The sequence below is a fragment of the Vibrio sp. Isolate34 genome (assembly GCF_022397915.1).
In the GTDB taxonomy this organism is placed as follows: domain Bacteria; phylum Pseudomonadota; class Gammaproteobacteria; order Enterobacterales; family Vibrionaceae; genus Vibrio.
This window is the reverse complement of record NZ_JAKEUO010000007.1, coordinates 115,344-173,014: the sequence shown is the minus strand read 5'-3', so window position 1 is coordinate 173,014 and position 57,671 is coordinate 115,344. Positions and strand designations below refer to the sequence as shown.

Annotated in this window: 48 protein-coding genes and 1 pseudogene (2 of these 49 cut by a window edge); 31 read left to right on the top strand and 18 right to left on the bottom strand. The window is 43.2% G+C overall.

The genetic code is table 11. The features are described from left to right. Both L1D22_RS10135 and L1D22_RS10130 read left to right on the top strand, forming a co-directional pair. Positions 1-409, top strand: partial view of a YeeE/YedE family protein gene (locus L1D22_RS10135; protein WP_239829668.1) — the 3' portion only. The gene continues 53 nt to the left of window position 1, outside the view; only the last 409 of its 462 coding nucleotides appear in the window; its start codon lies off the left edge, out of view; its stop codon occupies positions 407-409. Then, positions 409-840, top strand: coding sequence for a YeeE/YedE family protein (locus L1D22_RS10130; protein ID WP_239829667.1), 432 nt, complete (start codon positions 409-411; stop codon positions 838-840). Before L1D22_RS10135 ends, L1D22_RS10130 begins: the two co-directional genes overlap by 1 nt. A gap of 101 nt (positions 841-941) precedes the next feature. Here the strand turns inward: L1D22_RS10130 and L1D22_RS10125 are convergent, their stop codons facing one another. After that, positions 942-1,817: an endonuclease/exonuclease/phosphatase family protein gene (locus tag L1D22_RS10125; protein WP_239829666.1), complete on the bottom strand. Its 876-nt coding sequence runs from the start codon at positions 1,815-1,817 to the stop codon at positions 942-944. Between the two features lie 303 nt (positions 1,818-2,120). Between L1D22_RS10125 and nrdD the strand changes: the two genes are divergently transcribed. From nrdD to L1D22_RS10100, 5 genes are all read left to right on the top strand, one after another. Next, the gene (gene nrdD, locus L1D22_RS10120; protein ID WP_239829665.1) at positions 2,121-4,241 is read left to right on the top strand and encodes an anaerobic ribonucleoside-triphosphate reductase; all 2,121 of its coding nucleotides are present in this window, start codon (positions 2,121-2,123) and stop codon (positions 4,239-4,241) included. Between the two features lie 155 nt (positions 4,242-4,396). After that, positions 4,397-4,864 (top strand): anaerobic ribonucleoside-triphosphate reductase-activating protein, encoded by a 468-nt coding sequence (gene nrdG / locus L1D22_RS10115; RefSeq protein WP_239829664.1) that lies wholly within the window; start codon positions 4,397-4,399, stop codon positions 4,862-4,864. 265 nt (positions 4,865-5,129) lie between these two features. Further along, entirely contained in the window at positions 5,130-6,314 is a 1,185-nt protein-coding gene (locus L1D22_RS10110; protein WP_017632435.1) for an amino acid aminotransferase, read from the top strand. 11 nt (positions 6,315-6,325) lie between these two features. After that, positions 6,326-7,012 (top strand): ATP-dependent zinc protease, encoded by a 687-nt coding sequence (locus tag L1D22_RS10105; RefSeq protein ID WP_048660146.1) that lies wholly within the window; start codon positions 6,326-6,328, stop codon positions 7,010-7,012. A 287-nt stretch (positions 7,013-7,299) separates the two neighbouring features. Next, the gene (locus tag L1D22_RS10100; RefSeq protein WP_275665035.1) at positions 7,300-8,907 is read left to right on the top strand and encodes an ABC-F family ATPase; all 1,608 of its coding nucleotides are present in this window, start codon (positions 7,300-7,302) and stop codon (positions 8,905-8,907) included. Between the two features lie 135 nt (positions 8,908-9,042). Here the strand turns inward: L1D22_RS10100 and L1D22_RS10095 are convergent, their stop codons facing one another. Further along, positions 9,043-9,567 (bottom strand): hypothetical protein, encoded by a 525-nt coding sequence (locus L1D22_RS10095; RefSeq protein WP_239829663.1) that lies wholly within the window; start codon positions 9,565-9,567, stop codon positions 9,043-9,045. A 110-nt stretch (positions 9,568-9,677) separates the two neighbouring features. Next, positions 9,678-10,073 carry a NirD/YgiW/YdeI family stress tolerance protein gene (locus L1D22_RS10090; protein ID WP_239829662.1) on the bottom strand — a complete coding sequence of 132 codons (396 nt, stop codon included), beginning with the start codon at positions 10,071-10,073 and terminating at the stop codon, positions 9,678-9,680. Positions 10,074-10,357: 284 nt separating this feature from the next. On the opposite strand from L1D22_RS10090, the gene L1D22_RS10085 reads away from it, so the two are divergent. Genes L1D22_RS10085 through modC form a run of 4 tightly spaced genes read left to right on the top strand, consistent with a single transcriptional unit; the run spans position 10,358 to position 14,441 of the window. Further along, on the top strand, positions 10,358-11,830 hold the full coding sequence (locus L1D22_RS10085; protein WP_239829661.1) for a cobyric acid synthase: 1,473 nt from the start codon (positions 10,358-10,360) through the stop codon (positions 11,828-11,830). A 50-nt stretch (positions 11,831-11,880) separates the two neighbouring features. Then, entirely contained in the window at positions 11,881-12,639 is a 759-nt protein-coding gene (gene modA / locus L1D22_RS10080) for a molybdate ABC transporter substrate-binding protein (protein ID WP_239829660.1), read from the top strand. Further along, entirely contained in the window at positions 12,640-13,338 is a 699-nt protein-coding gene (modB, locus tag L1D22_RS10075) for a molybdate ABC transporter permease subunit (protein ID WP_239829659.1), read from the top strand. It begins immediately after the preceding gene. Next, entirely contained in the window at positions 13,335-14,441 is a 1,107-nt protein-coding gene (gene modC / locus L1D22_RS10070; protein WP_239829658.1) for a molybdenum ABC transporter ATP-binding protein ModC, read from the top strand. The genes modB and modC overlap by 4 nt, the downstream gene beginning before the upstream one ends. Positions 14,442-14,752: 311 nt before the next feature. On the opposite strand, the gene L1D22_RS10065 is transcribed toward modC, so the two are convergent. Further along, a complete protein-coding gene (locus L1D22_RS10065; protein ID WP_017632818.1) occupies positions 14,753-15,190 on the bottom strand; it encodes a DUF3069 domain-containing protein in 438 nt (145 codons plus the stop codon). Positions 15,191-15,342: 152 nt separating this feature from the next. Here L1D22_RS10065 and L1D22_RS10060 point away from each other — a divergent pair, with 152 nt between their 5' ends. Next, positions 15,343-16,293, top strand: coding sequence for a diguanylate cyclase (locus tag L1D22_RS10060; RefSeq protein ID WP_239829657.1), 951 nt, complete (start codon positions 15,343-15,345; stop codon positions 16,291-16,293). Positions 16,294-16,366: 73 nt separating this feature from the next. Then, the gene (locus tag L1D22_RS10055; RefSeq protein WP_239829656.1) at positions 16,367-17,377 is read left to right on the top strand and encodes a Solitary outer membrane autotransporter beta-barrel domain; all 1,011 of its coding nucleotides are present in this window, start codon (positions 16,367-16,369) and stop codon (positions 17,375-17,377) included. Positions 17,378-17,469: 92 nt separating this feature from the next. Here L1D22_RS10055 and L1D22_RS10050 read toward each other — a convergent pair whose 3' ends face one another. Next, positions 17,470-18,711, bottom strand: a complete 1,242-nt coding sequence (locus L1D22_RS10050; RefSeq protein WP_239829655.1) for a GGDEF domain-containing protein — start codon at positions 18,709-18,711, stop codon at positions 17,470-17,472. Between the two features lie 390 nt (positions 18,712-19,101). Here L1D22_RS10050 and L1D22_RS10045 point away from each other — a divergent pair, with 390 nt between their 5' ends. From L1D22_RS10045 to L1D22_RS10005, 9 genes are all read left to right on the top strand, one after another. Next, entirely contained in the window at positions 19,102-19,470 is a 369-nt protein-coding gene (locus L1D22_RS10045; RefSeq protein WP_176679669.1) for a late competence development ComFB family protein, read from the top strand. A gap of 39 nt (positions 19,471-19,509) precedes the next feature. Continuing rightward, positions 19,510-19,791, top strand: coding sequence for an HlyU family transcriptional regulator (locus tag L1D22_RS10040; RefSeq protein WP_239829654.1), 282 nt, complete (start codon positions 19,510-19,512; stop codon positions 19,789-19,791). Between the two features lie 391 nt (positions 19,792-20,182). Continuing rightward, positions 20,183-21,733, top strand: coding sequence for a Re/Si-specific NAD(P)(+) transhydrogenase subunit alpha (pntA, locus tag L1D22_RS10035; RefSeq protein ID WP_239829653.1), 1,551 nt, complete (start codon positions 20,183-20,185; stop codon positions 21,731-21,733). A gap of 10 nt (positions 21,734-21,743) precedes the next feature. Beyond that, positions 21,744-23,141: a Re/Si-specific NAD(P)(+) transhydrogenase subunit beta gene (gene pntB, locus L1D22_RS10030; protein ID WP_239829652.1), complete on the top strand. Its 1,398-nt coding sequence runs from the start codon at positions 21,744-21,746 to the stop codon at positions 23,139-23,141. Positions 23,142-23,423: 282 nt separating this feature from the next. Then, complete coding sequence (gene vxrA / locus L1D22_RS10025) at positions 23,424-24,896, top strand: sensor histidine kinase VxrA (RefSeq protein ID WP_239829651.1); 1,473 nt, start codon at positions 23,424-23,426, stop codon at positions 24,894-24,896. Then, positions 24,871-25,530, top strand: a complete 660-nt coding sequence (gene vxrB, locus L1D22_RS10020; RefSeq protein WP_017632827.1) for a response regulator transcription factor VxrB — start codon at positions 24,871-24,873, stop codon at positions 25,528-25,530. The genes vxrA and vxrB overlap by 26 nt, the downstream gene beginning before the upstream one ends. Further along, a complete protein-coding gene (locus tag L1D22_RS10015) occupies positions 25,530-26,417 on the top strand; it encodes a DUF2861 family protein (protein ID WP_239829650.1) in 888 nt (295 codons plus the stop codon). Before vxrB ends, L1D22_RS10015 begins: the two co-directional genes overlap by 1 nt. Before the next feature lie 50 nt (positions 26,418-26,467). Further along, positions 26,468-27,616 (top strand): conjugal transfer protein TraF, encoded by a 1,149-nt coding sequence (locus L1D22_RS10010; RefSeq protein WP_239829649.1) that lies wholly within the window; start codon positions 26,468-26,470, stop codon positions 27,614-27,616. A gap of 41 nt (positions 27,617-27,657) precedes the next feature. Beyond that, on the top strand, positions 27,658-27,810 hold the full coding sequence (locus L1D22_RS10005; RefSeq protein WP_004731009.1) for a YoaH family protein: 153 nt from the start codon (positions 27,658-27,660) through the stop codon (positions 27,808-27,810). A gap of 746 nt (positions 27,811-28,556) precedes the next feature. On the opposite strand, the pseudogene L1D22_RS10000 reads toward L1D22_RS10005, so the two are convergent. The 3 genes and pseudogenes from L1D22_RS10000 to L1D22_RS09990 form a co-directional block, all read right to left on the bottom strand. Further along, positions 28,557-29,790, bottom strand: a pseudogene (locus L1D22_RS10000) (GGDEF domain-containing protein). 792 nt (positions 29,791-30,582) lie between these two features. Then, positions 30,583-30,894 carry a stress response translation initiation inhibitor YciH gene (gene yciH, locus L1D22_RS09995; RefSeq protein ID WP_008221404.1) on the bottom strand — a complete coding sequence of 104 codons (312 nt, stop codon included), beginning with the start codon at positions 30,892-30,894 and terminating at the stop codon, positions 30,583-30,585. Between the two features lie 3 nt (positions 30,895-30,897). Beyond that, entirely contained in the window at positions 30,898-31,266 is a 369-nt protein-coding gene (locus tag L1D22_RS09990; RefSeq protein ID WP_102383143.1) for a DUF3319 domain-containing protein, read from the bottom strand. 100 nt (positions 31,267-31,366) lie between these two features. Here L1D22_RS09990 and L1D22_RS09985 point away from each other — a divergent pair, with 100 nt between their 5' ends. Continuing rightward, positions 31,367-32,335, top strand: coding sequence for a tyrosine-type recombinase/integrase (locus tag L1D22_RS09985; RefSeq protein WP_239829648.1), 969 nt, complete (start codon positions 31,367-31,369; stop codon positions 32,333-32,335). Between the two features lie 152 nt (positions 32,336-32,487). On the opposite strand, the gene L1D22_RS09980 is transcribed toward L1D22_RS09985, so the two are convergent. Together L1D22_RS09980 and L1D22_RS09975 are read right to left on the bottom strand one after the other, a co-directional pair. Next, positions 32,488-33,483 (bottom strand): D-alanine--D-alanine ligase, encoded by a 996-nt coding sequence (locus L1D22_RS09980; protein ID WP_239829647.1) that lies wholly within the window; start codon positions 33,481-33,483, stop codon positions 32,488-32,490. A 180-nt stretch (positions 33,484-33,663) separates the two neighbouring features. After that, the gene (locus tag L1D22_RS09975; protein ID WP_239829646.1) at positions 33,664-34,227 is read right to left on the bottom strand and encodes an SPOR domain-containing protein; all 564 of its coding nucleotides are present in this window, start codon (positions 34,225-34,227) and stop codon (positions 33,664-33,666) included. 216 nt (positions 34,228-34,443) lie between these two features. Between L1D22_RS09975 and L1D22_RS09970 the strand changes: the two genes are divergently transcribed. Continuing rightward, entirely contained in the window at positions 34,444-37,128 is a 2,685-nt protein-coding gene (locus L1D22_RS09970) for a bifunctional acetate--CoA ligase family protein/GNAT family N-acetyltransferase (RefSeq protein ID WP_239829645.1), read from the top strand. Here L1D22_RS09970 and L1D22_RS09965 read toward each other — a convergent pair. Continuing rightward, positions 37,117-38,004 carry a LysR family transcriptional regulator gene (locus tag L1D22_RS09965; RefSeq protein ID WP_239829644.1) on the bottom strand — a complete coding sequence of 296 codons (888 nt, stop codon included), beginning with the start codon at positions 38,002-38,004 and terminating at the stop codon, positions 37,117-37,119. The genes L1D22_RS09970 and L1D22_RS09965 overlap by 12 nt on opposite strands. Before the next feature lie 226 nt (positions 38,005-38,230). On the opposite strand from L1D22_RS09965, the gene L1D22_RS09960 reads away from it, so the two are divergent. Continuing rightward, positions 38,231-40,378, top strand: a complete 2,148-nt coding sequence (locus L1D22_RS09960) for a TonB-dependent hemoglobin/transferrin/lactoferrin family receptor (protein ID WP_239829643.1) — start codon at positions 38,231-38,233, stop codon at positions 40,376-40,378. 339 nt (positions 40,379-40,717) lie between these two features. Here L1D22_RS09960 and galE read toward each other — a convergent pair whose 3' ends face one another. From galE to L1D22_RS09940, 4 genes are all read right to left on the bottom strand, one after another. After that, positions 40,718-41,731: a UDP-glucose 4-epimerase GalE gene (gene galE, locus L1D22_RS09955; protein ID WP_239829642.1), complete on the bottom strand. Its 1,014-nt coding sequence runs from the start codon at positions 41,729-41,731 to the stop codon at positions 40,718-40,720. Positions 41,732-41,814: 83 nt separating this feature from the next. Beyond that, the gene (locus L1D22_RS09950) at positions 41,815-43,788 is read right to left on the bottom strand and encodes a diguanylate cyclase (protein ID WP_239829641.1); all 1,974 of its coding nucleotides are present in this window, start codon (positions 43,786-43,788) and stop codon (positions 41,815-41,817) included. Beyond that, positions 43,788-44,276 (bottom strand): YfiR family protein, encoded by a 489-nt coding sequence (locus L1D22_RS09945; RefSeq protein WP_239829714.1) that lies wholly within the window; start codon positions 44,274-44,276, stop codon positions 43,788-43,790. Before L1D22_RS09945 ends, L1D22_RS09950 begins: the two co-directional genes overlap by 1 nt. A 28-nt stretch (positions 44,277-44,304) precedes the next feature. After that, the gene (locus L1D22_RS09940; protein WP_239829640.1) at positions 44,305-46,368 is read right to left on the bottom strand and encodes a TonB-dependent receptor; all 2,064 of its coding nucleotides are present in this window, start codon (positions 46,366-46,368) and stop codon (positions 44,305-44,307) included. Between the two features lie 170 nt (positions 46,369-46,538). On the opposite strand from L1D22_RS09940, the gene L1D22_RS09935 reads away from it, so the two are divergent. The 3 genes from L1D22_RS09935 (at position 46,539) to L1D22_RS09925 (ending at position 49,115) form a co-directional block, all read left to right on the top strand. After that, positions 46,539-47,282, top strand: a complete 744-nt coding sequence (locus L1D22_RS09935) for a 5-oxoprolinase subunit PxpA (protein ID WP_239829639.1) — start codon at positions 46,539-46,541, stop codon at positions 47,280-47,282. 128 nt (positions 47,283-47,410) lie between these two features. Further along, on the top strand, positions 47,411-48,172 hold the full coding sequence (locus L1D22_RS09930; protein WP_239829638.1) for an allophanate hydrolase subunit 1: 762 nt from the start codon (positions 47,411-47,413) through the stop codon (positions 48,170-48,172). Beyond that, a complete protein-coding gene (locus L1D22_RS09925) occupies positions 48,165-49,115 on the top strand; it encodes a biotin-dependent carboxyltransferase family protein (RefSeq protein ID WP_239829637.1) in 951 nt (316 codons plus the stop codon). Before L1D22_RS09930 ends, L1D22_RS09925 begins: the two co-directional genes overlap by 8 nt. 142 nt (positions 49,116-49,257) lie before the next feature. On the opposite strand, the gene L1D22_RS09920 is transcribed toward L1D22_RS09925, so the two are convergent. The 3 genes from L1D22_RS09920 to L1D22_RS09910 form a co-directional block, all read right to left on the bottom strand. Continuing rightward, the gene (locus L1D22_RS09920; protein ID WP_239829636.1) at positions 49,258-50,712 is read right to left on the bottom strand and encodes an FAD-dependent oxidoreductase; all 1,455 of its coding nucleotides are present in this window, start codon (positions 50,710-50,712) and stop codon (positions 49,258-49,260) included. A 532-nt stretch (positions 50,713-51,244) separates the two neighbouring features. Beyond that, positions 51,245-53,683: an ABC transporter permease gene (locus L1D22_RS09915; protein ID WP_239829635.1), complete on the bottom strand. Its 2,439-nt coding sequence runs from the start codon at positions 53,681-53,683 to the stop codon at positions 51,245-51,247. 1 nt (position 53,684) lies between these two features. Then, entirely contained in the window at positions 53,685-54,359 is a 675-nt protein-coding gene (locus tag L1D22_RS09910) for an ABC transporter ATP-binding protein (RefSeq protein WP_239829634.1), read from the bottom strand. On the opposite strand from L1D22_RS09910, the gene L1D22_RS09905 reads away from it, so the two are divergent. From L1D22_RS09905 to L1D22_RS09895, 3 genes are all read left to right on the top strand, one after another. Then, on the top strand, positions 54,358-54,981 hold the full coding sequence (locus L1D22_RS09905) for an arylesterase (RefSeq protein WP_102427934.1): 624 nt from the start codon (positions 54,358-54,360) through the stop codon (positions 54,979-54,981). The genes L1D22_RS09910 and L1D22_RS09905 overlap by 2 nt on opposite strands. Before the next feature lie 81 nt (positions 54,982-55,062). Then, positions 55,063-56,262, top strand: coding sequence for an enoyl-ACP reductase FabV (gene fabV / locus L1D22_RS09900; RefSeq protein ID WP_239829633.1), 1,200 nt, complete (start codon positions 55,063-55,065; stop codon positions 56,260-56,262). Between the two features lie 177 nt (positions 56,263-56,439). After that, a protein-coding gene (locus tag L1D22_RS09895; RefSeq protein WP_239829632.1) for an EAL domain-containing protein crosses the window boundary here: on the top strand, positions 56,440-57,671 show its 5' portion. Its footprint extends 676 nt past the window's final position; 1,232 of the gene's 1,908 nt are visible here — the first part of the coding sequence; it begins with the start codon at positions 56,440-56,442; its stop codon lies off the right edge, out of view.

The window sequence follows — 57,671 nt, the reverse complement described above, 5'->3', positions numbered from 1 at the left end:
GTCGGCCATTGTTTTAATGTTGGGGATTGGCCGAGTTGCGGGCATTAGTGGCATTGTCAGCCGATTATTGCCAACTGGCACCAGTAACAAAGAACGTAAAGATGCGGATACATCAAACACCGAAAAACACTGGCGCATCGCTTTTGTTGTGGGAATGGTCGTAAGCGGTTGGCTATTGATTCCGACGGGCTACCAACTTCCACAGTTAGAAGAGATGAATCTCGCTTTAGTGATTATTGCTGGCCTTCTGGTGGGCTTAGGTACTAAAACAGCGAACGGTTGTACTAGCGGCCATGGCATTGTCGGAATGGCTCGTTTATCTAAACGTTCTATTGTCGCGACCTGTGTATTTATGGGTGTGGCAATCGTAACCGTGTTTATCAAGAATCTGATTGGCTTGGGGGCATAATGAAAAACGCTTCATTTACTATCGTTATCGGTTTGGTCGCAGGTATTCTTTTTGGCTCTGGCATGATCATCTCTGGCATGGTTGACCCGAACAAAGTACTTGGTTTCTTAGATGTTACCGGCAATTGGGATATCAGCTTGGCATTCGTGATGGGTGGCGCGTTACTGGTGTTCGCTCCGTTTTACCACCTAGTTATTAAAAAGCGTGATAAAGCGTTTAATGGTGAGCCGCTAGATAGCCGTAACAACCCGCTAATCGACAGAAAGTTGATTCTCGGTTCAGCAGCGTTTGGACTTGGTTGGGGGCTTGCAGGCTTTTGTCCAGGGCCAGCGGTGACGAGTCTCAGTGGCGGTAACCCAACCGTGTGGGTGTTTATGATAAGCATGCTGGCGGGAATGTGGTTTGCAGGTCGAACAAATAAAACTTGCTAACGTTAAACCTATCGCTTATCGAGTAGGCTTGATATGAGCATTTGAGAGGCTGACGCGCTTTAGTTACAAAGCTAGTCAGCCTCTTTTTACATCTCTATCGACTATTTGATGGTCGTTGATACTGGGCAGTGGTCGCTGAGTTTGTAATCCAGCACATCTTGCGTTTTAAATACCTTTTGCTTCGCAGGTGACGCACTCAATGAGTCGCTAACGACAATGTGGTCTATTACAGAGCGGAATTGGTGTGTGCGGTGGTTATTACGATTTGAGCGAACCTTACAGTCCGCACGGGTCTTTCTTGTCGCTAAACGAGCATCCGTGTTTTCAGTTAAATCCTTCCACATCCAATCTCTTGAGTAGGATAGGTTATGGTTGAAGTCACCTAAGATCGCATAGTCTTCACCGTTACGTTCTCTTTGTTGTATCCACTTATTCAGTTGTTGAGCTTGATCTTTTAGGCGTGAACAATCGCGGTTCGACTTATACGCGCCGCTGCAGCCTGCCTTTAAATGCACAGACAACATGTGAATTGGTTTTGAGCCTGTTTCAACGACCACATAGCTGGCAAACCTAAGCTTGCTGTTAGTACTCGATTCCAGAGGGAAGTCAGCGTAGTCGGTCAGTGTGATTCCTTTACGAACCGCAAAGCCAGTGTATTGATTCACTTCTTTGAACTGATGGTTACTATTTTCTGGTAATGCTCGGTCGGACATTAAGATCTTATATTGATTGCCAGCCACGCGCTGAATGGCATCTGCGTCATCGACTTCTTGAAACGCAACCACATCCGCATCTAAGGATTGAAAGTATTCTTCAAGTTTATCGAAATCGGCTTGATCACGTTGGGCGGAAAACTTATTCACAGCCTCGTTGGTTGATAACCATTCGATATTCCAACTGGATATGGTCAAAGGTTCAGCAAATGCGTAGCTACTGAGTAAGCAACCCAATATTATCCAGTTTCGAAGTCGTTTCATGCCAAATATCCCTAATTTTGTCTTCCAATATTGATGAGCCGTTATCCTACAACACTTACCAAAAATTCAACTCTTTTTAGCAGTTTTTTTATTGTTACATTGTTTCTTTTCGACTTGAGAACTAGCGTAATAATATTGAATTGATCTTAGTCAGCGTTCTCTTTTTATTGATCCAAATCAATACTCAAAGTTGGTGGTTCTCGTTAAATACGCCACAATATCTAGTGTTAGTTAAACAACAAATCGCTCTATATAGTGTGTTTGTGGATAAGTCTGTGAATACCTCAAGAGTAAGGAGAAGTGGTGAAATCAATCGTAATCAAGCGTGATGGCTCAAGAGCTCCATTCAGTAGAGATCGCATCCAAGCTGCAGTGGAAGCAGCATCAGACAAAGCCGATCAGGAAATTGCTATTTATGCACTGAATGTGGCATTAGCAGTTGAGTTGAAGCTCGAAGACTACGATGAAGTTCATATCTCTGAAATTCAAACTATGGTCGAGAACGAGCTAATGCAGGGACCATATAAGTCTCTGGCTCGTGCCTACATTGAATATCGTCATGACCGCGACATTGCACGTGAAAAGCAAAGCGCTTTAACGCGTGAAATCGAAGGTTTGATCGAAGAAAGCAATGTTGATCTGATCAATGAGAATGCCAATAAAGATGGCAAAGTTATCCCAACTCAGCGTGACCTGCTGGCGGGTATCGTGGCTAAACACTATGCGAAAACCCATATTTTGCCGCGTGACATCGTACAAGCTCACGAGTGTGGTGATATTCACTACCACGACCTAGACTACGCACCGTTCTTCCCAATGTTTAACTGTATGCTTATCGATCTGAAAGGCATGTTAACGCATGGCTTCAAGATGGGTAACGCGGAAATCGACACGCCTAAGTCTATTTCTACGGCAACAGCGGTAACCGCGCAGATCATCGCGCAAGTAGCGAGCCACATTTACGGCGGTACTACGATTAACCGTATCGATGAGGTCTTAGAACCTTACGTAATGGCGAGTTACGAGAAGCATTTATCGTTAGCGAAAGAGTGGGATATTCATAGCCCAGAAGCTTTTGCTATCTCTCGTACAGAGAAAGAGTGCTACGACGCGTTCCAATCTCTAGAGTACGAAGTAAACACGCTGCACACAGCTAACGGTCAAACTCCATTCGTAACGTTTGGTTTTGGTCTAGGCGAAAGCTGGGGTTCGAAACTTATCCAGCAGTCTATTCTGAAAAACCGCATTGCAGGTTTGGGTAAAAACCGTAAAACAGCCGTGTTCCCTAAACTGGTTTTTGCAATCAAAGATGGTTTGAACCACCAGAAGCAAGATCCAAACTACGACATCAAGCAACTAGCGCTTGAGTGTGCGTCTAAGCGTATGTACCCAGACATTCTTAACTATGACAAAGTAGTAGAAGTGACAGGGTCATTCAAAACGCCTATGGGCTGTCGTAGCTTCTTGAATACATACGAAGAAAATGGTGAGTTGATTCATGAAGGCCGTAACAACTTAGGTGTAGTTAGCTTGAACTTGCCACGTATTGCGATTAACGCGAAGCAAGATATGGCTAAGTTCTACGAACTGCTTGATGAAAAACTGAAGTTGGCTCGTCGTGCTCTAGAAACTCGTATCTCTCGTCTAGAAAACGTGAAAGCACGTGTTGCTCCAATCCTATATATGGAAGGTGCGTGTGGCGTTCGTTTGAAAGCCGACGACTCTATTGCCGATATCTTCAAGAACGGCCGTGCTTCTGTTTCTCTTGGTTACATTGGTATTCACGAAGCGATGACTGCCCTTTACGGCACAGACGTTCACCTTTACGACGATGGCGAAATGCGTGCTAAAGCGCTTGAGCTGGTGGAGTACATGAAACGTGAAGTGGAATCTTGGACGAAAGAGACAGGTTACGCATTCAGCCTATACGGCACACCAAGTGAAAACCTATGTAGCCGCTTCTGCAGCATCGATACCAAAGAGTTTGGTGTGATTGATGGCGTAACAGACCGTGGTTATTACACCAACAGCTTCCACTTAGATGTGCAGAAGAAAGTGAACCCATACGACAAGATCGATTTCGAGATGCCTTATCCTGAAATTTCTAGCGGCGGTTTCATCTGTTACGGTGAGTTCCCGAACATGCAGAAGAACATCGAAGCATTAGAAAACGTATGGGATTACAGCTATACGCGCGTTCCTTACTACGGCACCAACACGCCAATTGATGAGTGCTACGAGTGTGGTTACAACGGTGAATTTGATTGTACAAGCAAGGGCTTTACGTGTCCTAAGTGTGGCAACCATGACTCAACCAAAGTATCGGTAACACGTCGTGTTTGTGGTTACCTTGGTAGCCCAGATGCACGACCATTTAACTTCGGTAAGCAAGAAGAAGTTAAACGCCGCGTGAAGCATCTTTAGTAAGCTCTAAGATCATTAGCTAGCTTACTTAGAAGAGCTACGTTTCAAGAAATAAGATTGGTATCGATGCTATGTCGATACCAATTCTTTCGCTTCAGCTGTGACAGCACTTCACTTCAAACTATTAAGCAATAACGAGTTTTCAATACTGCCTTATGAATTATCATCAATACCACCCAATCGACGTTGTAAACGGCCCAGGCACACGTTGCACCTTGTTTGTGTCAGGTTGTGTACACCAGTGCCGTGGGTGTTATAACCAATCGACGCAAAGGTTGGATTCTGGGCATTTGTTCACTCAAGAACTTCAAGACCACATTATTGCTGATCTGAATGATCCGCGAATTAAGCGTCGTGGCTTGTCGCTTTCTGGTGGTGATCCTTTGCATCCTGCAAACGTGTCTGAAGTGCTTAAGCTTGTTCAGCGTGTAAAAGCAGAATGTGAAGGCAAAGACATCTGGATGTGGACGGGTTACGAACTCGACGAACTCGACGAAAATCAGAAGCAAGTGCTTGAATATGTTGATACTTTGATTGATGGTCGTTTCGAACAAGATAAAGCGGATCCGATGTTAGATTGGCGTGGCAGTTCAAACCAAATTATTCATCGGTTCCGGCTCTAGTGGACTTTCGTTAGTTAACGTCATACTACATTGGCGCAAATTAGTAGCCTCAGCTTCTCTGCTGAGGCTGTTTTATTTTATGACGTTCTAAATTTGTAAATTGATTGAATATTGAACTATATGGAATAGGGAATATTAGATTGCACCGGTCTCGACTAGAGTTATCTCCTAAAAATCAAAACTTTGATGAATTTCTGTTTCTTAAATTGTAAATAAAATGATAACTTGGAGGCCATTACTTGAATTTCAAAGGGTTGTGACTTTCATGTTTTCACATCTACCAAAACCAACTTTAGATCCAATTCTATCTCTTTCTGTTGCTTACCGCGGCGATACTCGTACTGATAAAGTCGATTTAGGCATTGGCGTTTACAAAAACGACCAAGGCGAAACACCGATCATGAAGGCCGTGTCTAAGGCTCAAGATATCGTTGTTGAGACTCAGAAAACCAAAGCTTACGTTGGCCTAGCAGGCTGTGAAGAGTTCAACCAGAGCATGGTTGATCTGCTGCTTAAAGGGACTTCTGCAATGGATCGCGTTGCAGCGATTCAAACACCGGGTGCAAGTGGTGCACTTCGTATGTTGGGTGACTTAATGAAAGTTTCTCAACCCGATACCACAGTTTGGATTTCAAACCCAAGCTACGTTAACCACAAACCGGTGATGGAAGCGGCAGGCTTAAAAGTTCGCTACTACAATTACTTCAGTCCTGAAACGAAGCAAGTTGATACTGCAAAAATGTTGGATGACCTTTCAAAAGCGGGTCCATCAGACGTGGTACTACTGCACGGTTGCTGTCATAACCCAACGGGTGCCGACATCGACTTTGAAGCGTGGCAGGAAATCACTAAGTTATCGCAAAAGAATGGTTTCTTACCGTTCGTTGATATTGCTTACCAAGGCTTTGGTGACGGCCTAGAAGAAGACGCGAAAGGTCTTCAACATATGGCGAACAACGTGGAAGAGATGTTAATTACTACCTCTTGCTCAAAGAACTTCGGTTTGTACCGTGAAAGAACAGGTGCAGCAATCGTTATTGGTAAGAACAGCGAACACGTTGGCAATGCCAAAGGTAAACTGCTGACACTTGCGCGTTCAACTTACACTATGCCACCAGATCACGGTGCGGCTTTGGTGAAAACAATTCTTCAGAATCAAGAGTTAACAACGATTTGGAAGCAAGAATTGAGTGAAATGCAGCAACGTCTGTTAAATCTGCGCCAAAGTTTATGTGATGAATTGCGAAATACTTATAACACGTCACAATTTGATTTCATTGAAAGCCATAAAGGTATGTTTACTGTACTAGGCTTTAAAGAAACTCAAATGAATCAATTACGTGAAGAATATGGCATCTACGGTGTTGGTGATGGACGCATCAATATTGCAGGTCTTTCTGAATCCCATATTCCTTATGTAGCAAAAGCGATAGCCAACGTATCAAAATAGAAGGTGACTGAATGTATAATTGGAAAGCGATTATTACCCTAATGTTAAGTGGTGGCTTGTTTGCTTGTTCGACGACGACTCAAGTTCCTGTCGAACCAGAGCAAAAGCCTCAAATCGAACAACCTGTTGTGGATGACTCTTCAAAAACTGACGCAACAGAAGGCGAGAAAGTAACGGAACCTACTGAGAAACCTGAAGAAGTAAAACCAACTGAACCAGAAGTGAAACCTGCACCTGTTGAAAAACCAGTAGAGAAGGTTAGAAAAACAAGTGACGGCAAACTGATTCTCGGTGAAGAAGAGTGGGTGTTTGTTCCTGGTTTAAAAGAAGCGTTTAAAGCACGTGTCGATACAGGTGCAACGACCTCTTCAATCAGTGCGGTTGATATTGTTGATTTTGAACGTGACGGCAAAGACTGGGTTAAGTTCAAGATTGAACACGACGGCATCACAACTGAAGAGATCAGCTTACCGGTAGAGCGTTGGGTTAAGATCAAGCAATCAAGTGCTGAAGGTACACAACGACGCGCTGTGGTTGTTGCTTCGATTCAAATTGGCGATCTAAAAGACAAAACTGAATTCACGCTAGCTGACCGAACGCATCTTTCTTTCCCACTTCTGTTGGGTAGAAGCTTCTTTAGAGATGTTGCGGTTGTAGACGTGAGCAAAAAATACGTTCAGAAGAAAATCACCAAATAGATTTAAGTCTATGAGTTCTGACTCAATCTGACGTTTCTGTTTTGATATATCGAATCCCTGCTAATGGAATGAGCGGGGATTTTTCTATTTATGGCGTAATAACCGACGAAATGAATTTAATTGTGCATTGTTCGCTATCCGTTCACTGTTTAACCTCGACAATGTGATCCTGATCTCTATATAATCCGCGCTTCGTTTTATGTTTAATCCATACTTTCGTACTTCTTATTTAGGCACGTCTCTCTGCCTAATAATTATCTGTCAGTACACGCTTAGGAATTAGTTCTTTGATATCTACCGCGAACATCACAATGCAATTTGGCGCAGAGCCGCTGTTTGAAAACATCTCTGCTAAATTTGGTAACGGCAACCGCTATGGTTTGATCGGCGCTAATGGTTGCGGCAAATCAACGTTCATGAAAATCCTAAGTGGCGCACTAACGCCAAGTTCGGGCAACGTGTCTATCACTCCAGGAGAAAAACTGGGTGTTTTGAGCCAAGATCAGTTCGCATTTGAACAATACAGTGTTATCGACGTTGTAATCATGGGCGACAGAAAGCTGTGGGAAGTCAAACAAGAACGTGACCGTATTTACTCTTTGCCTGAAATGAGCGAAGACGATGGTATGAAAGTCGCTGAGCTTGAAAGTGAATTCGCAGAAATGGACGGCTACACAGCGGAAAGCCGTGCGGGTGACATCCTGATTCAAGCGGGTATCGAAGAAGAGTTCCACTTCGGTCTGATGCAGCAAGTTGCTCCGGGTTGGAAACTGCGTGTGCTATTGGCACAAGCGCTGTTTGCAAACCCAGATATCTTGCTACTTGATGAACCAACCAACAACTTGGACATTCACACAATCAACTGGCTGGCTGAAGAGCTAAACCAGCGTAAATGTACAATGATCATCATCTCGCACGATAGACACTTCCTGAACTCTGTATGTACGCACATGGCGGACATCGACTACGGTGAGCTACGTATTTACCCAGGTAACTACGAGTACTTCCTAGAAGCATCTGGTTTGATTCGCGAACAACTTTTAGCAAGCAATGCTAAGAAAGCGGCTGAAATCAGCGAGCTTCAAGACTTCGTAAACCGTTTTGGTGCTAACGCATCGAAAGCGAAGCAAGCAAGTTCACGTGCTAAGAAAATGGACAAAATCACGCTTGATGAAGTGAAGTCATCGAGCCGTATGAGCCCATCAATTGATTTCGGTGAAGGCAAGAAACTGCACCGTCAAGCGCTTGAACTTCAAGAACTGGGTCACGGCTTCGATGGCGAAACACTGTTTGCTGGTGGTAATTTATTGCTTGAAGCGGGTACACGCCTTGCGGTTATCGGTGAGAACGGTGTGGGTAAAACCACGCTACTACGTTGTCTAGTTCAAGAGCTAGAGCAGAACGAAGGTATCGTTAAATGGTCTGAAAATGCTTCTGTAGGTTACTGCCCACAAGATAGCACTAAGGACTTTGATAATGACCTGAGCATCTTCGATTGGATCTCACAATGGCGTACAGCGAAGCACGATGACCTAATGGTACGTGGTATTCTTGGTCGTCTACTGTTTACGGCTGACGATGCGAACAAGAAAGCTCGTAACTGTTCTGGTGGTGAGAAGAACCGCCTGTTATTCGGCAAGCTAATGATGCAAGACATCAACGTGCTTGTGATGGACGAACCAACCAACCACATGGACATGGAAGCAATCCAAGCCCTAAACGATGCACTTAAGGTTTACACTGGCACGCTTATCTTCGTGAGCCATGACCGTGAGTTTGTATCTTCATTGGCAACACACATCATTGATGTGAAAGACCAACAGCTAGTGAGCTTCCAAGGTACTTATGAAGAGTACCTCGATCACCAGAAAAAGATGTTGATGGTTAATATATAGAGTAAGTTGCTAGCCTAGGTTTTTAACTACTAAAAGCCAGCGAAATGAACAAAAAAATGCCCCAAACATTAACTTGTTCGGGGCATTTTCTGCTTAATTCGTCCAGTTACTTATTACTTAGTGACGAAGCCTAGCTTAAAAACCGAAGCGAGCTGACATTAGGATTTGGTGACCGTAAGTACCGTTGTTTCGCATATCTAGGCCAACAGAAAGTTGATCCGTAGAGTGGAAACGTGCACCAACACCAACAATTGAACGCGTATCGTCGTTATCGATCAGCTGACCAAGACGTGCGTTAATTTCAACATTCGCCATTAACCAAGCTCTTAAACCGATGTTGATTTCAGTTTTAATGTGGTTGTCATCGTTACGTTCAATGTTGTGTAACAGCATTTGACCAGTAACGTCAGCAAATTGATTAATTGGACCGTTAAATCCCATACCGACAGCCGCATCCCAATCGCTCTCAAACTCAGAATCGATACGTGCAACGAAGTGAGAGTTCTGGGTGAACATTGTCGTCACTTCACCACCGAAAGTACTCGGGCTTGTACCCATGCGTAGCTCGAATGTGTTGTAGTTAAAGTTGTTTGCAGACGCAGAGAATGAACACAGTGCAGCTAACCCCAAAAGGACAGTCTTGTTTGTGCGACCTAGCATGGTGACTCCATATAAATTGTATTTTCGGCAGTATATACAAAAAAGCCTGCAATATGCAGGCCAATTTATTGGAACGCGTTATTTAAAGCGAGAGCTTTGAGTTTTGAAACTTACAACACTTGAATGTGGTCAACTTCGATCTCTGGTGTTTTACCACCTTCGTACTCACCGAAGATACGAACTTTAGTATCTGCCGTTAGCGGTTGTGTTAGGTGGATGTCGTCATCCAGCTCAATTTGAATTTCGCTCTGGCCGTCAGAGAAGATAAACGTGTCATTCTTAAGCTGACGAACAATCTTACCGTCTACAATTGCGTCCTGCTCTGAGAACATGCTTGTGTCTGCAAGCAGTGTTGCAACAGATACGGTTTCAATTGGTCCAGTGTAAGCAATAGGGCTCTCGTGTTTGTTGCTGTTACTGTTTGTGTTGTTATGGTGGTCACCAGCCATTGCGAAAGTAGGAGCAAGAATAATAGTGGTTGCGATAGCTAATACAGTTTTTTTCATGATGAATCCCTTAGTGTGTTTTTGTTAGAAATGTTGTTCTGAATTTGAAACATTTCTTTTCGTTAGTAAGTTTTTCGTTGATACGCTTATTTTGTTTGTAAGCTTTGTTTCGATGGAGCTATTAAACAACACTAGGTTTGAATCCAGAGTGAGTAAGGTATTCATTTTCCATTCATTTTATTGAGCATCTACTCGGCAATGACGTTAAGATGGAGGCAGAGAAATATTGCCCACAGCTAAAAATTGAATATTAAGAAATTAGAATATTAAGGATTGAAGTACAGATGCGAGCACCATTAAGCGCCCTTATGGTTCAAGGGACAACGTCAGATGCCGGAAAAAGTGTTTTGGTGGCAGGTTTATGCCGTGTATTAGCCAGAAAAGGCATTAAAGTGGCACCGTTTAAGCCACAAAACATGGCTTTAAACAGTGCAGTGACAAAAGATGGTGGCGAAATTGGTCGCGCGCAAGCGGTTCAGGCACAAGCTTGTAATATCGAACCTTCCGTTCACATGAACCCCGTATTGTTGAAACCAAACTCAGACACGGGCGCTCAAGTCATCCTTCAAGGCCGAGCTATTAGTAATATGGAAGCGACGGGATACCACGATTATAAAAAAGTCGCGATGAATACGGTGATCGATTCATTCGACCGACTTTCTGCAGAATATGAAAGTGTCATGATTGAAGGTGCGGGCAGCCCAGCTGAAATCAACCTACGTGACAATGACATCGCTAACATGGGGTTTGCTGAGAAAGCGGACATCCCAGTGATTATCGTGGCGGATATCGACCGTGGCGGCGTGTTTGCGCACCTCTACGGCACGTTGGCTCTGTTATCTGAATCTGAACAAGCTCGCGTAAAAGGTTTTGTAATTAACCGGTTTAGAGGCGATATCGCGCTGCTTCAATCGGGTCTAGATTGGTTAGAAGAGAAAACTGGCAAACCTGTGATTGGTGTACTGCCGTACCTGCATGGTTTTAACTTAGAAGCGGAAGATGCCATTACGTCTGCTCAAGAGTCTGATGGAGAAGCTAAGCTTAAGGTCGTGGTTCCGGTGCTAACCAGAATCAGCAATCACACAGACTTTGATGCGCTAAGGCTTAATCCTTCGATTGATTTACGTTATGTGGGCAAAGGCGAGCGTGTTAACAATGCGGATTTGATCATCCTACCGGGTACAAAATCAGTTAGAGCCGATTTGGATTACCTAAAAGCGCAAGGTTGGGATAAAGACATTCAACGTCACTTACGTTTAGGTGGCAAAGTGATGGGTATTTGTGGCGGTTACCAAATGCTAGGAAACATCATTCACGATCCGGATGGTGTCGAGGGCGAACCTGGCAGTAGTGAAGGGTTAGGGTATCTTGATACTGAAACGACTTTAACGCAGCAGAAAACCCTCACTAACGTGCGTGGTACCATGACGCTAGATGGAAAAACAGCACAAGTAAAAGGTTACGAAATTCACGTAGGTAGGACTGAAGTCAATGAAACGGCTTTACCGGTTCAGTTAGAATCAGGCTGCCTTGATGGCGCGATAAATCAAGATAACTTAATTTTTGGTAGTTATCTGCATGGCGTGTTTGATAACAGTGAGGCGTTATCACTGATCTGCGAATGGGCAGGAGCTAGTGATGTAACCGCGATTGACCATGAACAACTTAAAGAGTTGGGTATTAATCGAATTGCTGATGCTATCGAAGAGCACTTAAATCTTGATCTGCTTTGGCCTAAGCTTAAAGCCAAGGTTTGAACTGGAAATATCGGTTTAGAAATCAAACGAACAATAGATAAGTGAGAACAATGAAAAAGTTAGTCACCCTTGTCACCTTAGCATTAACGATTTCGTTGAGTTCGACTCATCTTCTAGCGGCAGAAAAGCTACGAGTTTACGCTGCATCGTCTATGACCAACGCGGTTAACCTATTGGTTGAAGAGTTTGAAAAGAACCATTCGGTTGATGTTATTCCTGTGTATGCCAGCACATCATCTTTGGTGCGACAGATTGAAAGAGGGGCACCAGCAGACATTTTCATCTCAGCCAATGAAAAATGGATGACGCATTTAGTCGACCGAAAATACGTTTCTAGTGACAATGTCACTAATTTGTGTGAGAACGAACTTGTGCTGATTGCCCCTAAAGATTCTTCGGTATCGTTGGATCTCTCACAGGGTGAGCAATGGACTAAACTGCTGACGAATGAAAGACTTGCAGTAGGCAACACCATGTCTGTTCCTGCTGGTATCTATGCGAAAGAAGCATTGGAAACGTTAGGTGTATGGGGCGATGTGAGCAGTCGATTGGCACCAAGTAACAATGTTCGTATGGCATTGGCTTTAGTCGAACGCAGTGAAGCCAAACTCGGTATTGTCTACAAAACCGATGCGCTGCTCTCTAAAGAAGTGAATCTAATAAAGACGTTCCCGTCAGATTCACATACCCCAATACGTTACCCTGTAGCGAAAATGAGTGACAAAGTGATTGCAGAAGAGTTCTATACTTTCCTAGACACAGAAAAAGCGAAGGACATCTTGAATAGTTTTGGATTTGAAGTGCGTTAAATGAGTTACTTATCGGAATACGAATACCAAGCCTTAATGCTGAGCTTGAAAGTCGCTGGGTTTGCCATCTTATGGTTGATTCCTATCGGCATTGGCTTAGCGTGGCTGCTTGCTAAGAAACAATTTGTTGGTAAGAGCATTGTTGAGAGCATCGTGCATCTGCCTTTGGTTCTACCTCCAGTGGTCATTGGCTATTTGTTGCTGGTGATGATGGGGAGACAAGGCATTATCGGCTCTTGGCTCAATGAGGTGCTTGGTATTGTATTCAGCTTCAGCTGGAAGGGAGCGGCATTGGCATGTGTTGTTGTCGCGTTGCCATTAATGGTTCGCTCTATCCGACTTAGCTTAGAAACAGTCGACAGCAAACTGGAAGAAGCGGCAGCAACATTGGGCGCGTCACCTATTCGCGTATTCTTCACCATTACATTGCCTCTTATGATCCCCGGGATCATTACTGGCACCATGCTTTCTTTCGCAAGAAGCTTAGGTGAGTTTGGCGCGACAATCAGTTTCGTTTCAAATATCCCCGGTGAAACTCAAACCATTCCTTTGGCTATGTACACCTTTATTGAAACTCCTGGTGCAGAGATGGAAGCAGCACGTTTGTGTGTGATTTCTATTGTGATAGCGCTGGGTTCATTGATGCTCTCTGAATGGCTCAATAAGAAGTCGGCACAACGATTAGGAGGTAATGCATGAGCGCTTTGATCCTCCAATACCAACAACAGCTTGGCGAAACTTTCTTCGATATTGACTTAGAACTACCAAATAGCGGCATTACGGCAATTTTTGGTCGTTCTGGCGCGGGTAAAACATCACTTATTAATACGATTAGTGGCCTTAAACAGCCAGATAAAGGATTGATCAGTGTGTCAGGAACCACCTTATTCGATAGTGACAAGGGCATTAACTTGCCGACTCACAAACGTAACGTGGGTTATGTGTTTCAAGAATCGCGATTGTTTCCACATATGAAGGTGTCAGCGAACCTCAAATACGGAATCAAAGGCGTTGATAAGGCGCACTTTGAGCAAATCGTTTCGCTGCTATCTTTAAGCTCGTTACTTGAGCGCTATCCAGCTCGTTTGTCAGGTGGCGAGAAGCAACGTGTAGCGATTGGCCGCGCATTGTTGTGTAAGCCGAGCATTTTGTTGATGGATGAGCCTTTAGCCTCTCTCGACTTACCTCGTAAGCGTGAAGTGATGCCGTTTTTGGAGAACTTATCCGAAACGGTGCAAATCCCAATTATTTATGTCACGCACAGTCTTAACGAGATCTTACGCTTGGCGAACCACTTGGTGATTATCGATCAAGGTAAAGTGATATCTTCGGGTGTCACAGAAGAAGTATGGGCTTCAAGAGCGATGCAGCCGTGGCAATCATTCTCAGAACAAAGTTCATTGTTTGAAGCGACTCTCGCGGAGCACAATGAAGATTATGCGTTATCTCGACTGAAACTTGGCAAATCGACATCGTTGTGGGTTCAGAAGGTGTCGAGCGATATTGGGGCTGCAGTAAGGCTGCAAGTTAGGGCAAATGATGTCTCTATCACGCTAGAACAGCCGCAAAGCACTTCGATCCGTAATATCCTTCCTGTGACCATTAAGAGCGTAGAGACGCACCAGCAAGGCTCAAATAAGCAGAGTGTTGCGGTAGAACTGGAGTTAGAACCTGGTTGTTACTTGTGGGCGACCATTACCTTGTGGGCGTTGGACGAATTGAATTTGGAAATCGGTCAGCAAGTTTACGCTCAAATTAAAGGTGTGAGTGTTGCTCAGCGAGATATCGCGGTGACACATTAAATCTGACAAGGTCAGCTTTTCGATGTTGTCTTGGTACTGCAGGCTCTATGCACTGAAAATACGATCTTGATTCCATGAATGGAGACATGCGTCATTTTTATACGGTATAATTGCCAGCTTTGAGCCAAACTGTATGAGTGCAAAGTCATATTATTTGTGCAATGGCTTAACGAGGTGACATATCGATGAGTAAACAGATAATTGACGAAGAGAAAAAGCAGCAGGTACAAAAAAGCCGCTTGTTGAAGTAACATGCGGCTTAGTCATCAGTATTACTGTTGGCGCTAACCTAAAGTTAGGCGCTTGGCTACTTACTTAGTAAAAACTTCTTTAAAGTCACGCTTCAAGATAGCATCACGACGAGCTTTCTTGATTTGCTTAGCCATGTCTTTTACGCAGTTGTGTAAAATTTGGTCTAACAGTTGAGCTCGGTACTCTTCTTTCTCTTCGTCAGTCATGCCTTCTGGAAGTTTAAGAGTAGGGAACTCTTCCATCATGTTTACGCCAGCAAAAGCTTGGCTAACAGAGATTAGAGCGTGGAATTGCTCGAAGTTGTCCAAAACATTTTGTGCGCTTGCTGGAAGGCTGCTCCAAGTTTCACGCACTGCTTCTTCAGACACCTCATGAATAGAAGTAACCATGTTGTGCATCTCTTTAGGCACTTCATCAAATTCGATAACTTGGCGAAGCTCTGGCGAGATAGTGGTTAAATCGATTTCTTGTACTTCGTTGTTTGTAGCGTCTGACATAGTATTTCTCTTTAAAAAGAAACAATGCTAAAAAGATCTGTAAAAAAGTCAATATAATATAGAGATTAGGGCATGATTTAAGCCCAAATTTGAGCTACTTTGAATATTCAACGCTAGATAAAGGTGATGTGATGATAGAAAAGGGATCTTCGATGCGCATATTGCTGGTTGATGATGTTCAACTAGACAGGATGCAACTTGCTATTCGACTCAAGCAACTGGGTCACATCGTGGAAGCTGTCGGTAGCGGAAAAGAAGCCCTAAACGTCTATTCTGATTTTGATCCTGAACTTGTGTTACTGGATATTAACATGCCAGACATGGACGGTTTTGAGGTCGCTAACGAGGTTCGTCGACAATTCCCAGAGTGGGTGCCTATCATCTTCTTGAGTGGTCATGAAGAGCCAGAAATGATCGCCAAAGCGATTGATGCTGGTGGTGATGATTACTTGATCAAGCCTGTAAACAAAGTAGTCCTCAATTCTAAGTTGATTGCGATGCAACGTATCGCGCACATGAGGCGTGAGCTAAAACAAAGTACCGCGAAACTTGAAGAACTCAATATACTCCTGCAACAACAAGCCAACGAAGACGGCTTAACCAAATTATACAACCGTCGATATATGGATACTAAACTTGAAGAGAGCATTGCGTGGCACGGAAGACGTAATATATCCATGACTGTCATACTTCTAGATGTAGATTTCTTTAAACCTTACAACGATAATTACGGCCACCTTCAAGGGGATAAGTGCTTACAAGGGCTTGCTAATACCTTGAAACAACTGTTCGTTCGTGCGGGAGAGTTTGTTGGCCGCTACGGTGGTGAAGAGTTTGTTTTGATCTTAAGTGACACGGACAACGAAGCCGCTAAATTACACGCGACTCGTATAAAGGAAGCCTTGCATGAAATGAACTACGCCCATGCCCACTCGACCGTATCTGATAGAGTGACAGTGTCACAGGGTGTGCTCTCCTTTGTGCCTGAGGGTGACGAGTCCATCGCTTCTATATACGAGAAGGTCGACCAAGCGCTTTACCAAGCAAAGCAAAGTGGTAGAAACACCTTCATACAACGCAACATTTTGGAACTTGCTCGTTAGTTAGCTCTTTTAGAAATTTGAATTTATACTTCTATTAGCGTTTGAGCTAGGAAGTACTTTAGTGATAAGAGAAATGCCACATTCAAAGCCATTTTCTATGGCGAGTACATATTGGATATTTGCGGTTCCACTATTTCTTACCGCTTTACCAGCCACTGTTAATGCTAACTCGCTATCTGATGTTTTCCGAAAGGATTTAGAGCAGAGCTTTGCCACCAGCGTATTGCTCAACGATACCGATGTTTTCACCTTTGGTATCAATAATTTCGATCCAAATAAAGTATTTCATTTAGATAATGAAGATATCGGTTCGAATGATTCGGTGAGTCGTCGACAAAACATCACCTCTCTCAGTTTGCCTTACACATTTGAATTACCTGGTTATATTGAAGACAATCATCAAGAGGTGGCACTACGCTTGTCTGCATTGCGGATAGAGAATGATGTTGAGTTCGCTTCAGAAAACAAAAACGATTTTCAAAAAGAATCTATAGTTTCTGGATACGTAGAATTCGTAAATGTGTCCCAGTTAGATGAATATTGGAGTTTTAGTTCTGCAATCGGTAACCATATCTCTTACTATCGTAACGACTATAAATATCGAGCTTCATTACTAAAGCCGATTCAAGATCAACTGGATGGTGTATATCTCAATACTGACGCTTGGGCGTACATAATCGAGCCAAAAATCAAGCTAACTTACGAAGATAAGAACGATTGGGGCAAGTATAAATTGAGTACCAGTTGGCATTATTTTAATGGTGTTGGTTGGGGAGAGGCTAACAACGGCGATGTGGGGAACCCGGAAGGTTGGTATATTGCTAATGAAGCGAAGATCTTTTATGACTTAGTTCGTTGGGATAAGAACATTACGTCCATGTATTCGAGCATCAAGAGAATTGATATTGGTGGTGATACCGTCGTGCCTATGGGTACAACGTCGTATTACGAGGGCAGTGTAGGCTGGCTGCTTAACCCAAACTTATTTAACGAATGGGTCGATAATGTGGGCATTGGCTTTACGATCAATTACGGAAGCAGTTTGAAAGGTGGGAGCTTGGTGATCTTCTTTAACCAAGATTAAACACTTGCCAAGTGCCATCAACTTCCACCATGCGTAAGCTGTCTTACAATGATTACTATCGCGATGGTAACTCGATCTTTTAGCTGTAGCGTTTAACTGTTAACGCACAGTTTGTTTCGGCCGGTTTCTTTCGCTTTGTAGAGCGCGTTATCGGCAAGCTTCAACACTTCTTCAGGATGTCTGGTGGTTGTACTATCAGAAAGCCCAATACTGACAGTCACATTCACCACTTCATTTGGCTTGCCATTCTTGCCACGCTTTTTCATACCTACTTCATGGTCATCAGGGCGGTCGTTTGTGTTACGAATTATCATGTCGTAATTCTGAATCTCAGAAATCAAAACTTGCAGATGCTCTTTTACTTGATCGGTGTGCTTACCTTTGAAAATGATCGTGAACTCTTCACCACCATAGCGATAAGCTTTTGCACCACCAGTTGTTTCTCTCAATATACGAGCGACTAGCTTCAATACATCGTCGCCAATGTCATGCCCGTAGGTATCGTTAAATTTTTTGAAGTGATCGATATCGACCATTGCCATTGAGTACTTACGCCCTAAGTGCTTCATATCCACTTCTAAAGCATGACGGCCAGGGATGTTAGTCAGTTGGTCATTAAAGGCCATGTCGTGGCTTGCAGACATCACGTAGATGATAATCAAGGTCCCTGACAACGAGAACATGGTACTGGAGATGTACTGAACGTCGAAGAAGATGAATGTACAAGAAGAAAGCAGGATAGCGCTGTAAACCACAACATCGATAGAGCGGTTATACACCAACACTAGAATGGCAGTAAGGCCAAGCAAGCAAAGGCTATACAACACTAACACAAAAGGCAGTTTGGAGAAGTCTCTAACAATGAACAAAAGGCCTTCACTCCATGATTCAAAACCGCCGTCATGGAAGTGAGAAACGATCAGTTGCGCCCAAACCATGAATAGAACAAGAACCAAGACATATAGAAACATCGACTTTGAGTTAACGCCGTTATCGGGGAAGGCATACACCAGTAAGCAGGTAACAGGCACTAATGCTGCAAGCAACGAGAGCTCTAATAAAGTCGTTCCAGTATTGAGAGGCGTTTGTAAACGAACTTGGATGATCAGGTAAGCGAGAAGCATGGTGACAGACACCATAGCCATTCGACCTTGTTTAAATGTGTGGCACAGTAAAACCGCAACGCTCAATAAAATATATGGAAGGTTGCTAGCAAACCCTAAGTTTGAATCCGTCACAAGAATGACGTTGTTCATACCTGCAAGTAAAATTGCTAGAAGGAGTAAAGGGAAGCAAAATCGAAACATGCTCGACGTTACAAAAGATGATGCCATTTATGTGGTGAGCCTAACTATAATGATGATCTTATTAATTAATACTATACGTAGGATACGGTTAAACAAGCGATTGCCAAGCATTTTGCTTAAATGAGAGTAAAAACATAGCCATAGGTCGCTATTGGTGCAACCAAGTTTATATGTATTTGAGTTGCTATTAACCGTAGAACGAACTACACAGTATATATGAGAAATTAATTAGTCGTTATAGATACTTAACAAAACCTAGGTGGTTTGTACTTAATGGTTACATGCTGAGCAGCAAGCAATGTAAATCTGTAATGAAGTTCGAGTAAGCTTTATAACGAAGTTAAAGTGAGTTTTGCGATTAGGTTGTTCATTGTTCAGTACTAGGTCATAAACAACCGCTACAAATAGAGGTGTAGTATGCAAATAAGTGTGGATGTACACAATTATATGGAAACTCTGGTGGGCCACGTGTTGGCTACCGAGGAATATGTGTCTAGTTATACGAACGAACAGTTGGCGGATCTTGCATGTCTGGCTTTAGGTCAGCTTAAACCAATCTACATTCGTTTCGATATCGATTTTCTTTCAGCGCTGCCGGAAGACAAATTGGTGCTCTACAAACGTAATAGTGAGATCGCGGTCAAAAATGCAGAAAGTATGATTATTGACGATCGAAGACGTGAACGTAACGACAATGTGCCCGTTATATTTAGTCAACACAATTTTGATGATGACGTAGAATTGCAATGGTATGAAAAGCCATTGTTGAACCGTAAACAGTCATGATAGTTTAGTGTCAGTACGGTCATTTAAGGAGTAAAAAACGTGGGATTCTTATCTAGATTATTTGGTGGCAAAGAAAAAAACGAACAAAAAGTAGAGATTGAGCCAGTCGAATATAAAGGCTTCAATATCTATCAAGATGCCATTGCTGAATCTGGTCAATACCGTGTTGCTGGGCGAATCGAGAAAGAAATTGACGGTGAAATTAAAACTCATCGTTTTATTCGTTCAGATGTTGTTTCAAACAAACAAGATGCCAATGAATTGATGCTCAAGAAATCGCAGATGTTCATCGACCAAATGGGCGACAACATATTTAGCTAGCCAATTAGGGTTAGAATTGATGTTGGTCATAATTTAGAGAGCTTTCAGTGTATATGCTGAAAGCTCTTTTTAGTTTTAGGGACAAAGAACAGCTAGTCGGTTGTTATTAAAAGGATTATTGGCAAGTGGTTTGACCTCTTTGTTCGAGATGGCCTTCATTTATCGAAATTACGCGCTCAAATTCTATCCAAATCGTTATAAGTAATAACTTTTTCTGTTCTTTGAACAAAACGCTTGAAGTATTAGTTGTCGTTAGATACAAACGAATAAGTCATTGTGCCAATAGTTGAAGTGTCGCTATGCAAATTGGTGTAGCCAAGTGCGCTTACGACCTCTTTAATTTGTCTTTGGTAAGAATAATAATCACAAATTGATACACAAGGAGTCTAATTTGTTGATAGGTGTACCAAGAGAAACGCTCGCTGGTGAAACGCGAGTCGCTGCATCGCCGAAATCGGTCGAACAGCTTCTAAAGTTAGGATTTGAAGTTTGTGTTGAATCACAAGCAGGTGCGCTAGCAAGTTTTGAAGATTCAGCTTATGAACAAGCTGGTGCAAAAGTTGTAAGCGCAGATGAAGCTTGGAAATCCGATATCATCTTTAAAGTTAACGCCCCGATTGTTGACGAATCTAAAAATGAAATCGATCTACTTAAAGATGGCGCAACATTGGTCAGCTTTATTTGGCCTGCTCAAAACCCAGAATTAATGGAACAATTGTCCAGTCGTAACATCAACGTGATGGCGATGGATTCTGTGCCTCGTATTTCAAGAGCTCAAGCTCTCGATGCGCTAAGTTCTATGGCAAACATTGCGGGTTATCGTGCAGTTGTTGAAGCGGCACATGAATTTGGTCGATTCTTCACAGGTCAAATTACAGCGGCAGGTAAAGTTCCACCAGCGAAAGTACTGGTTGCAGGTGCAGGTGTTGCTGGCCTAGCGGCAATTGGTGCAGCAGGTAGCTTAGGTGCCATTGTTCGTTCATTCGATGTTCGTCCGGAAGTAAAAGAGCAAGTAGAGTCCATGGGCGCTGAATTCTTGGAAGTGGATTTCCAAGAAGATACGGGCGCTGGTGATGGCTATGCGAAAGAGATGTCTGAAGCATTCAACAAGAAAGCGGAAGAGCTCTATGCGGCTCAAGCAAAAGACGTCGACATCATCATTACAACGGCACTGATTCCAGGTCGCCCTGCACCTAAGCTGATTACCAAAGAGATGGTCGATAGCATGAGTGCGGGTAGCGTGATTGTGGATCTGGCGGCTGCGAACGGCGGTAACTGTGAATACACGGTTGCAGATCAAGTCATCACTACTGCGAATGGTGTCAAAGTTGTTGGTTACACGGATATGGTTGGTCGTTTGCCGACTCAATCTTCTCAGCTGTACGCGACTAACCTTGTTAACTTGTTGAAACTGCTCTGCAAAGAAAAAGACGGCAATATCAATATCGACTTTGAAGATGTTGTGCTGCGTGGTGTTACTGTGGTTAAAGAGGGAGAAGTCACTTGGCCAGCTCCACCAATTCAAGTTTCTGCTCAACCTCAACAACAAGCTAAACCAAAAGCAACGAAACCCGAGCCTAAAGTTGAAGAACCTGTTTCTCAAATTAAGAAAGCGGCGGGTATGGCGGTTGCTGTTGGTGCATTCGCTTGGATAGCTTCGGTTGCTCCTGCTGCGTTCTTATCTCACTTTACCGTTTTTGTTCTCGCTTGTGTGGTGGGTTATTACGTAGTTTGGAATGTTAGCCATTCTCTTCATACGCCTTTGATGTCTGTAACGAATGCGATTTCAGGGATCATTGTGGTAGGTGCGCTATTACAGATTGGACAAGGAAGCGGCGTCGTGACTTTCCTATCTTTCATTGCCGTTTTAATTGCAAGTATCAATATCTTTGGTGGCTTTACCGTGACCAAACGTATGCTTGAAATGTTCCGTAAAGACTAAGGAGTAACAGATGTCTGAAGGATTAGTACAAGCAGCTTATATTGTTGCTGCTGTATTCTTTATTATGAGCTTGGCTGGATTATCGAAACAGGAATCTGCACGTGCAGGTAACTATTACGGTATCACGGGTATGGCAATCGCGTTGATCGCGACGATCTTTGGCCCTCACTCTGCAGGTATTGTGTGGATCATCATTGCAATGGTGATCGGTGGTGGTATTGGTATCCACTACGCAAGAAAAGTAGAAATGACTGAAATGCCTGAACTGGTGGCAATTCTGCACAGCTTCGTTGGTATGGCAGCGGTACTTGTGGGTTACAACAGCTACATCGATCCACCGGCGGCTGTGTCACTTAACCCTGCTGATATTCATGCAGAGCACGTGATCCACCTAGTAGAAGTATTCCTTGGCGTATTTATCGGTGCTGTGACGTTCACAGGTTCGATTGTTGCGTTTGGTAAGCTTCGCGGTGTTATCTCTTCGTCTGCACTGAACATTCCTCACAAGCACAAATGGAACCTAGCGGCTATCGTTGTTTCTACACTGCTTATGATCATGTTCGTGAAAGCAGACGGCAGCATGTTTGCACTGATGGTAATGACCCTTATCGCATTTGCATTCGGTTACCACCTAGTGGCATCGATTGGTGGTGCAGATATGCCAGTGGTTGTTTCTATGCTGAACTCGTACTCAGGCTGGGCAGCGGCGGCGGCAGGTTTCATGCTTGCGAACGACTTGCTTATCGTAACCGGTGCACTCGTTGGTTCGTCAGGTGCAATCCTGTCGTACATCATGTGTAAGGCGATGAACCGTTCGTTCATTAGTGTTATCGCTGGTGGCTTTGGCCAAGAAGTCACAGTATCTGATGGCGATGAAGAGCAAGGTGAACACCGTGAAACTTCAGCTAAAGATGTGGCTGATATGCTTAAGGACTCTAAGTCAGTGATCATCACACCGGGATACGGCATGGCAGTAGCTCAAGCTCAGTATCCAGTGCACGAAATCACTGAGAAGCTAAGAGCGCAGGGCGTAAATGTTCGATTTGGCATCCACCCAGTTGCTGGTAGGTTACCGGGTCACATGAACGTACTGCTTGCTGAAGCAAAAGTACCTTACGATATCGTTCTTGAAATGGACGAAATTAACGATGACTTCGACGAGACAGATACTGTATTGGTTATTGGTGCAAACGACACCGTCAACCCTGCAGCACTAGAAGATCCAAACAGCCCAATCGCTGGCATGCCAGTTTTGGAAGTTTGGAACGCTCAAAATGTTATCGTGTTCAAACGTTCTATGAACACAGGTTACGCCGGTGTCCAAAATCCACTGTTCTTTAAAGAGAACACACAGATGCTGTTTGGCGATGCGAAACAGAGTTGTCTGGGGATTTTAGAGCACCTATAAGGTTTGTTCTAAAATTACTTGTAAACGAAGGAGCTCATTTGAGCTCCTTTTTTTTATCTTACGAAAGCGACCCTATGTGTGGACTCAGCTGTTACGAAACAGGCCAAGCCTATGCAACACCTGTTCGAATTGAGGCTGGGCGCTAAAACTAGTCAGCTAGCAGGTGTGTGCAATGTTGCCGTCATATATCGGACTTTATCTCTGTAACTCGCCATTCTCACTGCTTTTCATGCGGTTAAAATTTATCTTTGATAGCGAATGGTATATATTTGGTTGATCTATATGAATTTGCGTTGGTTTGTGATCATCAAAAGAACATTTACTCTTCTAATCGCTACGTTGTCTGTGTCAGCAAACGCATTTGCTGACTCTTTACCTGAGCGTATCGATAATTTCACCAAACTCTTTGATCATGAAACGGCAATCGAATCTTACGATATTCGAGTGCTGCAGGCTGATTATCCAACACGCTTGATCATGCCATCTTCTATGCTGCCACAAACATCAGAGTACCCGTTAAAAGATATCCAGCGCTTATACCAGTTATCAAAAACCTGTAGCGGTAAACTGCCGTTAAGCCCTTTGATTACTGAACCGTTAGTTTTTACTCGTGCAATGTGTAAAGGCACCAAGCTTTCTGATCGTTGGTTTAGCCGTAGTGGTTTGATTCATCCTGGCGGCGGTTCTTATGCTGCGCGATACGTTGAGAAGTACCCAGAAAAGTTCGACTCTCTGAAGCGCTTTATGCATATTCAAGAGCGACCAAACACCGAACATGATGAATTGTTGTCTCGTTTGCAGCAGATGGATAGCGAAGCTATTACTGCACTTTTAGCTGGCGCGAGTATGTTTGTTGAGCTCGATGAAATGTGGGTCAAACGTGGCGACAGATATTACCTATACAAAGAGTCTGACTGGCATGAAAACGCGACGGTAGCGGGGTTGTCGTTCAGCTTATCTTCAGAAGGTAAGAGCTGCTTCGTCCAACGTGGTAATGTGTGTTGGGAAATTGAAGATCACTCTGAACTGCTTCAGGTCGCAATGTTCATTTTGGTGATTGCCAACATCATGCTTGTGCTAGGTTGGGCGATATATCGTTGGAACAGTAAGAAACAGGAATTGAAGAGTCGTATGTTGGTTCTTCAGATTTTAACACACGAACTGAGAACACCGATTGCGAGTTTATCATTGACCGTTGAAGGCTTCAGACGTGAGTTCGAACACTTACCTGAATCGGTATACGATGAGTTCCGTAGGTTATGTGAAGACACGCGTCGTTTAAGGCAGTTAGCAGAAGCAAGTAAAGACTACCTACAGTCGGACAACCAACCACTCGCAACTGAGTGGGTGCCAAGTGTCCAAGAGTGGTTAGAGTACAAAGTTGCAGAAGATTTTGCGCCGGGTATTGAACTGCGCATTAACCAAGATATTGCTGCAAAAGTGAACGTATATTGGTTAGGAACGTGTATCGATAACCTGATCAGAAATGCTGTGAAATACGGTGTCGCACCAGTGATACTAGAACTGAATACTTCTGACAAGAAGCTGACATTCAAAGTTATAGATAATGGAGACTTGTCCCGCAAAGACTGGGGGCAACTAAGAAAGCCATTCGTTAGTAAGAGTGGACTTGGTTTAGGTCTGACGATAGTAGAATCTATGGTCGGAAAAATGGGCGGTCACATGACGCTAATCGGCCCCCCGACAACATTTATTTTGGAGATACCTTGTGAAACAGACATTGCTTCTCGTTGAAGATGATAAAAATTTAGCTGACGGTTTATTAGTTAGCCTTGAGCAAGCTGGATATGAATGTTTGCATGCAGAACTGATCTCTGAAGTTGAAGGCTATTGGGAACAAGCGGATCTGGTTATCCTAGACCGTCAACTTCCTGATGGTGACTCAGTAGATTCACTTCCTGGCTGGAAGAAAAAGAAAGATATCCCTGTAATTTTGCTAACAGCATTAGTTACAGTAAAAGATAAAGTCGCGGGCCTAGATTCGGGTGCAAACGACTACCTAACGAAGCCATTCGCAGAAGCAGAGCTGTTTGCTCGTATTCGTGCTCAACTTCGCTTACCAGACGCTGAAGAACAAGATGCATCAAAAGTTATTGCTCAAAATCTTGTTATCGATAAAGCAACTCGTGAAGTGTTTTTCAACGAACAAGAAGTAACGCTAACACGTACCGAGTTTGACCTACTATTGTTCCTGGCAAGCAACCTTGGTCGGGTTTTCACTCGTGACGAGCTACTTGATCACGTATGGGGTTACAACCACTTCCCAACAACACGTACAGTAGACACACACGTTCTGCAACTTAGACAGAAACTGCCGGGTCTAGAAATCGAAACGCTACGTGGCGTTGGCTACAAGATGAAAGCGTAATGAAAAAAGCCTTACTTCCACTGTTATTGCTGTCTGGCGTGTTCAATACCGCGCACGCAACAGATTGGTTTAAGAACAGCGATGCTCTAACCCAAGTACACAAACATCTATTGGATAACGATTTGTCCCAGATGTTTGATTCATTCGTGGAAGTTTGGCAAATCAATGCTTCTCAATCTAGAGAAGAGCACCTCAATGAACTATTCGACCAAGCGTTGAATAAAGATTGTGGTAAAACCCTCACCAAAAAGACATTACCGAGTTGGATAAGTTCGGTGGTCGTAAAAAGACACGTCATTCAAAGCCCAGGGCGAGATACATTCCGTGTTGCGATTGAGGTTGAATCTGATAACAACATTCAAGACATCACTCTCGAAAAATGGGTCGATAAAGTTGTCTCGTCTGATAGCGAATTCACCAAAGAGAACGAAGTCGTCAACAACGCCTCAGTCAATATGTATCGCAAGCGCTACAACTTAGCGTCACAGCTCGATTCTGGTTTGTATCGTTTAAACGTGAAAGGTGATGGCGGTAATTCTTGGAGCACTTGGATTATTCTTGGCGAAGTTGCCATGCGTCAGCAAGTTCGCTGGGCATCTAAAGACACGTGGCGTATCGATAAAAAAGAACTGCTTAACCCTTATTGTCCACTTCCTAAGCTTGAAGTTGGTTTGTACGATTATGTCGACGAGCACTACGAACAGGTGTGGGGCAAAACTTACGAATCGGATTATCCGATGAATCTCACAGGTGAAGATCTCCCCAATGATCGCTACGTACTTGCCGTTTCGATGATACATTCGCGCTGGCAAGGCGACATAACGATAGAACAAGCACAAACTATCAGTAAAACTTATGATATTTCTAGCGAAGAAGAGTTAAAGTAATTTAAAATTGTGCCGTTAACTATGTAAGGGATCTAACAAAGATAAACGGCATGAAAAAAACGACTAAACTACTCGCAGCGTCAATTGCATTCGCCAGTCTTCCTCTTTCAGCAGCAAACTACGCCATTGAAGCGCGTGGTGATGCGATGGGTGGTGTTGGTGTTGTTTCTGCAAACTTCTTAACCGCTCCATTCTATAACCCAGCATTGGTTGCAATCTATCGTCGTAACGATGATATGGGCATGATTACGCCTAGCTTTGGTGGTAATTATAATGATCCTAACGATATGAAATCGAATATCGATAGTGTTATTGATGCTTCAAATACTGCTGATTTAGATGCGGCGCTTAATAGACTTGATGGTAACCAAGCTAATGTAGAGCTTGGTGGTGTTGTCGCATTTGCACTTCCTAACCAGTTTGTTGCTGCAAACCTATTTGCTAAAGCTTACACAGAATCTTTTGCGACGCCTGATGTTTACACAACCGGTTCCGATACGGACAAAGTGGAGTTGTCGACCGTTGAAGCGGTTTCAATCGGTGTAGCCGAAGTCGGCCTTTCTCTTGCTAAATACCAAACCTTCATGGGCCAACACATTTCATTTGGTATTACACCTAAAATCCAACGTATATACACATACAACTATGTTGCTTCAGTTAATGATTACGACCTGTCCGACGTAAGAGAAAACAGTGACGGTGAAACAGCTTTCAACATGGATGCTGGTGCTCTTTGGTTCTTTGGTCCATTCCGAGTCGGTGTTGCGGCAACCAACTTAATCTCTCGAGATATCGAAACTAAAGATACAACGAGAACACTAACCAGCAGCACAACTGGCGCGACTCACCAAGTCGGTGGTAAATACACTTATCAACTTGAGCCTGTTTATACCGTTGGTGCAGGTATTGTGTCTGACTACTTTACGTTAAGCGTCGATTACGATTTGAATGAGGCGGAGAAGTTCACCTCATTTGATGATAACGAGCAGATGATTCGTGTGGGTACTGAAGTCGACCTGCTACGCCAGCTTAAGCTAAGGGGAGGGTACTACAAGAACCTGGCTTACTCTGATTCGGAAGGAACAGTCACAGCCGGTATTGGTTTGTCTCCGCTTAATTTATTCCAGTTAGATATCAGTGCTAACTACACGAATGAAAATGCGATGGGTGCTTCAATCAATTTCCTTGCTAGTTACTAACAGTCCTTATATAGTTCTGCTCCTAAATAAAGGAGCAGAGCATGCTAAACGACTTACCAACCCTTTCTCACGAAGAACAACAGAAAGCTGTTGAACGAATTCAAGAAATGATGACTCAAGGCATCAGCACAGCACAAGCTATCAAAATCGTTGCTGAGCAAATTCGTGAAGAAATGAGTAATAAAGAAGAGTAGGGCATCAGCCCTTCTTTTTTACCCACATAATGCACTATAACTAAATATATTACCCTCTAGTATATTATCTCGTTCATACCAATACTTCATCCAGCCTAAGTCCTGACCTATCCAAAGTTCTTAAGTTTAACTTATTCAGTTAGTTACATCAGAGTAATCCACTTTGTTGGCGTTTATTGCTTTCTATTTGTAATTTAATTACAGGTAGCCCTGAAAGTAAAACAACTGTCGTTTTGGGTGTCAGTATTTATGTCACCGTGCCTAAATGGTTAAATATATGGCGTTTTTTCGGTCTGGTGACGCTGTGACTTTAATTTTAAAAGCATATAATCAGGAGAGTGCGCGTAAATAGATGGTTGGGTATTTGAACTAAGAACAGAGCTAAATAAGTAGTATCCGAACTGCTCAATACCGATAGCGGGATCGATTTAACTCGGCTTAACCCAATCTTAGTCAGTCAAATATGCTAATTTCAGAATAGATATTTAGGAGCATAGGGACGTAAAGAAGCTATTTATAGGGCAGTGCTCTGGGAGGGTGCAATCACCCTGAGAGTCCTACTGTCGAGTTATTCAGGGTAACAAGAGGGAGCTTAAAGGTGTGAGTTGATTGGAGTAGCTATGTCGAGTCAGCAAAGCTTAATTATGACTTCGTTTAATCAGGTGTTGAGAATCTATTGGCTACTATACGATACAGATAGCGACAGAGCATTAATTGAGTGTTGTATAGCTGCAGTCTCACGAACCTTAATAAGACATAACGACTTGGTTTCGTCCGTTGTCCTTGGCTTGGTAGAGCGCCTGATCTGCGCGTTTAATGGCAGAACGAATTGATTCATTCTGTGTCAGTTGTGTAAATCCAGCAGATGCAGTGATTGCAAGTTTAAATGGCCAATAGGTTTGCTCAAGAGCATCATAGAGACTAGTGATACTTTCGTTACACTGTAGCGTGTTTTGAACGATGCAGACCAGTAAAAACTCCTCACCACCCCAACGATACAATAAGTAGTGCTCACCGAGGCTATCGGTTGCTGTAGAGACAAACTGAATCAGAACCTGATCACCCACTTCATGGCCGTATTGGTCGTTTACTAGCTTGAAATGGTCTAGGTCGAATAGAGCGATATGAATCGACTTACCTTGTTGTGCAAGACGTTCAAAATCATAGAAGGTATCCAACGCTTCTGTTCTGTTTCTGCAGCCAGTTAAAGGGTCGGTTGTTGCCTTTACCTTTAACTCTTCGATCTCTTGAGTTAACAAACGCCTTTGTTCTGCCGCAACGTTTTTCGCTCGCTTGGCGATGTATAAAGCACAAGATATGCAGTAGAGCGCATACATCACCCATAATCCGATCAACATCTTTCCTAGCACAACACGGTCCATCGTCTTGCCATGGAATACAATGCTTTTCACCGTGAGTTTATGGTGGCCGTCAAGCGTGCTAGCGCCAAGTCCAAGCTCAACAGAAACGGCATTGGTAATGTCCACCGCGCTATTAGTAATAGGGTGGTTGTAATAGTCAATCCACTAAAGCGGAACATTGAAGTAATCTAAGTTGATGTTTCCTATATCGGGTAACGTGAAATCTAAGCGATTGAACTTGTTAGAAATCGCGTCGCCTTGAACGCTGTAGTTCTCATCGTAGTTACGAATGTAGAAGCGAAACCTTGGGTTCTCTTGTCCTTGGTAATCCATGTTGATAGTGACTGAATCGTAGGTAGAGAGATCTAACCCTTTTCCTTCTGTTGATATTACGAATTCAATCTCACAGAATGGAGCGCTATAAGTTCGCTTGAAGTCACACTGTAACTCAATTCCATCTTTTGAGTTGTGTAGTGAACCTATCGTGCCGCCATCATGGTCTCTGTCAGTGTTAACGAGGGTCGGGTATCTGTCTTGTGTGATGATGTAGTTCTTATCCATGATCGTACGAAAAGAGATCAAGGAATATGTTGAGTTGTCTTAAAGCTTTATCGCTCATAATACTAATCCGTACGCATGACTATGTGATTATGCGCGATGCCTTATTCTGGCGCAACCAATGATTAGTTTTGAATAGCAGAGTGGTGGAATCGTAGCATCCAAAAACGAATAACCAGCCGACTTTATAGGAAACAGACTTATTAAACTCATAATGAGATCAAAGCACCGTCGTATTTTGTTGTTTTTGATTAATATTCAATCAATAAGTGCGGTTTTACGGGAAGAATAATTTAACTGTATAAATATACAGTTAAATTAGAAATACATGTTTTGTTGCGTACAGAACTAAGAGAACGGTTATGGAGTCAAATTTGCCCGATGTCATGGACGTTCAGCCATAATACTTATAATTTCGAGCACATTTTCGTTGCAGTGTCACTTTTCTACATAAACGGAAACAGAGGGCTATTGCTCAGAACACCGCTGAATTTCTACGCGGTGTGAATAACATTAGAAGTCGATTGTCGCATAAGCTTGGCACCCCAGTAACTTTTGACGAGGCATTAAACCCACAGCATGAAGGACTTAATCAAGCATTGTGTGCAAAATCCGTCAAGACTAAGGTGCTGAATAGTCTCAGATTTCAATCTCCATCACTGCGTATTATGTACGTTATGTAAAATTGTTTTGATGTTAATAAGGCAGGGCTCTTTATGTGATGCCCTGCCTTTATTTGTTGTCGGTATTCTCTGATTTATACTGTGTATTTAACCATAACGGTTATTTACCATAAAATACCTAATATCCAGTGATAATAATCTTCGATTTTAACCCTGGTATTAGTTAGAGATTAACCGCCAGCGAATTTGACTTTGTAGCCTTTCTTTTCAAGGTGCGCTTTGATCTTGTCACGCGCGTCGCCTTGAATTTCGATGTTGCCATCTTTTACTGAGCCACCACAGCCGCAAACTTTTTTAAGTTCTGCTGCCATAAGTTTTAATGGTGCGTCATCTAGGTCTAAGCCAGTTACGACAGAAACGCCTTTGCCTTTACGGCCTTTGGTTTCTTTTTGGATTCGAACAATCCCATCGCCTTTAGGACGTTGGACTTTCTCTTCTTCAGGCTTAATACGACCTGTTTCTGTTGAATATACTAGGCTCATAATTTACTTCTTTTGTTGCTCTGCTTTTTGTTTTGCGAGTAAGTAAGCTTCTATATGACGTTGGATGGCAATTTTGCCGCCTTTAATTAGGCGACCGTTAAACATGCAATACCACGCATTAGGCTCACCGGTGTCATTCTTGATTTGGTAGCCGTTGAAGTTTTCCGTCGAACCACCAGTTCCTCTCGACTTATTTAACGCAGTGAATTCTTTTGGATCAATAATAGATGCGGTTTCAATCCACCAATCAATACTCTTCTTAACGGCAGCTAGGTTGCCTTGAATAACATTATTTTTTAACTTCGCACGCCAAACCGTGTTAGTGGCATCCGTCGATTGAAGATGGATGCTTCGGTAAATTGAATTAGCCATATCTATTAATCATCTTTTTGTTTTCGCTGCATTAATCATAAGTATACTTTTAATGATATCAAGCATAACATGGCAAAAACACCTGCTAAGGTACGGTAATTTGAGAAAAAAAGTCCCTATTTTATCTGACTCTGTGATAATTAATTCATTTGTTGAAAAATTGAACAATAGTGCGTCAATTGAAATTATAGATGAGTTAACAGGATACCAGTATTCTCGCAATTCACTGTTAGGTATCTATAGTGATTGGAATCGCTACCACGCGTTTTGTACTAAAAACCGTATCAATACGCTTCCCGCATCTGTGACCGCTATTCGTCGTTTCCTAGAAACTGAATCCAATGACAGAAAATATGCATCGCTAAAACGTTACACTGCAACGATAAGTTTATTGCATACAGTGCTCGGTTTCGCTAACCCTATCAAGCATCGACAAGTGCGCTTTACCCTACTCCACTTACAAGCTCAAATGGCCGGTGATGCTAAACAAACCAATGCAATGACATCTGTGCACCTGACAGAATTGAACGCGCTGCTTTCGCATGACAAGGCTAACTTAAGAGAGATTCGCGATATCGCTATTTATAATGTGATGTTCGAGTGTGCTTTGAAGCGTTCAGAGCTTAAGTTGTTATCGACGAACGACATCGAGACCACCGATACCGATTATCAAATCACGATTAAGGACTCTGTGTACCAGCTTTCACAAGTCGCGAGTTTTGCTCTAGGTCGTTGGCTTTCGTTTATTGGAACACAAGAGGATTTGCCCGTGTTTCGTGCAATAGATAAGCATGAAAACATCGGGCTTAAATCTTTGGATGACTCGTCAATCTATCGAATTTTACGCAGAGCGAGTGATTTACTTCAGCTTGCAGAAAACCACCATTTCTCAGGTAACTCGATTCGGGTTGGTGCTGCACAAGAGCTGTCTAAACAAGGTCTTAAGGTAAAGGAAATTCAGGATTTTGGTCGCTGGCTCAGCCCTGCTATGCCAGCGCAATATGTGGGTTACTCTGGAACTGCTGAGAATGAGAAAATGAAATTCAAAGCTTTGATACCTTGGCAATAAGTTTTAGCCGTCAGTCACTAAACTCGTTAAAGGAAATTACGAATAGCATCATCGGAGTTAAAACGTCGAATCCTAGAAACTAATAATGCCTTGGCGGAAAGATCAAGGCATTATGTTGTTTGGTTCAGATGAACAAAGATTGATTAGATGAACTAAGCAAGGCTCGTTCTAACGCAGTTCTCTAGGAACTGACTGAACTTATGACCATCATGTTCCACCATTTTAGGGAACATAGAAATTGGCGTCATACCTGGGAATGTGTTTACTTCGTTTAGGTAGATCTCGTTATCTTGTGTTAAGAAGAAGTCGATACGAGATAAGTGGCGAAGCTTCATCTGTGTAAATACTTTACGCGCGCTGTCTGCGATCAAATCACGCTGTTCGTCAGTCAGGTTACTTGCTTCAACTTCAGTGATTGAGTGGCTGTCTGCACTGTACTTCTCTTCATAAGAGTAAAACGCGCCATTCGGTGCAATCACCTCGCCCGGCTTGCTAATATGTAGCTCGCCGTCGATTTCATATGCTGCGACTTCTAGCTCTCTTGGTACCACTGACTTTTCGATAAGTACTTGATCAGAGAAGGTAAACGCTTTGTTGATCGCTTCGCTTAAGTCCTCTACTTGGTTCACTTGGTAACAACCAACAGAAGAACCTTGACGTGCAGCCTTCACGAACACTTTTCCCCAAGTTTCAAAAGCTTGAGTTGCTTGTGAGTGAGCTTCATCTGTATTGTCAGATAGGAATAGATAAGGCGTGTTTGGAATACCCAGTGCGTCATACCAAAGTTTAGAGGTGATCTTGTTGAAGCTGTTATTGCTAGCTTCAGAACCACAGCCTAGGTACGGGATTTTTGCCATTTCAAACAGTGATTGGATATCACCTGTTTCACCTGGGAAACCATGAATACAAGGTACGATGAAGTCGACTTTTGACTCTAGGTTGTCGCCGCGTAGCGTTTGATTGTTGATATCAAGATAAACCAATTCGCCCGAATCTAGACACCAGCCTTCGCTCTTAATCTCAACTCTTACAACGTTAAAGTCTTCAACGCTCTTAAGTTGATCAAAAAGGTAATTGGCTGAAACTAAAGACACTTCGTGCTCTGAAGATCCACCGCCGCATAGTAGAAGAATGTTTGTGGTGTTCATGGGTAAATTCGGTCCTTGAAACTAGGAATACTGACTTCAATGATAAACAAAAGTCGAAATAGGTACAGTGTTTTGATTGTTAAAATTGTGTTCGAAAGATTGAGCGATTAACTATTAAACAAAACAACGAGTCTTAAAACAAAAGAAGGAGCATTTGCTCCCTCTTTTATGAATCAAAACTTAGTTTAACTTGTTAAGCGTTGGGTATTCAGAGTTCTTGATGTCATCAATACTCTTAACGAACGGCTTCAAGTTTTGGAAAGTGGTTGGCAGTGTTGAAATCGCCTTTTTCGCTTCTAAGCGTGTTGCGTAGTCTCCGTAAAGTACTGTGAACCACTTAGTGCCGTTAACCATTTTGTAGTTTTCCCAAACAGGTTGAGAAGTCGTTGGTAGCATTTTCACGAAAGAGTCGACTTTACTTTGGCTGCCAACCGCAACAACTTGAACCGTGTAACCAAAGCGCTGGTTCATGTCTTGTTGCTTCTTAGTTGGACCTTTCACTGCCGCAACGGGTTTAGCTTGAGTTGTTTGAGTGACTTTCTGCTCAACAGGTTCTGTTCTGATAACGTTAACTACATTCTCTTCAACAACGCCTGATTGCTGTGATTGAGACACAACTGGAGCTTCAACTTTGGCAGTTTTGTACTCTTCTTGATAACTGTCTGAAGTCACATCCGTGATGTAGTTTTCAGATACACATGCAGCCAAGAGCAGTGGCAAAGTCGCAATTGCAATTTTTTTCATGGAAAGCTCTATATCCTTAATAATAATTACTATAAATCATGCCGATACGTCGGTTTAGAATCAAGTTAACTTTGAGATTATACACCATTAGTGGGTGACCTATTTCACAAACTTTATGCAGTGTTTGCTTATTCATCTTAATTCGGTGAATTTGCCATCAACCTGTCATCGAAAAGTAAGTTACGATGAACTTACGTGCATTGCTAGGATATGTCTATGAATCATCTTGATCCCCTACTCAAACCCCGCTCTATCGCTGTTGTTGGCGCTTCGCAACGAGAAACGCGCGCGGGTTATATCGTTATGAATAATTTGTTGCACGGGGATTTTAAAGGTGCGGTGATGCCGGTTACACCCAAATACGATTCTGTGGCGGGTGTACTTTCCTACAAAAACATTTTGTCGCTCCCGATCGTCCCTGATCTTGCGATTCTTTGTACCAACGCGACTCGCAATATAGCTATCTTTGAGGAGTTAGCGGAGAAAGGCATTGCGTCTGTCATTGTTCTATCTTCAGACATGCAACATCCTAGTGATAACGGTGAAACGTACGACTCAAGATGCCTAACGATTGCGAAAAAGCACAATATAAGGATGCTTGGTTCCAACAGCTTAGGCGTGATAATCCCTTGGCTTAATCTCAATGCATCCTTCTCTCCTGTTACCGCACTCCCCGGTAAGATTGCCTTTATTTCTCAATCTGCAGCGGTGTGCACGACGATACTTGATTGGGCGAACGATAAAGAGATCGGTTTCTCTGCGTTTATCTCTATCGGAAACGGCACAGACATTGAATTCTCGGAACTGTTGGATTATTTGAGCACCGACTCCCACACGGAAGCAATATTGCTTTATGTCGATAGCATTAAAGACGCAAGACGTTTCATTTCGGCAGCACGAGCTGCGTCACGCAACCGGAGAATATTGGTCTTAAAAGGCGGTAGGACTGCAAAAGGCAGAGCGGCGGCGATGGTACATACCGGCGGTGCAGACACTTTAGATATTATTTATGACTCGGCTATTCGTCGTAGTGGTATGCTGCGAGTTAAGAACTTGCATGAACTGTTTGCTGCCGTAGAAACTTTAACTCACTCTGTCCCACTACGTGGAGAGCGACTGGCCATTGTCACGAATGGTGGTGGGCCTGCGATTATGGCAGTAGATACGCTTTTTGAGCGCGGTGGTAAACTCGCTGAATTATCGGAAGAGACGCTCGAAAAGCTTAATAAGGTGCTACCTTCAAGTTGGTCACATAGCAATCCTATCGATATTGTGGGTGATGCAGGTGATCAACGTTATATCGATACGATTAATACACTGCTCGATGGTGATGAGGCAGATGCTATTCTCATCATGCATAGCCCTTCTGCTATCGCACACTCTGCTCAAACTGCTGAGCGCATCATCGAAGCGATTAAAAAGCATCCTCGTCACAAGCGATTCAATATTCTCACCAATTGGTCCGGTGAACTGACGGCAAGGCCTGCTAGAAAGTTGTTCACAGAGGCTGGAATTCCAACCTATCGAACGCCAGAAAGCTCAGTGGTCGCATTCATGCACTTGGTCGAGTACCGACGCAACCAACGTCAGCTTATGGAGACGCCAACCACGGCTGAGAAAGTCCATATTGAAGATTTAGCCGATGCCAGAAATTGGATAGAACGCCAACTACTGGATAAAGATACAATAAGCCTTGATACCCATCAAAACAGTCAGTTTTTCAAACACTTCAACCTAGATGTGCTGCCGACTTGGATCGCTTCAGATCCTAGTGAAGCGGTACATATTGCCGAAACGATCGGTTATCCTGTCGCAGTTAAACTCCGCTCTCCAGATATCGCGCATAAATCTGACGTTCAAGGCGTAATGCTTAATTTAAGAAACAGCAGTGAAGTCGCAAATGCGGCTCAAGCGATTCTTGATCGCTCTCAGTTATCATTCCCAACAGCGCATATTCATGGTCTGTTAGTTCAAGGTATGGCGAAACTGGCTGGCGGACAAGAGCTTCGCGTGAAAGTTACAACCGATGAAACGTTCGGCCCTATTATTCTACTCGGTCAAGGCGGTTCCGAATGGGATGAGTCGATTGATGCGGCCGCAGCGTTCCCACCACTGAATATGACACTGGCTCGCTACTTGATTATTCGAGCGATAAAGAGTGGCAAGATTCGCCTACAAAAGCTCCCTAATCCTATTGATATAGAAGGCTTGTCTGAGTTGCTGGTTCGTATTTCTCAAATGGTGGTTGACTGCCCTGAAATACATGACCTGGATATACACCCAGTACTTGCGAATGGCGATAAGTTCACGATATTGGATGCCGATATCATATTGAAAGCTTACGAGGGGGACCCGCAAGAAAGACTAGCGATTCGTCCTTATCCTGTGGAGCTGGAAGAACGTATCCAGTTAAAAGATGGCACAAAAGTGTTGCTACGCCCTATTCTTCCTGAAGATGAACCACTTCATGCCGACTTCATTAATCGAGTCTCTAAAGAGGATCTCTACAAGCGCTTCTTTAGTGATGTGGGTGAATTCAATCATGAAGCGTTAGCTAATTTTACTCAGATTGATTTTGATAGAGAGATTGCTTTTGTTGTGGTGCGTGAAGAACAAGGTGTGCCTGCAATCATTGGCGTGTCGCGCGCGCTGATTAACCCAGAGAATACGGATGCAGAATTCGCGATATTGATTCGCTCTGATTTAAAAGGCGTTGGTTTAGGTCGAATCCTTATGACTAAGGTTATTGATTACTGCCGTGCTAAGCAGACTAAACAGATGTCGGGAATGACAATGCCAACCAACAGAGGGATGCTGACACTAGCTCAAAAACTGGGTTTCAAGCTAGATATCTGTTTTGAAGACGGCACAGCAGATATGGTGCTTCCGTTACTTGAGTGACCATGTTTTTTTAAGGTGTTGAATACACCAAGATTTGGCATCGCCCATTTTGTTGCGTCGCCAAGCCATCACAATGTCGATCGGTTGCGGCTCCGTCCCTGCAATCTGTTTTAAAACACCAGATTCGATCAAAGGTTTAGCAACGCTACACGGCAAGGTACCAATGCCGAGCCCACTAGTTAAAGCTTCTACTTTTGCTGGGAAGCTCGTCACCGTTAAGCGCGGTTGTTTCTCTAAAATATTGATGCTTAATGCTGGCTGATCGCGTGCAGTATCTGCAATTGCAATCACCCTGTAACTTTCTCTAGCCTTTTGATCGAAATCTCCAGAGCGCTTATGTACGTAGTGGTTGGATGCTGCTACCCAAACCATTTCCATTTTTCCTATTACGTCACTTTTCAGGTCATTAGGAATGGTATCGACTTTCGGGCAAACAAGAAGGTCGGCGCGGCCATCTGAGAGTGACTCCCAACATCCCGCTAAGATCTCCTCTTGTAAACGAACACGCGTTTTACTGATTTTCCCTAGCTCATCTACAAGTGGGAAGAAATTAGCAATCGGGATAATACCATCAAAAGCGATAGTTAAATCCAACTCCCACCCATTAGCTAGAATGCTTGCTTCGTTGACGAGCCTTTCTGTCGCACCAAGAATCACCCTACCTTGTTCAAGTATCAATTGACCGGCCTCTGTAAAGTTTGCGCGATGGCCAGAGCGGTCAAAAATCATGATATCTAAGTCTTGTTCAAGCTTTTGAATTTGGTAGCTGAGTGACGAAGGCGCGCGGTCCATTTCATTGGCTGCAGCAGCAAAACTTCCACGTCTATCGATGGCGTCTAGGATGTGTAACGCTTCAAGTGTTATTGGGCTATGCATCAGTTTCCTACTTTATAAATGAGATTTTGATCACAAAAATGGAAGCATTCACCAGATAAATGGAACCATTAAAGGTCTTTTAATACAATGAGTTATACGGTTTATCCGAGCTTTTAATGATAAAAATACAAATAAATTGAAATGCAAATAATAGTAATTATCATTTAGATCCAATATTATCTTTCGCGAAATCAAGATAATACTATGGAATTAAGGTAACTATCAGATGTATAAGCAATCCCTACTCTCTGCTTCAATCGTTTTAGCGCTTTCATCAACCTCAGCCTTAGCTGAAGATTATGCCCTATTTGACGAGGTTGTTGTATCTTCGACTCGTACGAATCAAACACTTATTAATACTGCTGCTTCTGTCACCGTCATCTCTGACAAGCAAATCGAAGAGAATATGGCAAAAGACGTTAATGAGATCTTCGAATACACGCCAGGCGTTACGATGAACTCAAGCTCTCGCCAGGGTGCCCAAACGATTAATATCCGTGGCATGGAAGGTAAACGCGTAAAGATTCTTGTAGACGGTTCATCGCAACCTGGTTCATTTGATGGTGGTCCTTACGCCTTCATTAATTCTAGCGGTATTTCTATCGACCCTGATATGTTAAAAAGTGTCGAAATCATCAAAGGTGCTGCTTCAAGTTTACACGGAAGTGACGCAATTGGCGGTGTTGTTGCTTTTGAAACTAAAGATCCTTCTGACTTTTTGAAAGATGGCAAAGACTTCGGTGGTCAAGCTAAGCTTTCCTACTCTTCTGAAGACAACTCATTCAGCGAACATGTTGCATTAGCTAATCGTTTTGGCGATTTAGAAACTCTGGTTGCTTATACTCGCCGAGATGGTGAAGAGCTTCAAAACTTCCGTAACTCGGGCGATTTAGAGAACTACGCAGTAGAAAATCAAGACACATCAGCAGATAACCTATTGGTAAAACTTCAATACCAACTCAATGAAAGCCATCGCATTGAATTTCTAGCAGAGCTCATTAAAGATACCTCTGATTCAGACATCTACCACTCTAGTTATGATAGCTACACTGGTGAAGATGACACTAAACAAAACCGATTCGCAATCAAGCACATTTGGTTTGCAGACGGCGCGATTGCTGACACTGTGACGAGCAAAGTATCGTACATTTCTAAAGAAGAGAACGGTGTTACTAAACGCTTTAAACCTGCAGGCCCAGGTTTCCCTCCTTACGTTCCTGCCAATAACGACAATGTTCAAACCAAAGATTATGATTACACCGAAGATAAGCTTGAGATAGAGACGCAACTAGACAAAGAGATTAACAATCACTACCTAGTTTATGGTGCGACTTATACACATAGTGACATCAGCAACACCAATATGGAGTACAACTCAGATCCAGCGACTGACGATCAGCTTTACGTGTACACGCCTGATGCGAAAGAGCAGAAGTTTGGTTTGTTTGTTCAAGACGAAATCAGCCTAATGAACAATAAGCTGGTTGTGACTCCAGGTGTTCGTTTCGACTACTTCTCTACAGACCCTGGCAAAACCACTGGCGAATCTCTAACTGACTTCTCAGATTCTGCTGTAACCGGTCGTTTAGGTACAACATATAAGCTAACTGATACAGGCACTGTATTCGGTCAAATTAGCCAAGGCTTTAGAGCTCCTTCATTTGATGAGCTCTACTACACATACGACAACCCTGGTCACGGTTACGTAAATGATCCGAACCCTGACCTTAAGTCAGAAACAAGTATCTCGTACGAGCTAGGTTACCGTCACAATACACAGGCTTCATCGTCTGAGATTGCAGCTTACTACAGTGATTACGATGACTTCATTGAAACCGTAGTAACGAAAAAAGTCGGTGGTACAACGCATTACTCTAACGTTAACTTAGAATCGGCAACAATTAAGGGGATTGAGTTCTCTAACACGTTGCTTTGGGATGTGTTAGTGGGTGCGCCAGAGGGTATTTCGACTCATTTTGTTGCCTCATACACAGAAGGTGAAGATGGAAACGGCAATGCACTAAACAGTGTTAACCCATGGAACGCTGTGTTAGGTCTGAACTACGATGCTCCGAACCAAAATTGGGGTACAAGCCTTAAGTTAAATTACACAGCTGATAAATCTGGCTCAGACATTAACTTTGATGACGAGAATGGCGGTAATGCTGGTCAAGCTGAACTTCCAAGTGCAACGGTTGTTGATCTAACCGCTTACTACAAACCAATGAAAGATTTGACGATTCGTGGTGGTGTGTTAAACTTAACTAACGAAGAGTACTACCGTTGGAATGATATTCGCGGCGATGATGAGCTTTACAAAGAGAACTCTCAAGCTGAAAGAAACTACGGTATTTCAGCTAAGTACGAATTCTAATTCGTTACAAACCTAAATTGCAGAAACTAAAAAGCCAGCTTTATGCTGGCTTTTATCTATTTCACTAAAAATTGTATCAAAAAGGAATAAGTGAAATTACTTCTCTGCCATTTCTTTCTTTACCATTACCGCAGCAGCAATGATGAAAGTGATGATTAGGCCTAGTTCCATGATTAACTCCAAAGAAAATTAACATTAAACATATATTTCGCGTGCATAGTAACACAATGAATACAGAATGATACTTTTTAACCACTAATTTACTTTTTATTCGATTTAGATCAAAAAAGATGCCCTAAAGCATCTTTTTATAAGTTAATCATTCATAAAACGACTAGATCAGCCAGGGAAACCATTAGGGTTTGTTGACTGCCAGCGCCATGTATCTTCGGTCATTTCGGTCAGTGTGCGGGTTGCGTTCCAACCCAGCTCTTTCTGAGCTTTCGCCGGATCTGCCCAACATTCTGCGATGTCACCAGCACGTCGCTCAACAAGTTTATATGGGATTTCTTTGCCGCTTGCTTGTTCAAACGCCTTAACCATGTCTAAAACACTAGAACCGTTGCCTGTACCCAGGTTGTAGATGTGCAGACCATCTTTGCGCCCTACTTTCTCAAGTGCAGCGATGTGGCCGTCAGACAGATCCATTACGTGGATGTAATCACGAACACCTGTACCATCTTTCGTTGGATAATCGCTACCAAATACAGACAAGAACTCGCGTCGGCCAACAGCAACTTGTGAAACAAACGGCATCAAGTTGTTTGGAATACCTTGTGGATCTTCACCTAGTTCACCACTTGGGTGTGAACCCACCGGATTAAAGTAACGAAGTAACGTGATGCTCCAGTCTGGATTCGCTTTTTGGAAATCCGTTAGACACTCTTCAACCATTAGCTTACTGCGACCATAAGGGTTCGTCGCACTTGTCGGGAAGTCTTCAGTAATAGGCACACTTGCAGGATCGCCGTACACGGTTGCTGATGAGCTGAATACTAACGTTTTAACATTCGCTTCGCGCATAGCATCCACAAGCACTAAAGTGCCGTTAACATTGTTATCGTAGTATTCAAGAGGCTTCTCTACAGATTCACCTACCGCTTTCAAGCCAGCAAAATGGATAACTGCTTCGATGTTGTGTTGCTTCATAGTTTCCGCTAACAGCGCTTTATTGCGAATGTCACCTTCAACGAACACTGGGCGAACACCAGACACCTTCTCAATACGCTCTAAAACGCTTGGTTTACTGTTGTATAAGTTATCGAAAAGAACAGGTGTCATGCCTGCATTAATCATCTGAATACTTGTGTGGCTACCGATGTAACCCATGCCACCTGTAACTAAAACATTCATGTTTAGTATACCTTTTATTATGAATACTCAATCTATCACTTATGATACAACAACTTAGTGTGAGGTCACACCCCAAAGAGCAATCAAACATCACTTGAGAACACAAATTGCCCTTTCCCTTGGTGTTTCGCGTGATACATGGCTTCATCGGCTATCTTGAGAATCGCATCGATGTCATGCTCAGAGTTATCGACTAAGTGGATACCCAAACTAGCCCCAACATTGAGAGAGCGCTGTTTGTGATGCACTGTTTGTCCAATAAGTGTTAATAAGCGCTCAGCGAGATTCGCTAACATGACTTTGTTTGTCTGTTTAATAATAAGAACAAATTCATCTCCCGACAAACGCGCGACTAGATCTCCTGCTCTTACTTGAGATAACAGCCTGTTTGATACTTCCTTAAGGATGGCATCACCTGCATCATGGCCGTAGTTGTCATTGACGTGTTTGAAACCATCTAGATCCAAATAGATAACGGCAAATTGTTGACTTGCGTAATTGCTTGAGGAAACAACTTCATCCATCACCTTATACAGTTGTGCTCTATTCGCTAACCCTGTTAACGCGTCGTGATGTGCTAAGTGCTCAAGCCTTTCCATCTCTTTGACGTTAGATAGATCGGATAGCGTCAGCACCATATCAAACTCATCTTTCTCTTCATCCGACGAAACTAGGTTAACTTTGACAAACATTGGGACTAACTTATCAGATGCACTTTTTTCCCACACTTCTCCTTGCCACTGCCCATAATTCTCTAATGAGCTACGAATGGTTGGCATTAACGACGAGAACTGCTGCCATGAAAAGACTTCAAACGGTGTTTTGCCCACCAGCAAATCTGCATGATAGCCGAGGAGTTGAGTGACTGCGGGGTTAACCATAGTAATCACATTCGATGAATTAAGTACAATTAACCCGTCCTTGCTGTTTTCGAACACACCGGCGGCAATACGTTGACGGCTCATGGCCGTTTCAATATCGGTTACGTCTTGTATAGCAAACAAGGTATTCCCGTTTTTGGATAGCGATCGGCTGCTCATCTGAAGCCACTGTTTATTTTGAAAGAGATCGGTAGCTTCGATTAACTCATCGTTTAGCTCTATATTAGAGTCGATGATTCCTTGTAAGAAACTGCCCTGCTTGGTTTGGATTAACTCTTGAATGCTTAGGTTTTCAAGAAATGCCTCCGTGCATTTGAATATGTCACGTGTGGCCATGTTGGCATTTACAATCACGCCCTTATTATCGACAACGAGGAGTGAGTGCTGAACTGTTTCGATTACTTCGTTAGCAAAAGCTTTCTCTTCTTGCAGCTTATCAAGCGTGAAATTGATTTGGTTGTCGCGATGCTTTAACCGCTCTAACATGGTGTTGAACGCGCGAACCAGTTCGCCTATCTCGTCATTATTAGACGTAATCAGTCTAGGTTGCTCAGCGCGACGCTCTACAAACGCCCGCATCGCTTCGTTAAGTTCGAACATCGGTACAATAATAAAACGTTGAATGAGCTTAACTAACACACCTCCTAGCACGACCAAAAGCACAAGGTAGATCCCTGCGACTTTAAATATATTGGTGAAGATCTTGGTAAAGGTTTGTTTAGAAATGGTCACACGTAGATTTGCGATGTTTTGATTATCGAGAATCACGGGCACCAACAGATAGATATAGTTCTCTGAAATCGCAAATTGTTGGGAGCCAATATCTTTGCGCTCCTCGGCAGTAGGCCTTGGAAGTTCGATATCGCTGACTTGGTAGCTAGCGAATAGCTCGCCTTGCTTATCAAACAGTTTGACTCGAACAATGTCTCCATCAGCTACGAATGCCGATAGAATCTCGTTAGCCGATGTTTTGTCTTCAAATAAGATGGCGGCTTGCAAGTTATAAGCAACGCCCTGCGCCAAGACTTTCACTCGTTGTATTAGGTTATCTTTTTCTCGCTCATAAGTGACAGTGTAATTTATTGATTGAATCGTAATAAACGCAACCGAGATAAACAGAATGATCGGCAGAATAAGCTTATTCTTAATGGAGATGTTATTGATGAAAGACAACATTACTTACCCTCCACAATTGAGATGCGTAGAAGGTTTGAGCCGATAATGTAGTTGCCTCTTTTAGCGTTGGTTAAGTTGATCTTAGGCTTGATTTTATTGTCGATGCGAGTGAGCTCTATGACGCCCCCGAGCTCAGTAAAATTTAATGTATCGCTAATGGTAACCATATTGGGCGATACGTCATTACTATTGAGTTCTGTCTCAATCGCCCCACGTTCGACATCAGACAGATAAGTGATGTTACATTCCGGAGAAATGTTTTGTTGAACGTCAATCGGCAAAGAGCGGATCGACTTTCCATTCGTAATAGAAATTAAAGTATCGGCGACTTTTTGATTCCCCATCACGCAGAACTGAACAGAGCCCATCGAACTTTCATTGTGCCATTGAATAAAATTGGCAATCCTAAACAGGTAAACCGCTTTAACTTCATAAGGTTTAAAGCCCTCGGCGCGTATAATCGGCGAAAACGTTATTGTAAAAACCATACAATAAATAAGTCGGCTTACTAACCGTCTAAAACTCATGAGATACCCTTACATAGACGGACTCTTGATTGACGCTTTTATCGGAAGTCATTTCAGCCTGATAGCCATTATCTTTACCAATGTTCTCGACGACTAATTCAATTAGAGGAGCAGCATGTGATTTTTTCCAAGCTAATCGAGCATCAAAGGTCACCTCATGAGGGTAAGATTGCCATTCATATTGCGTTCCATCTTCAGCGACCCAGTAATCAGGGTAATTCACATTAATATATTGTCCAATGACATCAAATTGCCAACTATCAGTAATGTTCCACATCAACTGTGCCGTCGCTAAGTGTTCATTATCGATGTCATAGTACACGCTATTCTGTGGATTTGACTTAGGGTCTTTTCCTTTACTTTCGCCCTCTAACGTCGAGTAGGCGTAACTAAAATAACTAGTAATGTCTTTCGTCAGTTTGTAAGTCGCACCGAGTTCTAAACCATGGGTTTGAGCTTGGTAATCATCAGACAATGCACCGACATAAACGTGATGATCTGGAATATCAGTAGGATCGTAACTATGGAAACGAAGGTTATCGTGTTCACTTAAATAGATTGTCGCATCTAGCTGAAAATTTGAATCATTGGTGTAGCGATAACCCATTTCAAACGTGACAACATTTTCGTTATCAAGATTGGAATTCGATTTATAGACATCTAAGTAGCTCGCACCAGTCTCAGGATAGTAACTATTAAAGTAATACGCGGAGTTACTGTCCATATAAGAAGGTGCAACTACCGCCTTACTGACACCTGCCCAAATCGAGTGACGAAGATTTAGCTTATATAATCCGCGAATTTGAGGCGAAATCTCAGAAGAATGGTTTTGAGTGAAATGCTCTAACTTTGCACCGATCGTGATTGAAAGTGCTTCTGTCCATTGCATTTGTGACTGCACGAACGCATTGGCGATATAATCGTTCGCTGATTCGATGTTATAAGTACGACCGTAGTAATCAGGGTTATACCAATCTACATCAGCAACTTGGCTTGATGAGAAATCAAGGTACATGTATCGGAGACCACCTCCGAGCGTTATTTGATGATTGGCTGATAATTGACTGATGTAGGTTGAATCAAAATCTATTGTCGAATAGCTACCTGGGGCGTCCGGAGCATTGTCTTCGTTATACTCACCCCATAGGGAATAAGAGAGCGTCGAACTTTCATCGAAGTGGCGAGAGTCGTTAAATTGAATGTAGGCAGATTGACTTTTGTTATCGAAGTCGTTGGTTTGTGAGCTTACAAACGTTCCTGTTTGGTCATATTGGACGCTATATAACTCTGACTCATGAAAGCTCTTTTCACCACCGATGCGTAAGGACCAGTTATCTTCGGCATTGCTCGGCTGAAACACCATGCCCGCGGTTTGTGCTTTCCACTTTTTAGATTCACCAACACGATACGGTGGTTCTTCACGATACTTGTAAAATGCTCGAGCATTGACATTGTCGTTTAGGCTTAAGCCCTGACGAACACTAAACTCGTAATTATCGGTATTAGAAGCGACGCCAGACAGATAGGTTCCTTGCGTATCATTGGTAGACTTAGTAATGATGTTCACCACACCATTCACGGCATTGCCTCCCCAAATTGTACCGCCCGGCCCTTTAAGCACCTCGATTCGTTCAATATCAGCAAGAATATAGTCAACGTCGCTCCAGTAAGTGCCACCATATACAGGGCTGAACAAGCTACGTCCATCCATCATGACGAGCATTTTATTGTATAAACCGTCGTGGAAACCTCGAGTAGACACAAACCATGACGTTTCGTTGAACTTGGTGACTTTTAGTCCCGGCACCAACATCAAAACTTCGGCAATGCTTTTCGCGCCGCTGCGTTGGATTCTCTCATTGGAAAGTACATACACAGATGAAGGAATGTCGGTGAGTTTTTGCGTCGCTTTTGATGCCGTTTCCATTTCGACATCTAACATAGATAACTCTTCAAGACTCATTGACATCAATTGATCTAGCGAGTTTTCTTGAGCAAATACAAAAACAGGCGTTGTTAATGCTAGTCCTAAGCAAACCTGGCGGGATATCATGTGCTCACCTAATATACAAATAGATATTAATCCTTTAATCAATAGTTAAACTATATACGAAATGCTATACCGTTGATTTTTCGGTATCGAAAGTTTGAATTAGATCACGGTTTATTTATGGCATTTATAAGACCGTCATTAGTAACTTTAACGTAAAGGATTAGCACCACGTGACAACGAAGATTTTGCTTAATTGCGACATGGGAGAAAGTTTCGGCAACTGGAAGATGGGCGATGATGAATCGGTCATGGAATGGGTTGATATGGCAAATATCGCCTGTGGTTTTCATGCGTCTGATCCCCACGTGATGTCAAAGACTATCAAACTGGCCCAGCACTATCATACTCAAATTGGTGCTCATCCTGGTTATCAGGACCTCGTTGGGTTTGGTCGCAGGTCAATTCCTCACAGTATGGACGAAATCAGTGAACTCGTTTGCTATCAAGTCGGTGCATTACAAGCCCTGTGCCGTTATCACCATACAAGTGTCGGCTACGTGAAACCTCACGGTGCGCTTTATAACGATATGATGGCAAATACAGATGTATTTAATGCCGTCGCGCAAGCTGTGGCGGAATTTAATATCCCTCTTATGATCCTCTCTTCTTCTGACAACCAACAATATTTAGACATCGCTGATGATCACGACTTACCCCTTTTGTTTGAAGCCTTCGCCGACAGAGCCTACTTAAACACTGGTCATCTCGCGCCACGAACACAAAAAGGCTCGGTGTACGTCAATCAAGACGATATCTATAACCAAGTCATGCAAATCATTAACTATGGTTCTGTCACAACCATTGAGGGTGAACGGTTACCTATTGAAGCTGATACTATTTGTGTTCACGGAGATAACCCTCAATCCATCGCGTTAATTAGAAAAATCCGACAAGATCTTAACGCTTTTAATTGATACCAAAGCTTTTAATTAATATCAGTGCTTTCAATTTATACCAGTGCGATTCTGCTCGTTGGCTAAGAACACTTTGCAAGCTGATACTGCGCTCAACATGGAAGTTGAAATAAATGTATGGAAAGGAAATGACGAATAATCAGATTGAATTCAATATAGAGCCTGTCGCTGAATGCAGCGTTCTGGTTACGCTAAGACCTTCAAAGCCTCACTCTAGCGCTATCGATGCGCAGTATATGGCGCATTTTTTCAATGCTATTCGCCAAAACCTAGCGTCAGTCTTAATGAATGTGACACCAGCCTACCACACCATATTAGTTGACTACCTACCTTATAGAATTTCAGAACAGCAGTTTATTACACAGCTAAACTCGCTGTTAACTCAGGCCTTGTCTTCATTTTCGAATACCACCGCTACGGCGAACATAATTGAACTTCCTGCCTATTATTCACCTGAAACAGCACTCGATTTAGATAGATATCAAGAGAAAGGAATATCGATGGACGATATTATCCAGCATCACACCTCACAGACATATAGTGTCAGCGCGATAGGGTTCATTCCCGGCTTTGCTTTTATGTCGGATGTGGTCAGCGAACTGGCTTTACCTCGTCATTCAACGCCACGTTTAAGTGTTCCTAAAGGCAGCATCGCGATTGCAGACTCGAAAACCGCGGTTTACCCATCTGATTCACCAGGTGGTTGGAACATTATTGGTAACTGCCCTTTATCGCTGTTTGACCATAGCCAATTGAGTAAAGCAGATATCACACAAGGTCCATTATCCCTGCTTAATGTCGGCAACAGTGTGCGTTTCAAATCGATATCAAAACACGAGTTTATGAAGCTTAGGTCTGCGGAGATTAGTGGAGGTGACGCTCATGGGTAAGGTAAAGGCTAACCCGACCCTCACCGTAATCAAACCCGGACCATTGAGTCTGATTCAAGACTTTGGCCGTTTTGGCGTAGCTCATCTAGGGCTTACCCAAGGTGGCCCTGTTGATGACTACTCTTATAGTTGGGCGAACCACTTACTTGGAAACCCAGTCAACCAAGCAGCCTTAGAGATCACACTTGGACAATGTGCATTAAAAATCGACTCAGATTGCGAGATGGCGTTGTGCGGCGGCGATCTACAAGCCTCGTTGGATGGGAAGCTATTAGATAATTGGAGCACCTTCCAAGCCTATAAAGGACAAGTTCTCTCATTTGGATTACCTAAGAATGGCTTGCGAGCATACCTGGCGATTAAAGGCGGCTTCAACGTTCCCAATACTCTCAATAGCAGCTCGACTGTGACGCGAGAAAAAATTGGAGGTCTAACTCAAGATGGACAGCCTTGCCAAAAAGGCCAAAAGATAAGTTTTACTCAACATGACCTCTCTACCCCTTTTAAGGCTCTGAGTGTCACCTTTCGTTACAAACCCGATTACAATTTGCCCGTCAATTTACGCGTGATTGAAGGCTATCAAAACGAGCTATTCACAGAGTCAGCAAAAGAAACCTTCTACAACGCTCAATACATCGTTGACCAAAACTCGAATCGAATGGGTTACCGGCTCAATGGCGATGTGGTTGAGTCTCCAGATATTTCTTTACTGTCGGAAGGCATTGCGCTTGGGGCGATTCAAATCCCCCAAGACGGGCAACCTATAGTGTTGCTCAACGACCGACAAACCATTGGTGGTTACCCAAAGATTGGTTGTGTTGCGAGAATCGACTTACCGCGCTTAGCACAAGCTAAACCTGGGCACGAAATATCGTTTAGTAAAGGCGACCGATTGGGCTTACAAGATGTGTGGTGTCAGTGGGCGCAATTTTTCGGTTATTGATGTGTCTCTATAGATAAATGCTATTCAATTAAGGTCACGACCCCAAACGTATAAACTAAAAATCCAGCTTACTGTTTCAGCAAGCTGGATTTTGTTTTTGGTGAGCCAGTCATTATATAAACGCTAGGGGAATTAGCGCTATTTAAACGTGCTCTTGGCCTGATACCTTAGCAAGCGCATCTGGGTAGCCCCGCTCCTGAGTCAAACCTATCGCTCTGTTTTCAATATCATTTAAATTAAGTGACATTGTCACCGAGTGAGTATCTTCAATAGAAACCGTTTCAGTAATATCAAACCATTGTTCAGCCACTTTTTGTGCCGCCTCTAACGTTGAAGACGCCTTAACCACTTCAAGTCGAGCGTAACGGTCGCCACAAAATGAAACGTCAGAAGCTCTTAAACTAGGGTCGGTTCCAGGGATTTGTTGCGCACCGAACAGAGGCTTACCACCAACTTGTGCAGAACGAAAACTTGGGATGAACTGAGACATGTGCGTAATTGCAGCACGAGTTCTTAGTTCCAGTTGTTCTTCGCTCCAACCTGATACGATCTTCTTAAGAAGCTTGGATGGCAGTTGAGGTTGTGATGAATCCGTTGACGATGAAACAAGCCCGCCCTCAAACAGAGTTATCCCTTCTGTCATACCATGAAGTTGGAATACACCATCAGCATACGGTGTTAGTTGAGCCATGCCCTGCGGAGTGCCTCTAGGACCATGGAAGATAACTTCTGGCCACTCTTCCTTACACTCTTGCGAGAATGGCCACTCCGTCACGTATGCGGCTTTAAATTCGACTAATCGCTGCTGCTTAGAACCAACAAAGTCATCAACAATGCCTGTTTCGAAGCCACTGGCATTGATCAGATAATCAGTTGTTAGATTGCAGCTTTGGTTTTCACGATCGGTGTAAGTCAAAGACCAACCTTGACCTGTCGATTCAACAGACTGCAAATGGCTGTTGGTTAACACGGTGCAATTGGATTGCTGGCCTAGAGACAGTTGAGCCGTTGCAGAGAGTCGGAATACGCTCCAACCATACTCTTGAACCATCGCAACAGGATATTTCAATGTGTCTAGATCTGTGTGCTTAGCAAAAGGAATGCACCAATCATCAAGCGACCTTGGTTTTAGTGGCTGAGTTCGTTTCGCTATCTCTAACAAGTCTTCTTTGCTGTAGAGCTTGTAGTACTCTTCCGGATCACCAAGCACTTGGTTGCTTTTATCTTGTTTAACAAGCTCAGCATAAGCGCTTTTGATTATCTTGAGGCGAGGAAGTAGATCCATCGGTTCACCGCCATCACTATGCGGAACAGCGATGATTGTCGGGCGAATATTGATGGTATGAGGGAATAAGCGGACGGTATCAATTGACTGTGTGAGCAACTGAAGACACTGCTCTACAGAAATATCTCGATACAAATTGCCGCCAGCGTGCAGGTGGCAAATTGGTGGACCATTAACCAAACTCGGCCCTTTTTCCAAGATAGTGACCTTAAAACCCAACTCACTAAAGTGAATCGCGCTTGTGGTTCCGGCAATACCACCACCAACAATGGCAATAGAAGGTTGATTTGTATCCGTTTTGTTGTGGTTCATCGTGTTCTGTAGAATAAGATTAACTAACGCTATTCTACTTTTGTTCGGCGACGAATTAAAACACATTTTTATCAAGGTCTTAGCTTGGCACTAATTAATATCTATGTAAAAAACATAAATAATCTCTTGACTCAATAACTCGATATGAAGTTTTAAAGGTTATTCTAACAGTCAAATTTGTCCTAAGTGACGCCACATAAAGGCTGTCTCAATACTCTTAAAACACAGATGTTAACTTATCCCTAAAGTTATCCACCGTTTTTGTGGATAACTGTTGATAACGTTCTTGCTAAGTTGCGCAAACCCTTTGTTTACAGGGACTAACCGCTGTTCATTAAATCGGCATTATTGAACAATGATTTTTAAATTATGCTGAAAACCGATGAAATTAGGGTGTGATATCTCTTACTTATGCTACCAGTGGTGAAATAAAAAACGGCCTATCGCTCAGTTTTATAAATAGCTTGCTACTACCCATAAAATATTCGCGATTAGGCCGTTTCATTCAGCTAATTGACGCTCTAGTGATTAGTTAACCGAAATCCTTGTTCACTGGCGCCAATAAGCGCTTGATCAAGCTGTTTACGACGGCAGCTAATGTCATAAACGTGAGCACTGGTAAAGTAATCCAAAGCATCGGGTGAAGTGATGGTTCTAGCTCAAAACCAAAGTTCATCACGCCTGCAACACTGAGCTCAGAACCCAGCGCTGCAATCGAACCTGCCACAAGCGCCATCAACCCATATTCACACCAAATGGTATTGAGGATGCGCTTCTTACTCGCTCCTAAGGTTCGATATAAGCGAATCTCTTGTTGCCTTTGAGACAAGCTAAGACGTAACAGAGTAAAGATAAGCAATAACCCCGCAACCACACCAAGCGCTGCGAGCACTGTGATCGACCAAACAATTTGCTTGAGCAGTTCTTGGATTTTGCTGCCCATCACACGGATATCCATCAAACTCACGGTTGGGTGATTTCGAGAGAGCTCATTGAGCATTTGATTGTGTTTGTCTTCGAGTCTGAAGCTCACCAACCAAGTTGATGGAATCGAACTCAATACATCTGGAGTAAAGATGAAGTAGAAGTTTGGCTTCATTTCACGCCACTCTACTTTTCGGATGCTATTAACCTTGGCTGCAACATTTTGGCTGTTAATAGTGAATGAAAGCTCATCACCAATTTTTAAACCAAGTTGTTCAGCGACATCCGATTCAACAGACACGCCCTGCTCTTGCGTCCAACTGCCTTCAAGCACTTCATTGTACTCAGGTAACTGGTCACCCCATGTGAAGTTGATTTCACGACTCAATGCGTCAGTTTGTTCAGATGTATCACTGTATTCCGCCGCTTCTACACCGTTAATGGTCGTCAGTCTTCCGCGGATGATTGGGAAGGCTTGAGTACGCTCCACTTCGTTAGAGTCGATGGTCGCTAAGTAACTGTCTTTCTCGTAGCTTGCAATGTTTAGTGCAAATGCATTCGGTGCGTTCTCAGGTAAGGTTTGTTGCCAATCGGATAGCAGATCACTTCTCACCAACCAGATAATCGATAACAACATCAACGAAAGCGCCAAAGAGCCAAACTGAATACCAGTTGCTAGTGGAGTTCGATTGATCCGGCTTAACGCCAAGCGCATTGATGTCGACGTCGGTAACTTGCCGAACAAGCGCAGAACAACTGTGCTCACAGCAGCTAACACCAAAAACAGACACGCAATACCGGCTAGAACTATCCATACCAATAGATTGTCGCCGTACATCAACATCATCGGGATAATAGGTACTAGCAGCAGCGCGAACTTTTTGTAGCTGTCGTTTGACTTATGACTTGATTGAATCACGCTAATGGCCGATGTGTTAACTAAGCCAATCAGTGGGATCCCTAGAGCAGGCACACCAATCAGAATGCTCGATAAAATCGCCAAGATAGCGGGCTCGATGCCATAGCTTGGAAGTGGCGATGGCAACAAGTCACCCAGCGGGATTCGAAGCAAAAATTCTAATCCGATGCCAATCGTGATACCGAGCACAGCACCAATAACGACTAATAGAGACACCTGAACCGACAACCACTTAATGATCCACTGTTTGCTTGCGCCCAAACTTTTCAGCATGGCGATGGTTTTGCGACGGCTTGCCACATAGTGTTGGCACGTGAGTACCAGAGTCGTCGCCGCCATGATCACAACAATAGCAACAGTTAATGATAAGTATTGAGTCGTGCTTTCGAACATATCATTAGTACGACTTGCTGAATCTTGTGTGCGCCATCGATCACTCGGTGTTAGATCGATACTGTCTTGTGCCGCTTTGAGCTTTGCATCATCGCCATTCAAGAACAGTCTGAAGCTCACACGGCTTCCCGGCTGAATAGCGCCCGTCGCGTCAATATCACTTTTGTGTATCAACACGGCAGGCATTTGCTGGAATGGATTAAAGCTCAAACCTGGCTCTTGAGTGATGCGCCCTGTTATCGTTAAATCGGCATCGCCAATAGTGACATTGTCACCGACTTCAACTTCAAGCTGCGCAAATATGCGTTCATCGAGCCAAAGCTCACCCGGTTCCACGTGATTACTCGACGCATTATTAGCGCCTTCTAGTATCATTTCACCACGCAGTGGATAGTTACTTTCAACCGCTTTCACCGTCACCAACTGCATTGAGTTATCGCTGAATGCCATGGTGGAGAAACGGGTCAACTCTGAACTTTCTAACTGCTCAATTTGAGTCAGGTCGAGCAAAGCTTGTGGAATTGGATTTGCTGAGATAAACACACTATCAGCAGTCAGTGCATCTTTACCCTGCTTAACGATCACCTGCTCCATACGCTCGGCGAGCGCTGACAATGCGAAAACACAAGCAATGATCAAGGTTAACGCGATGGATACCGGCCACAGCTGACCATGTCGAATTTCTTCAATGCTCCATGAAAACAGGCGTTTGTTCAGTCCATTTGATGAATTCAATTTAAACTTCCTCTATTTGACCGACATGCATTTTAAGCGTTCGTTGGCAGCGTTGTGCGAGCTTAGGGTCGTGTGTCACCAATACTAAAGTTGTGCCGTGCAAAGAGTTCAGTTCGAACAGTAACTCAACAATCTTGGCTGCAGTTTGTTGATCTAGGTTGCCTGTAGGTTCATCAGCAAATAGGATTTTTGGCTTGATCATAAAGGCACGTGCTAGAGCGACCCTTTGTTGTTCGCCGCCTGATAGCTGAGACGGCAAGTGATCAAGCCTGTCTTTTAAGCCAACCGATTCAAGCAGAGTTGTCGCTCGTTCAATGTCTTCGTCTTCGCCCTTCAATAGACAAGGAAGCGTAACGTTTTGTAGTGCGGACAAGCTTGGGATTAATAAGAAGCTTTGAAAAACAAACCCAACGGATTCGCTACGGATTTTAGCCCTTGCTTCGTCATCAAGTTGCGAAAGTGGTTGTCCTAATAAGCTAATCTCACCTTTGGTTGGTACGTCTAGCCCTGCTAACAGTGTCATTAGGGTCGATTTACCTGCACCAGACGTACCTACGATCGCGACCGTTTCGCCCTCATGAATATCGATATCGACGTGCTCTAGGATTGTTAAATGTTCTTGATTAGTAGACACTGTCTTGGAAACAGATTCTGCTTTAATGATGGATGTATGCATGACTCGACTAATTTCCTTTTTATTCTTTATTTTATTTTCAACCGCTTCTTTAGCTCAAGGCTCTGCGTCAGCTCAAGATTCAAAGTTATTGGTACTTGGCGATAGTTTGAGTGCTGGTTACAACATGGATATCAAACAAAGCTGGCCAAGTTTATTGCCAGACGCGCTAGCAAAACATGATAAAGCGGTTACCGTAGTTAACGGGAGTATCTCTGGTGACACAACGGGCAACGGTTTAGCTCGTTTGCCTCAACTACTTGAAGAACATGCTCCAGACACCGTTCTTATTGAACTAGGAGCGAATGATGGACTTCGTGGCTTTCCACCTAAGCTGATGTCTGCGAACCTAGATCAAATCATTGAGCAGATAAAAGCCGCAGGCGCAAAACCGATTATGATGCAGATTAAAATTCCGCCAAATTACGGTAAGCGTTATAACCAACAGTTTGAGTACGTTTTTGCAGCTTTAGCTGATCAACAAAATGTGCCGCTTCTACCGTTTTTTCTGGAACATATCATCCTTAAACCTGAGTGGATGATGAACGATGGCTTGCACCCTAAACCAGAAGCTCAACCTTGGATCGCTGAATTTGTCGCCGAAGAATTATATCAGTATCTTTAGGTTTTAATGGTCTAGCTCAATAAATTTTACACAGCTTTACGTTAGCCTGAGTGCATATCATCGTTAACTGTAAGGTTATTTATGCTTGTCGAACCTGTTATCAAGGGTGTGGTAGCAAAAAGCGCTCACCCTCTAGGCTGCCAAGAAGCCGTAAAAAAACAAATCGAGTTTGTTAAGAGTGCGCCGCAAATCAAAGATGGCCCTAAGCGAGTACTGATCATCGGCGCTTCCTCAGGCTTCGGCCTTGCCGCTCGTATCGCCCTTACCTTTGGCGGTGCAAACGCTGACACTATCGGCGTCTCATTCGAACGCGGCCCCAACGAAAAATCCCTCGGTAGTGCCGGTTGGTACAACAACATCTACTTCAAGAAAGAAGCCGAACGAGAGCAGCGCACTGCTATCAACATCGTTGGCGACGCCTTTTCTAAAGAAACACGCTCCCAAGTTGTCGAAGCCATCGAAACCTACTTCGAAGGTGAAGTCGATCTGATCATCTACAGCTTAGCCGCAGGTGTGAGACCAAAACCAGACTCCGATGAATTTTGGCGCTCAGCTATTAAACCGATTGGCGAAAGCGTTACTGGCGCGACGATTTCCCTTGAGCACGACAGCTGGGTGACCAACACGCTCGATGCTGCAACAGAAGAAGAAGCTGAAAGCACACTCAAAGTAATGGGTGGAGAAGATTGGGAAAACTGGATAGATGAACTGATCAACGCGGAATCTATTGCTCCGGGTTGTAAGACGATCGCGTTCTCCTACGTTGGCCCTGAAGTAACGCACCCTATCTACCTCGATGGTACTTTAGGCCGCGCTAAGATCGACCTTCATCAAACCAGTCATGCACTTAATCTTGAGCTAGCTAACTTCGATGGCAATGCTTACGCAACCGTGTGTAAAGCCTTAGTAACGAAAGCAAGTGTGTTCATCCCAGGATTAAGCCCTTACCTGCTTGCTTTATACAAAGTGATGAAAGAGAAAGAAACCCACGAAGGTTGTATCGAACAGATGCAGCGCTTGTTTAGCTGTAAACTGTATGGACAAACCAAAGTTCCGCTTGATGGTGAACGTCTGATTCGTATGGACGATTGGGAGTTAGATCCTGAAACCCAAGCACATGTGACCGAACTGCTACAGAAGATGGACGAAAACAACTTCCAAACTTTAGGTGATTACCAAGGGTTCAAAGACGAGTTCTTGCAGCTCAACGGGTTCGCGCAGCCATCAGTAGATTACAGTAAGAAGCTGAATAGCGAAGACTTTATAAAATTAAAGCCCTAATCGAAATTTATCTCATTACTGAGACCCGTATTCACATCTGAAAACCTCTGCAAAATTGCGGAGGTTTTTTCTTACAACATTTCTTATACTTAATTTATGTAAGATTCATAGTTTTTTGGTTCATCATAATTAACACAGGATGTGTTGATGCACTTAGCATAATTGACTCGGAGTCGTATGAAGAAAATAAGAACTCTAGATTTAGATATCCCAGACGATATGGAGCACAGTTGGCAGAATATTGTCGACCTCTTAGCTCAGATTACTCAAGTGCCCGCAGCACTCATCATGCGTGTTCACGCCAATTACATTGAAGTTTTCTCAACCAGCCGTAGCGAAAACCACCCATACAACAAAGGGGATTCCGAACCTCTTGGGAATGGGCTTTACTGTGAAACCGTGATGGAAACTCAGCGTCAACTTATTGTGCCCAATGCGCTTGCTGACTCTAAATGGGACAACAATCCAGACATTAAACTTGGTTTAGTCTCCTATTGTGGTATTCCATTGCTTTGGCCTAACGGTGAACTGTTTGGCACCATCTGTATCTTGGACTCGAAAGAGAATCACTACACCTCTACTTATATCAAACTGTTAGAGAGCTTTAGAACCTCGATTGAATCTCAGCTTAAAACCCTATTCCAACACGCAAAGCTTACCCAAATGAATCGTGACCTCAAAAATCGGGTTTACAATCGTACTAAAGATCTCGCGAGCCTCAATTACTCATTAAATCAAGAGATTGATAAGCGAAAAGCGGCTGAACAGAAGATTAACTTCCAAAAGAATCATGACCTAGGAACTGGATTTTTAAACCGAAGTGCCTTTGAATCTCGCTTAAATCAAAAGCTGATCGCACAACGAAGGCTGACTGAAGGTTCCTTCGCAGTCATTCATATTGGATTTACCAATGGCAGAAGAATACAAGCACGTTACGGTTACAGCGCATTAGACCAAGTGCTTGTAGAATATCGACAACGTATCGACAGTATTTCTGACATCGAGGTATTAACGGCGCGCCCTACTTCTGTCGACCTTGTTTTAGCATTCAGTGTGAAAGACCTCCACCATCGCCTCGAAGACCTCAGTCAAACGTTAGTGAAAGTTGGACATTCAGAATTTGATATCGAAAACGACAAAGTTCACCTGCATGCCTATATTGGGATTGCAATTACGGATAGTGAAGATGATGCGGAGAGCATTCTTCAAAAATCATCAGAAGCGATGCTTGCTTGTAAAGATTCTGGTCAAAAATACGCTTATTACTCTCAATCTCATACAGAAGAGCAAAGTCACATCAATAAGATTGAAGGCTATTTGCTACAGGCTGTTCGTAATGATGACTTGATGCTGTACTTCCAACCTAAAGTGAGCCCAGTCACTCATCGCTGGGTTGGCGCAGAAGCACT

What these genes read in the sequence shown, in the direction of transcription:
- L1D22_RS09970 (WP_239829645.1), top strand. Translation starts at nt 34,444, where the DNA reads ATGAATCATCTTGATCCCCTACTCAAACCCCGCTCTATCGCTGTTGTT.
- L1D22_RS10085 (WP_239829661.1), top strand. Translation starts at nt 10,358, where the DNA reads ATGCGAGCACCATTAAGCGCCCTTATGGTTCAAGGGACAACGTCAGAT.
- L1D22_RS10050 (WP_239829655.1), bottom strand. Translation starts at nt 18,711, where the DNA reads ATGGCATCATCTTTTGTAACGTCGAGCATGTTTCGATTTTGCTTCCCT.
- L1D22_RS09940 (WP_239829640.1), bottom strand. Translation starts at nt 46,368, where the DNA reads ATGATATCCCGCCAGGTTTGCTTAGGACTAGCATTAACAACGCCTGTT.
- L1D22_RS09950 (WP_239829641.1), bottom strand. Translation starts at nt 43,788, where the DNA reads ATGTTGTCTTTCATCAATAACATCTCCATTAAGAATAAGCTTATTCTG.
- L1D22_RS09920 (WP_239829636.1), bottom strand. Translation starts at nt 50,712, where the DNA reads ATGAACCACAACAAAACGGATACAAATCAACCTTCTATTGCCATTGTT.
- L1D22_RS09965 (WP_239829644.1), bottom strand. Translation starts at nt 38,004, where the DNA reads ATGCATAGCCCAATAACACTTGAAGCGTTACACATCCTAGACGCCATC.
- L1D22_RS10095 (WP_239829663.1), bottom strand. Translation starts at nt 9,567, where the DNA reads ATGCTAGGTCGCACAAACAAGACTGTCCTTTTGGGGTTAGCTGCACTG.
- L1D22_RS10005 (WP_004731009.1), top strand. Translation starts at nt 27,658, where the DNA reads ATGCTAAACGACTTACCAACCCTTTCTCACGAAGAACAACAGAAAGCT.
- modC (WP_239829658.1), top strand. Translation starts at nt 13,335, where the DNA reads ATGAGCGCTTTGATCCTCCAATACCAACAACAGCTTGGCGAAACTTTC.
- L1D22_RS09930 (WP_239829638.1), top strand. Translation starts at nt 47,411, where the DNA reads ATGACGAATAATCAGATTGAATTCAATATAGAGCCTGTCGCTGAATGC.
- galE (WP_239829642.1), bottom strand. Translation starts at nt 41,731, where the DNA reads ATGAATGTTTTAGTTACAGGTGGCATGGGTTACATCGGTAGCCACACA.
- L1D22_RS10045 (WP_176679669.1), top strand. Translation starts at nt 19,102, where the DNA reads ATGCAAATAAGTGTGGATGTACACAATTATATGGAAACTCTGGTGGGC.
- L1D22_RS10055 (WP_239829656.1), top strand. Translation starts at nt 16,367, where the DNA reads ATGCCACATTCAAAGCCATTTTCTATGGCGAGTACATATTGGATATTT.
- L1D22_RS10130 (WP_239829667.1), top strand. Translation starts at nt 409, where the DNA reads ATGAAAAACGCTTCATTTACTATCGTTATCGGTTTGGTCGCAGGTATT.
- vxrA (WP_239829651.1), top strand. Translation starts at nt 23,424, where the DNA reads ATGAATTTGCGTTGGTTTGTGATCATCAAAAGAACATTTACTCTTCTA.
- L1D22_RS09905 (WP_102427934.1), top strand. Translation starts at nt 54,358, where the DNA reads ATGACTCGACTAATTTCCTTTTTATTCTTTATTTTATTTTCAACCGCT.
- L1D22_RS09925 (WP_239829637.1), top strand. Translation starts at nt 48,165, where the DNA reads ATGGGTAAGGTAAAGGCTAACCCGACCCTCACCGTAATCAAACCCGGA.
- L1D22_RS10110 (WP_017632435.1), top strand. Translation starts at nt 5,130, where the DNA reads ATGTTTTCACATCTACCAAAACCAACTTTAGATCCAATTCTATCTCTT.
- yciH (WP_008221404.1), bottom strand. Translation starts at nt 30,894, where the DNA reads ATGAGCCTAGTATATTCAACAGAAACAGGTCGTATTAAGCCTGAAGAA.
- L1D22_RS10015 (WP_239829650.1), top strand. Translation starts at nt 25,530, where the DNA reads ATGAAAAAAGCCTTACTTCCACTGTTATTGCTGTCTGGCGTGTTCAAT.
- L1D22_RS09960 (WP_239829643.1), top strand. Translation starts at nt 38,231, where the DNA reads ATGTATAAGCAATCCCTACTCTCTGCTTCAATCGTTTTAGCGCTTTCA.
- modA (WP_239829660.1), top strand. Translation starts at nt 11,881, where the DNA reads ATGAAAAAGTTAGTCACCCTTGTCACCTTAGCATTAACGATTTCGTTG.
- L1D22_RS09910 (WP_239829634.1), bottom strand. Translation starts at nt 54,359, where the DNA reads ATGCATACATCCATCATTAAAGCAGAATCTGTTTCCAAGACAGTGTCT.
- L1D22_RS10105 (WP_048660146.1), top strand. Translation starts at nt 6,326, where the DNA reads ATGTATAATTGGAAAGCGATTATTACCCTAATGTTAAGTGGTGGCTTG.
- L1D22_RS09945 (WP_239829714.1), bottom strand. Translation starts at nt 44,276, where the DNA reads ATGGTTTTTACAATAACGTTTTCGCCGATTATACGCGCCGAGGGCTTT.
- nrdG (WP_239829664.1), top strand. Translation starts at nt 4,397, where the DNA reads ATGAATTATCATCAATACCACCCAATCGACGTTGTAAACGGCCCAGGC.
- L1D22_RS10060 (WP_239829657.1), top strand. Translation starts at nt 15,343, where the DNA reads ATGCGCATATTGCTGGTTGATGATGTTCAACTAGACAGGATGCAACTT.
- L1D22_RS10065 (WP_017632818.1), bottom strand. Translation starts at nt 15,190, where the DNA reads ATGTCAGACGCTACAAACAACGAAGTACAAGAAATCGATTTAACCACT.
- fabV (WP_239829633.1), top strand. Translation starts at nt 55,063, where the DNA reads ATGCTTGTCGAACCTGTTATCAAGGGTGTGGTAGCAAAAAGCGCTCAC.
- modB (WP_239829659.1), top strand. Translation starts at nt 12,640, where the DNA reads ATGAGTTACTTATCGGAATACGAATACCAAGCCTTAATGCTGAGCTTG.
- L1D22_RS10010 (WP_239829649.1), top strand. Translation starts at nt 26,468, where the DNA reads ATGAAAAAAACGACTAAACTACTCGCAGCGTCAATTGCATTCGCCAGT.
- pntB (WP_239829652.1), top strand. Translation starts at nt 21,744, where the DNA reads ATGTCTGAAGGATTAGTACAAGCAGCTTATATTGTTGCTGCTGTATTC.
- L1D22_RS09975 (WP_239829646.1), bottom strand. Translation starts at nt 34,227, where the DNA reads ATGAAAAAAATTGCAATTGCGACTTTGCCACTGCTCTTGGCTGCATGT.
- L1D22_RS09980 (WP_239829647.1), bottom strand. Translation starts at nt 33,483, where the DNA reads ATGAACACCACAAACATTCTTCTACTATGCGGCGGTGGATCTTCAGAG.
- L1D22_RS10090 (WP_239829662.1), bottom strand. Translation starts at nt 10,073, where the DNA reads ATGAAAAAAACTGTATTAGCTATCGCAACCACTATTATTCTTGCTCCT.
- L1D22_RS10125 (WP_239829666.1), bottom strand. Translation starts at nt 1,817, where the DNA reads ATGAAACGACTTCGAAACTGGATAATATTGGGTTGCTTACTCAGTAGC.
- L1D22_RS09990 (WP_102383143.1), bottom strand. Translation starts at nt 31,266, where the DNA reads ATGGCTAATTCAATTTACCGAAGCATCCATCTTCAATCGACGGATGCC.